The organism is Methylophilus sp. 'Pure River' (assembly GCF_046765995.1).
Lineage (GTDB): Bacteria > Pseudomonadota > Gammaproteobacteria > Burkholderiales > Methylophilaceae > Methylophilus.
In genome coordinates, this window is sequence record NZ_JBKOUE010000005.1 from 115,344 (window position 1) to 173,014 (window position 57,671).

Genomic DNA, 57,671 nt, shown 5'->3' on the forward strand with positions numbered 1-57,671 from the left:
TTGCTCACGCCGCAAAAATTGCTGGAGAAATATGTCGGCCAGCAAGTCACCATCATCCGCACTAATCCCACTACCGGCGCTGAGACTGAAGAAGCTGCGACCGTGCTGTCAGCCCAGGATGGTGTGGTGCTCAAGATTGGCAACCGCATTGAAACCGGTATTCCTGGCCGCATCGTGTATCCCAGTGTACCCGGCAAACTCAAAGACCGGCCTACCCTGACCACACAAGTGCAATACAAAGGGGGCGAGCAATCCAGCCTCGAATTAAGCTACCTCACCGGCGGCCTGCAATGGAAGGCCGACTACGTGGCCGAACTCAGCAGCAAAGAAGATGCGATTGATCTCTCCGGCTGGGTCACGCTCACCAACACCAGTGGCACCGCTTATCCTAACGCCAAAGTACAACTGGTAGCTGGGGATGTGAACCGCGTACGCGAAGCCATCCGCCCTAAAACCATGATGATGCGCTCTGAAGCCATGGTCGCTGACGCCGCTATGCCATCAGAACAAGGCTTGCTTGAATACCATTTGTACACCCTGCCGCGTGCAACCACTATTGCCGAGAACCAGACCAAGCAAGTGGCCCTGCTCTCCGCGCAACATATCCCGGCACGTAAAGAGCTGGTATTAACAGGTGCCGATTACTACTATCAGGGCCAGTACCGTGACATGGAGAAAAAGCAAAAGGTACAAGTGTTTGTCGAGTTTGAAAATAAGGAAAGCAGCAAGCTAGGCCTGCCTTTACCCAAAGGCACCATGCGCGTGTATAAAAAGGATAACGATGGCACCGCCCAATTTGTTGGTGAAGACCAGATCGACCATACCCCGAAAAATGATACTGTGCGCCTTAAACTCGGCAATGCATTTGATGTCACCGCCGACCGCGTACAAACTGACTTTAAAAACCTGAGCAAACCAAATCAGTCGCAAGTCTATGAAAGCGCCTATGCCATCACCCTGCATAACGCCAAAAAAGAAGCGGTGACAGTGACGGTACAAGAGCCACTCAATGGCGACTGGAAAATCCTCAATGAATCACAGCCACATAAAAAAACCAGCGCGCACCAAGCCAGCTGGCAAGTCAATGTGCCTGCGGAAGGTGATGTAACGCTTAAATATCGTGTGCAGATGAAGTACTAAGCCACAACATCCAAGCGGTCTCAAAAAAAGCATTCTTGCAAAAGAATGCTTTTTTTATGCCCTGCATGGGATAATCCGGCTTTTAAAAACCTATCGATCATATTATGGCTGCCGGCACTTTATACTTTATCCCCGTCCCTCTCGCTGAAGGCACCACCCCGCAACAAGTGCTCCCGCCAGAAGTCGTGCAACGCATGCACAGCCTGCGCCACTTTATTGTCGAAAACGAAAAAACTGCGCGCCAGTTTCTAGCCGCCAGCGGCCACCCGGTACCTATCCGCGAATTAAACCTGTCAGTGCTCACTAAAGATACGCCGAGCAAAGACCTGGCTAAATTATTGCAACCCATACAGCAAGGCACTGACGTAGGATTAATGAGCGAAGCTGGCTGCCCAGGCATTGCTGACCCTGGCGCCGCACTAGCGGCAGTTGCACATCACAAAGGCATACGTGTGGTGCCTTTAATCGGCCCGAGCAGTTTGTTACTGAGTTTGATGGCCAGCGGCCTCAATGGCCAGCGATTTACGTTTTTAGGCTATTTGCCCAGCGATAAAAATGAGCGCATCAAAACCATCAAAGGCATTGAGTTTGACTCCAGAAAACAACAGGCCACACAGCTGTTTATCGAAACGCCTTACCGCAACCAGCATGTGCTGGAAGACCTGGTTGCCAACCTGCAACCGCTCACGCTGCTATGCGTGGCATGCAATATCACGGCACAAGATGAATTAATTGTAACTAAAACCATCGCCGACTGGAAAAAATCAGCGTTGCCGGATGTGCATAAAAAACCTACCGTATTTCTGCTGCTCGCAGCATAAACACACAAAAGCCCCGCACCAGGCGGGGCTTTTCACTACAAACGCGCCATCAGGCCGTACGGCGGCGAACCATAGCTGCCATCAAGCCAAACCCTGCCAGCAACATGCTGTAAGTATCAGCCTCAGGCACTGCCGTCGTTGGCGTCATGGTTACCCAGTAAACGCCCAAACCATTGTTTTGATAAGCCTGAAAAAACGGAAAAGTCACTAATACCTTGCCATAGTTACCTGCATCCGTTTTAACCGCAAATACTGAGTTAGCCGTGAGCAAATTCCCTACATCGCCACCGCTAATGCCAGTGGCAGAGTAAGTCAGCGTCTCAAGGTCACTCACGGTCAATGCATTAAAACTCAAACCACCAACACCTATTTGGCCGACATAAGCGAGTTGAGCCGTTGAATAAGGCATCAATACGCGGCTCGTCGCCGTAATTTGCTCCCACCAGACATCTGCACCAGGACCAGTTGTTAATGACCCGGCATCCAAATCGAATAAATAAGTACCCGGAATCACCGCCACACCCTCTGAAACAGACGCAGCCTGTGCACTGGTGGCAACACCACTCGCCATGGCTAAACCCAGCAACGCAGCTGCCATGCGCTTGTATGAATGTTTAAACAATTTCATCTTCACTCTCCAAATTAACAATAAAAGTCCATCATTATTAACTTATTTTAACATTATTTGCAATGAGTTAATTAGAAAGAAGCCGTGTACGTGACTTGAGCGTGGCTTAAATGCTAAAAAGCCTTATCATCAACAAGGCTTTTTTAGAGTAGATCATCTATACGATGCGCTATCGGTTTAGTCCCACGGTCAGAATCGAACTCTTCTGATGCCACTAATCTCCTGATTAAGCGCCTCTTGCGAAAGCTGATCATAATGGCTTTGCGCCAGCAGTACCTGTTCGATATTCGCTTCTGACCATACGCGCAATGCAGCCAGTAAACCTACCAGCGTGTTACCCAATGGCGTAATCGTATACTCCACTTTTGGTGGCACGGAGGGGTAAATCTTACGAGCTACCAAGCCGTCACGCTCCAATCCTCGCAATGTTTGCGTCAGCATCTTTTGTGAAATACCGCCGATCTCACGCTGCAAAGTACTAAAACGTTTGGTTTCATTCTCTAGCAGACCTAACACCAGCACCGTCCATTTATCCGCAATCCGGTTCAACATCAAGCGCGTCGGGCACTCTGCCTGATAGGCATTCCAGCTAGGTGCAATCTGCAATGGTTGTTCAATCTCTTCAAGCATAGCCACTCCCTTTGCATCCAAGGCCAATTCAATGAATATCAATTACAAAAGTTACTTTAAGGTGCCTACTTACTAAAAGTAACCATAGAAATTATCATGCGCAACACCTCTACCACGCAAGCATTTTTTAACCATAAAAGGAAACGCAATGAAGCTATTTAAACCCCTGCTTACCGCTTTGCTATTCACCACCCTGTTAACGAAAGGAAACCTCACCATGGCACAAGACCAAACTCAACAAAATAAACAACTGCTAGCAGATTTTGCCCAGGACGTTTTTGTTAAAAAAGACCTGAGCCAACTGCCTAACTACATACAGCCAGGCTATATTCAACACAACCCGCTCGTGCCACAAGGTTTAAGTGGATTTAAACAGTTTTTTGACGACTGGTTTAAAGCCGTCCCTGACTGGCACTATCAACTGGAAAAACTGGTGGCTGAGGGCGACACCGTGTGGGCCTATGGCGTGTATTCCGGCACCCAGCAAGGTGACTGGTTAGGCATTCCTGCTACGGGAAAGCATTACCGTATTTATGCCGTAGATATTTTCAGGATAGAGAATGGTAAGCTCGCAGAGCATTGGGATGTGCTGGATGCTTACGGCCTATTCAAACAACTGGGCGTGATTCAGTAGCAATCGCACTCACCTATTCAATAAAGCCTATCCCGCATAGGCTTTATTACTATTGAATCATTGAATGAAGCCAACAATTACAGCAATATCAAATACCGTATAAAAAAGCATTCTTGCACGAGCATGCTTTTTTATTACCCGTCATGGGATAATCCAGTTTTGTATATTGCTCAATATCGTTGGCAGCCGTAGTTTTATATTCACCTGATGTTGAATCCCTGATTCCACCTCTGCTGCCAAGCTTCCAAGTAAGTGGTTGACATGTCAGACCAAGAAACCAGGCGCATCGCACATATTGATATGGATGCTTTTTTTGCATCCTGTGAATTGTCTCGCTACCCGGAGTTGAAAGGCTTGCCTATGGTGGTGGGCGGGCGTTCCTCACATGCGCCACGGATCAGGGAAGATGGCATACGGGAGTTCTCGCGCCTACGGGATTATGCAGGCCGAGGAGTGTTGACTACGGCCACCTACGAAGCGAGAGCGCTGGGCCTCAACTCTGCCATGCCAACCATGCAAGCAGCCAAACTCGCACCCGATGCAATTTTGTTGCCCGTCAATTTTGAGCTGTATCGTCACTATTCCCGGCTGTTCAAAGAAGCAATTCGGAGTGTCAGCCCCCAAGTAGAGAATATCGGCATTGATGAGGTCTATGCCGATGTATCGACGCTGCCAGAAGACGCTCACGAAATTGCCCAACGGCTAAAATCAGCCGTATTTGCCGCCACTGGTCTCACCTGCTCAGTCGGTATCGCACCGAATAAACTATTGGCAAAGTTATGCTCTGAAATGCAAAAACCAGACGGCATCACTGTAATCACCATCGCAGATATCCCTGCCCGTATCTGGCCGATGCCCGCAAAAAAGATCAATGGTATAGGCCCCAAGGCCAGCGCAAAACTCGAATCACTAGAGATTAAGACCATAGGGCAGATTGCAGCCATGAGCGAAGCCTGGCTTGTTGAACATTTTGGCAAGAGTTATGGCCGCTGGTTGTATCAAGTATCGCATGGCCAGGACGAGAGGCCCGTCGTGACTGAAAGCGCGCCAGTCTCCATGAGCAGGGAAACCACGTTCGAGCGCAATTTGCACCCGGTGCGAGATAAACCAGCCCTGAGTCAGGCATTTACCCAGCTATGTGAGCGTGTCGCCAGCGATTTGCAGCAAAAAGGCTATGCCTGCCGCAAGATCGGTATCAAACTGCGTTTTGATGACTTTAAGACGGTTACGCGCGACCTGACACTCCCAACACCTATCAGCGATGCAAGATCATTGCGGCAGTTTTCTGGAAAATGCCTGAAAAGGATAGATTTAGATAAAAAGATACGATTGTTAGGCGTGAAAGCCAGTGGTCTGGTGCGAGCTGATAGCCTGGCTCATGCCGATTCAGCGCAATTTACGCTTGATTTCACCTTTGAAGAATAAAGCGCTTTCAATTCAATCCACGATGGCTATTGTCCCCGCATAAACATCTTGTCCAGGTCGCCCAGACTCACCTGAAACCAGGTGGGTCTGCCGTGGTTACACTGCCCGCTTCTTTCAGTCACTTCCATATCCCGCAGCAATGCGTTCATTTCAGTGATCGTGAGTTGCCTATTGGCCCGGACGGCGGCGTGGCAAGCCATGGTGCCCAAGATTTCATTTTGCCGTTCGAGCATGACACGGCTGGCGCCGTACTCATTTAAATCGCGAAGCACCGCCCGTGCTAGGGCAACGGCATCCGCCTCTCTCAGCATGGTCGGCACGGCACGGATGGCGATGGTTGTTGGTGACAAGGTAGCGAGGTCAAAACCGAGCTGTTGCAAAGTATCGCTGCCATTGAGGCTTTGCAGGGTAGCGATTTCAACCTTCTCCGCATAAAAACTGATGGGAATCAGCAGAGGTTGCGTCGCAATCGCCTGTTCGCTCAGGGCGTTTTTCAGGCGCTCATACATAATGCGCTCATGCGCAGCATGCATATCAACAACAACCATACCCTGCGCATTTTGAGCGAGGATATAAATGCCATGCAATTGGCCCAATGCAAAGCCCAACGGGTATTGTTGTGGCACTTCGCTTGTTGCTTGAATTAAATCGGCGACAGGCATTTCCTGCAAACCGACAGAAGAATGACTTTCTTCCATATTCTCAGCCGTTGCCGCAGGTTTTAAATCACCATAGAGCTGGCCGTAAAACTGCTGCGCCAACGCGGTACCATTGCTCACACTTGGCTGGTAATTGCCACCAAACGCCGGGCGACTTTGCAAAGGCATTTCGACCTGTTCACGTGGCATATTAAAAGCGGGGGCATTACCAGGCCGAAACGGGTTAAACGGCGCTTGCACGGGCTGGCTAGCCTGAATTTCGGCCGAGGTTTTACCCAAGGCTTTGTGCAGGCTATGGAAAATAAAGCGATGCACGGCTTGCGACTCGCGGAAGCGGACTTCGGTTTTGGCCGGGTGTACGTTGACATCCACCAGTGATGGATCGAGCTCTAAAAACAGCACGAACGCTGGATGCTTGTCACCATGCAGCACGTCCTGATAGGCTTGTTTAATGGCGTGGGCGATCAGTTTGTCGCGTACGAAACGGCCATTCACAAACACATATTGGCTATCGCGGCTGTGACGCTGGTAAGTCGGCGACGCCGTCATGCCCCACAGGCGCAAACCACCGCTCTCTTCTTCCAGCCAGACGCTTTGCGCCGCAAACTCACTGCCTAGCACGTCGGTGATGCGTTGTTGTGGTGTATTGGCCGCCAGGCGCGTAATCGCCTTGCCATTATGCTGCAATAAGAAGCTGACATTGGGCCGTGACAAAGCGACACGGGTAAACGCATCTTCGCAATGGCCAAACTCGGTGTTTTCAGTTTTAAGGAATTTGCGCCGGGCCGGGGTGTTAAAGTACAAATCATGCACTTCTACGATCGTGCCTGCATCCAGTGCGGCCGGGCTCACGGCCTGCCCTTGCGTGCCTTCAGCGGCAATTTGCCAGGCATGGCTGGCCGCTTGCTGGCGGCTAGTCAACACGGTACGTGAGATTGAGGCAATACTTGCCAGCGCTTCCCCCCTAAAACCCAAACTACCCACTTGCTCCAGGTCTTCCAGGCTTTGAATTTTGCTGGTGGCATGCCGCGTAAGTGCAAGTTCTAGCTCGTCTTTGGCAATACCATGGCCATTGTCCGTCACTTTGAGTAACTTCATGCCGCCTTGCTGTAGGGCTACCTGCACTTGCGTGCTGCCTGCGTCAACGCTGTTTTCCAGCAATTCTTTGAGCGCCGAGGCTGGGCGCTCGACCACTTCTCCAGCAGCAATTTGTGAAATGAGTTGGTCAGGCAGTAGTTGGATTTTCATCCTGCCATTTTAAACCGTTTGGTAGAATGACTGCATGTTCGCCAACGAATTTCAGCAATATTTATCCCGCTTTACGCTCGCCCGCCAGTTGGGTCGCCAGCATCACTTTTACGTGGGCCCGACCAATTCTGGTAAAACCTACCAGGCGCTTGAGACCTTACGCCAGGCTGCGTCTGGCGTTTACCTGGCGCCATTACGCTTACTGGCGATGGAAGTCCGCGATCGCCTGATGCAGGCTGGCATACCGTGTAACCTGGTCACTGGCGAAGAGCGTGTGATGGTGGCAGGTGCCAAACATACGGCCTCGACCATTGAGATGTTGCGGCCAGATATGGCGGTAGAGGTCGCTGTGATTGATGAAATCCAGATGCTGATGGATCCGGATCGTGGCAGCGCCTGGACCGCCGCACTGGTGGGTGTGCCAGCCAAACAGGTATTTATCTGTGGCGCCAATAGCGTGACAGAAAGCTGCACACGTGTGCTGGGCGCCTTAAATGAGCCTTACACCCTCACCCACTTGCAACGCATGACACCGCTGCTGATTGAAGACCACAGTATTTGCGGTGCACGCTACCACGCGGCCAAATTACACAAGGCCCTGCAACCCGGCGATGCGATTATCGCCTTTAGCCGCAAAGATGTGCTGACACTCGCAGCACGCATTCGCCAATGGGGCTTGAGCGTTGCCACCATTTATGGCGCACTATCGCCAGAAGTCCGTCGCGGCGAATCTGCCCGCTTTGCCAATGGAGAAGCGCAAATACTGGTGGCAACAGACGCCATTGGCATGGGTCTCAACCTGCCTATCCGCCGCGTGATTTTTGCCAATATTCATAAATTTGACGGTGTCGCCCCACGCCCGCTCAACGCCACCGAAATGCGCCAGATTGCGGGTCGAGCAGGCCGCCACGGCCTTTATGACACCGGCTATGTAACGGTACTGGAAGATGACGAGCAATGGCATTTGCAAGCCATGCTGCAAGTCGACGATACCGTGCCGCCGTTTGCACTACCTATTGCGCTAGGCGGTGGGGATATTGAAACTTTAAGCCAGCAAATCCCGACCTGGCGGCTGGCTGAGTGTGTGGAGTATTTGCACAACCAATACGCCAGGCAACACGACCAACAGCACTTGCAATGGCAAGTCACCGCATTGCAGTATCAACAGGCATTACTGATAGATGAAATTGCGCCTACACTCAGCATGCGCGATAAATACCGCCTCATGTGTGCACCGCTGGCGATACAAGTGCCGATTGCAAGGGATTATTTTATGCAATGTGTCACCGCTGTCGCCACGCAACAACCGCGGTCGTTACCTAATATGCCGGATTGGCTGAATGGACAACAGGCACAATACCTGGAGCAGGCCGAGTTGATTTGCCAGCATTTGAGCTTGTATAGCTGGCTGTCGTATCAGTATCCACAGGTTTTCCCGGATAGAACGTTGATTGATGATGCGAGGAAAAAGCTGAATGCGTATATCAGCAGAGCGTTGCGGGTACAGGCGGGATATGGGAAGACGCAGCGGGAGGCGGAGTTGGCGCAGTATCGTTAAAAAAATGGCAGCATACTGTCAGATTGCTTTTCGCTTTCACAGCGAGTTACTTTTCTTTGCTTGCACAAAGAATAAGTAACCAAAAGAAATGCACCCCAACTTCCGCTTGTTTCCTGTGCTACTCGAATTGCCGGGCGTCCATCGAAACTCGCCCTGACAAGCCACACACATCGTGGCTTGTTGCGGAGCTCGGACAGCCGATGGCCGACAACTCCCGGCAACCCTGCGTTGCTCGGCGCGGCAGATGGGAATCCCGAACACCAACTGAGCGCAACGGTTGGTGATTTAAATAAACGAATCTGGCTTTCTAGCTTTCCAAGTTTCTACGCAGCTAGTTTGACGAGATCAATCCCATTCCATCACGCTGAGTAGCGGAGACAAAACAAGGGAGAAGGGAGCGACTGTTTGAGCACCGCGGCAGCTTGCGTCGTGTGCAAGCTGCTAGGGCGAGTTTCGTGACCGCTTGTTTTGTTGAGCAACGCAAGGGAGCCGAAGGCCGTGATGGCTGGGTGTCTTCCTCTTTGGTTACTTTCTGGGGGACAAGCACCAGAAAGTGACTCGCCAACAGGCGAAAAAGTACCTCCCAATCATTGAATGACCTTATAAAGCAATCACATCAAACTTACTTCTTAGCAAACGAAGGATTCGTCGCCACGTACGACTTCACACCCGATAGAATGGCATTCACCAACTTATCCTGGTAACCATCATCATTCAACCTCGACTCTTCATCCGGGTTACTGATAAACGCCGTTTCTACCAGAATGGACGGAATATCTGGTGATTTCAGCACCGCAAACGCAGCCTGTTCCACGTATTTGGAATGCAGGGTATTGATTTTGGCAATACGCCCCAACACTGCCTTACCCATGCGAATACTGTCGTGAATGGTCGCGGTTTGTGATAAATCGAGCAGAGTACGCGCCAGGTCCATGTCGCGTGTATCCAGCGAGACACCACCGATCAAGTCCACGGCGTTTTCTTTTTTCGCCAGGTAGCGCGCGCCAGCACTGGTAGCGCCGCGTTCGGATAATGCAAACACCGATGAGCCTTTGGCCGTACTATTGACGAAAGAGTCGGCGTGGATGGAAATAAACAGGTCAGCTTTGGCGGCACGGGCTTTTTTCACACGGTCACCCAAGGGCACAAAATAATCACCATCACGGATTAAAATCGCCTGCATATTATCTTCGGCATCTATCTGCTGCTTGAGCTTACGCGCAATCGCCAACGTGATGTTTTTTTCATGGCTGCCATTGGCGCCCCTTGCACCAGGGTCTTCGCCACCATGGCCGGCATCAACAGCAATGGTAATCAGCTTTTGGCCGGGCTTGGCTTGTTTCGGTTTATCAGCAACGACAGGTTTTTCTACTAGCTTTTCACTATTCGCCGTAGCGGCTGGCGCTTCACTCGCAGGCTCTTTGGCTGCCGATGGCGGGGTCGCCGGTTCAGCTGCCTTTTCTTCGCTATTGGCTGGCGGAACTTCTTGTAACTGCTTTGATGGCGTCAATACAGGTGTCGCGACCGCAGGCTCTGCATTACCAGTTGCTGGCGCAATACTAATGGCCAGGCGTTGTTGCGAACTGCCTGCATTCATATCAGTCACCAATGGCTTGATGTCGGACTTGATATCGAATACCAGGCGGGTAGTATGCTCAGTAAATGGTGCAATACGGATTTTGGATAAATAAGGATGCTGAGCATCCAGTTGAAATGACAAGGCTTTAAGTGTGGGGCTGATCGCCACAGCATCCATATCAATGACCACGCGGAACGGATTATCCAGTGTGAATACGCGGTATTTGACTTGCTGATCTAACAGCAATTCCACCTGCACCTGGCTACCATGCTGTTGCAGGTTAGCCAGAATCACTTCAGCGGCGTGCGCCACGCCAATGACAGAACACACGGCTGTGAGCAGCCATAAGGTTAAAATCTTGCGCATTACTGGCATAGTCCTTCCAACGCCAGCGGTTGCTGACTGCTGATATGCAGCACGCGGCCGTGCGGCAAAATATCAAATCGAATCTCTATATCGGCTTGTGGCAATACCTGCTCGGCACGCTCAGGCCACTCAACCAGGCAAATACTGTCGGCATTGAAATAATCCCGGAATCCGGCAGCTTCCCACTCCTCGGGATCCTGAAAGCGGTACAGGTCAAAATGGTAACATGAAGCAATGGCCAGATTATAGGGTTCGACGATGGTATAAGTCGGACTCTTGACCTTGCCGATATGACCCAGCGCGTGCAAAATGCCGCGCACCAGCGTCGTCTTTCCCGCCCCGAGGTCGCCATGCAGGTAAATCACCTGCCCTGGCTTCAACTGGGTCGCCAACACCCCGGCTGCATGCACAGTCGCTGCTTCGTCTTTTAAAATCTGTGTAGAATACGTTTCTGTCATGTCACATCAATCACATCCTGTCCCCATTCAACTGCCTGATGACCAAGCTGCCGCACAGATGGCAGCGACCATCAAAGGCTGGGCGCGAGAACTGGGGTTTGGCAGTATAGGCATTACCGATACAGACCTTTCAGCCGCTGAGCCAGAATTTTTAAACTGGCTGGACAAACAATACCACGGCGACATGGATTATATGGCAAAACATGGCACCAAGCGAAGCCGCCCGACAGAATTGGTGCCCGGCACGCTGCGCGTGATCTCGGTCAACCTGAATTATCTGCCTGAAGGAGCTGCCGATGGCTGGCAGATACTGGAAAGCCCGGACAAAGCCTATGTCGCCCGCTATGCCATGGGCCGGGATTACCACAAGGTCATGCGGCAGAAATTGCAGCAACTGTGTACCCGCATCACCGAAACCTATGGTAGTTTTGAATACCGCGTGTTTGCGGACAGCGCGCCTGTGCTGGAGGTCGCCCTGGCGACCAAGGCTGGCGTCGGCTGGCGCGGCAAGCACACTCTGTTACTCAACCGGCAACAGGGTTCATGGTTTTTCCTAGGTGAAATTTATACCAACCTGCCCTTGCCCATAGACCCGCCAACAAGCGCGCACTGTGGCAGTTGCTCAGCCTGCATTGATATCTGCCCTACCCGCGCCATTGTGGCGCCTTATGAGCTGGATGCCAGGCGCTGCATTTCCTACCTGACAATTGAATACCAGGGTAGTATTCCTCTGGAGTTACGCCCATTGATAGGTAACCGTGTCTATGGATGTGATGACTGCCAGCTGATTTGCCCGTGGAACAAGTTTGCCGTCAACAGTCAGGAAACTGATTTTGCCGTGCGCAACGGACTGGATAGTAGTGATTTAGTGGATTGTTTTGCCTGGACAGAGGCTGAGTTTCAAGCGCGCATGGCGGGGAGTGCCATTTACCGCATCGGCTATACCCAATGGCTGCGCAATGTCGCTATCGGGCTGGGCAATGCGACGAGTTCTGCAGCCGTCGTTGCCGCCTTAGAGGCACGGCAAGACGATAGCAATGCCCTTGTCAGGGAACATGTTGCCTGGGCATTGGCACAACACCAGCAAAAAGCGAATTAAACCGCCAATGGCGTCGTCGCCAGTAATGCGGCACCCAGCATGCCCGCAACGTCGCCCGAGCGCGTCGTATGCACCTTGATCTTACCGCGCAACACCGGAATCAAATCGTGCGTCAGCCGTTGCTCAAATGTAGCTGATATCAATGGCCAGGCCGCCACTACACCGCCGCCAATCAGCACATTTTCCACATCTACCACCTTAAGCACGCTGGCCAGCATTTGCGCCAGTTTACTACCCGCATCGGCATATACTGCCTGGGCATGAATATCGCCTTGATCAGCAGCCACCGCTATCGCATGGGCTGTCAATGTTTGTCCTGTGAGGTCAGCATAGGCCTGGCTGATCCCCGTGGCAGAAGCATATTTTTCAACACACCCCTGGTTACCGCAGCCACATAAACGCCCCTCAGGCACGACAATAATATGGCCTGCCTCCAACGCGTAACCATGGTGCCCCGCCCACACCTTGCCATTCACCACCAGCCCGGCACCTACGCCGGTGCCCAGACCGATATAAAGCAAACCACCTTCTGGCTGGCCTAATTGGCAATACTCGCCATAAGCGGCTGCATTGGCATCGTTTTCAACGCGGACCTTGATACCCAGCAACTCAGTCAGGTCACGGCCCAGATTGACATCCCGCAACCCCGGCAAATTTGGCGACTGCGCCAGCGTGCCAGTTTGCGGATCAATAAAACCAGGAAAACCGATACCGATGGATTGAATGGCTGGATATTTGTTAAGTAACGGGCGAATGGCGTCTGCCGTTACCTGCAAAATGGTTTGCCAGGCCTGTGCAGGCGGATATTGTTTACAAATGGCGGAATAGTTGGCCTGAAAGCGCGTTTCTTCAACCAGCACCAGGTCGGAAAACACGCCCAGGCGTAAATTCGTCCCGCCTACATCTAACCCCAATCGATACACAGCACTTGCTTCAGGCATGCACGCGGTCACTTTCTTCTACTAATTGTCTGAAAGACTGAAGTTTATCATCGCTTAACTGAGCCCATTGCATGCGCCAGGCCCAATTGCCCTCTATGGTGCCTGGTGTATTCATGCGTGATTGGCTGTCTAGTGCCAGGATATCCTGCATGGGCACAATCGCCAGGCTGGCAACGCTATGAAAAGTAAGTTGCATCAATGCCATAGGCATCTCTGCCGACGCATGATCGGAATGCTGGTTTAAATAGTGCTGCACGTGGTTGCGCACATGCTCTGGCGCGCTTTGATACCAGCCTAGCGTGGTGTCGTTATCATGCGTGCCGGTATAAGCGACACTGTTTTCTTCAATATTTTCTGGTAAATAAGGATTATCCTCACCCCCCCCAAACGCGAATTGCAGGATTTTCATGCCGGGCAAATCAAATGCATGGCGCAAGGCATCGACTTCATCCGTGATGATGCCCAAATCTTCAGCCACCAGGCTCAGGTGTGGAAATGTCTCGGTAATCGCTTGCAGCAAGGCATGCCCAGGTGCTTCCTGCCAGGTGCCGTTGATGGCAGTGGGTTCCAGTGCAGGAATCTCCCATGCGGCCTGCAAACCGCGGAAATGGTCGATACGCAATACATCAAACAATTGCGCCTGGGTATCAATACGCCCCAACCACCAGGCAAAGCCATCATCCTGCATCACCTGCCAGTCATAGTGCGGATTACCCCAGCGCTGGCCGGTTTCAGAGAAATAATCGGGCGGCACCCCGGCCACGACCGTCATATTAAGCTCGGCATCCAGCTTGAACCACTCGGGATGCGCCCACACATCCACGCTATCGTAAGCAACAAAAATCGGGATATCGCCAAACAGCTTGATGCCGCGCTGGTTGGCATAGGATTTAAGTTGCGCCCATTGTTGAAAAAACACGTATTGGGTGAATTTAATCAGAGTCAGTTGTTCCTGGTGCGTAGCGGTAAAGGCCTGCAGGGCCAGTACATCGTGTAAACGATACGCCTCCGGCCATTGCTGCCAGCTTTGCTGTGCATGCTGCTCGCGCAAGCTCAAAAACAAGGCAAAGTCTTCCAGCCAGTAATGCTGTGTCTGGCAAAAGCGGGCAAAGCCTGGCCAGCTAAAACCGCGGCCATCAGTTTTAGATGCGTTGCTACCAGACTGCACACGTGACATGATTTTGGCCATCAACGACGGCAATGGCAGATCAATCTCGTCTGGCTGGCACCAGCCCTCTTGCAGCAACTGCCTGGGGCTGATCATGCCGGTGTGTCCGGCATGCGCCGAGACGCTTTGATAAGGCGACTGGTCGCCGTGTGGCTGGTTGACTGGCAAGGTTTGCCAGATGGCCACGCCCATTTCTACCAGTTTATCGACGAAACGATAGGCATCCGGACCAAGGTTGCCTTCAGGTAATGAAGTGATGTGCAGCAACACACCTGCTTGTCTAGCTTGCATCATGAGATTGGCATTCAGAAAAAATAAAATCGGTCAGGACTGTCCGCGGCGCATAGTGCCTGCATTTTCGGCGTCACCACCACCCAGGCTAATGGGTTGCGACAAATGCGCTGGCGGCGTCAGGCCCAGCAACTGGTAGAGGTTACTCAGGTTGCGGCGATATAGCTGGTCAAAACTTTGTACGCTCTGCGCGTTGTTGTAATCGCCAAACCACCAGAACCAGTCAGAGCCTTCACACAAGGCCAATTGCTGCTGGCATTTCTCTTTGGCAGTGGCAGACAACTCATGCACATGCTGGTCATATTGCCGTTTAGCTTCGCACAACAAATCCCAAGCTCGGTTTTTCGCCGCTTCACCTATCCAGGTACTAAACGTGCCATAAACCCAACTTCCGGCACAAATATCATTGAGCAACCTGGGCTCTGGCAATTGCTTGGCTTGCTGCATGACCAGCACATCACTAAACGTGGTCATCTGAATGGCATCATGCGTCGCCAGAGCTTGGTAAAGCTCCTGCAAAAAGTAAAAACCGTTGTAAGGGTAGTATTCCCAGGCATTTTCGCCATCCAGAATCACACTGACCACCGGCGTCTCATCTTCGCTGTGGGCAAGAATATGTTCCAGCGACTGCACAAAATCATGCACAGCTTCACTGGCATATTGCTTGGAATACTCAAAACCTATTTTGTCTGACAGATGATCGTCACGGAAAAAGCACACAATGTCTTGTTGGCCATTGGTCACCTTATAGGGCTGATAGAGATAATCCTGTGCCTGCTCATGTGCCAAGCCTAATTTGCGCAGGCTATTGGCCAGTACGCCTTGCCCGGTGGCGGCCCAAGCTACGCCCTCCTCGGCTAGCAACGAAAGCGATGCATGTGAAACAGCCCCTTCGGCAGGCCACATGCCAGCCGCTTTTTGGCCAAAGATTTTTTCATGGTAACGCTGGGCGGCCTCCACATGCGCAATCGCCCGTGTATAGCCATCAGGATAGTTAGATGAATGCGGCAATGGCGCTTCTGGCATGGCATCGCGCGTACTTTTCAAATCTATAAGCAAGGGCAAAATCGGATGATAGTAAGGCGTGGTAGACATCTCGATTTGGCCTTTTGCCAACAAGGCCTGGTAGCGCGGCAAAATCCCTTGCAGGGTTTCGCTAATCACGCCCAGCAATGCCTGGCGCTCCTGTAGCGTAAACAGCAAGCCTTTTTGCATCAGCGCCTGCACGGTTTTGTTTTTGCGCCGCAAACCCTCACCCGTCCACGCCAGGTGGTACCAGACCAGCAAGTCCGCTTTATATTGCGCAGAAAGATAATGAAACTGGCCGCTTTGCATGATAGGCGCTACCAGTTCGTACAACTTCAACAGGCGCTGGTAATGCGGAAACGGGCTCAGCATCTTTTCATGGTGTGCCTTGAAGCAACTATCTACAATGAGTTGGCATTCGGCATCGGTAATATTCTCCAGATCCGGGTTAGCCAGTAAACGCAACAAAGGGTCACGCCATTCACCCGTGCGCGACTGTTCGGCATAATCCTGCAATTGCTCGACCAAAATGGGCACAAAATTGAAACTCACCCTAGCCGCTTTATTCTGCTCCAGGTGGTAAGCCATATCGCTGTAGTCTTTAAGTGCGTGCAAATAGGTCCACGGCAGCACATACTCGCCGGTGACCAGGTCACGATAGTCAGGTTGATGCATGTGCCAATACAGATTTAACAGCAATTTTTTATCGGACATCCCTCAACCTCTTTTCCATCGTTACCTCACTCACATTGACGCTACTTCACACGGTACAAATCCTGCCCCAACATGTCTGGTGTTACCAGGACAATGCCTTTTTCAGACACATAAAAGCGCTTCCTGTCGCGCTCCAGGTCCACACCAATATGCATACCCGCCGGAATCTCGCAACCACGGTCAATCACGGCATTACGCATGACCACGCCTTCATTGATTTTGACTTTAGGCAACACAACAGCGCCATCCAGATCAGAGTAATCCGCCACATGCACGCCTGAAAACAACACTGAGTTAGAGACACATGAACCGCTGATCAGGCAACCACCAGATACCAGTGAGTCTGTTGCCTTGCCGGTACGTCCTTCGTCTTTAAACACGAATTTCGCCGGTGGTAATTGCTCCTGGTAAGTCCAGATTGGCCAGTCACTGTCATACAAATTAAGCTCAGGGATCACCTTGGTCAGCTCCATATTGGCTTCCCAATAGGCATCAATCGTTCCGACGTCGCGCCAGTAATAATTATCGCTTTGCGCACCGACACAACTATCGACAAAACGATGCGCCTGCACTTTATATTTTTTGATGATATAGGGGATGATATCCTGGCCAAAATCGTGGTTGGATTTACGGTCGTAAGCATCCCTGATTAATTGCTCATACAGAAACTTGGCGTTAAACACATAAATACCCATGCTGGCAAAAGCCACTTCAGGGTTATTCGGCGTCGGCTTAGGATTGGCCGGTTTTTCGTCAAACGCCACCACGCGGTCAGTACTATCTACCTCCAGCACGCCAAAGCCTTTGGCGTCTTCCAGCGGCACGTTAATGCAGGCAATGGTCATATCCGCATTACTGCGGGCATGCGTGGCCAGCATTTTGCCGTAGTCCATTTTATAAATATGGTCACCTGCGAGCACCAGAATGTATTCGCCACCATTTTCGCGTAACAAATCAATGTTTTGGTATACGGCATCTGCCGTACCTTTGTACCATTCTTCACCTAAGCGCTGCTGGGCCGGAATAATATTGACGTACTCATTAAACTCACCACGCAAAAAGCCCCAGCCACGCTGCACGTGCTGAATCAGGCTTTGTGCCTTGTATTGCGTGGCAACATTGATGCGGCGGATGCCGGAGTTGATGCAATTAGACAGCGGGAAATCGATAATTCGGAACTTGCCGCCAAACTGCACTGCAGGCTTCGCTCGCCAATCAGTCAGGTTTTTCAAGCGGCTACCGCGGCCACCGGCCAGGATAATCGCGACGGTATTTTTGGTCAGGTTACTGATAAAGCGGTCAGAAGGACGTTCTTGCCGCCGGTTGCTTTTACGACGTTCGATAAACTCTGCTGCTTGAGACATGATGCTGTTCCTGTTTTTCTGATCCTGAAAATCAGCCCGAAGTCATGCGCAGCGATGTGAGTTTCGGTAGAGACGACACAACGCTTGGTAACCGCAGGTCCGACACCCACAGTCTGCATGATAATTCGGGTAAAGACAACGATATTTTCAGTGATAAATGACGTAAATCTTAACTTTTTTTGATAGGATTGAGGCTAGTCAAATGGACATTGCTAGCATGACAGTCAAACCTTCAGCCACTCACCATCCAGACACCTTGCACCTGCAGCGTATTCTAGACGCGACCCACCACAACCCTTTTGAATACCTGGGTGTGCACGCAGATAGCCAGCAAAGTACGTGGCATGTGCGCGTTTTTCTACCGAATGCCGAAAAGGTGTGGGTCAGGATTAATGATGCCTGGCAAGCCATGACACTCAAGCATCCACAAGGCCTGTTTCTTTACACATCAACCACAGCTGTCAACACACCTGCCTGCCTCAAAATACAGCCACACAAACACACTGACAGTTATGAAACTATCGACACCTACAGCTTAGGCAGCACGCTATCTGCAGATGACCTACACCTGTTTGCCGAAGGTAGATTATTTGAGGCTTACAACACGTTGGGGGCCATCCCCATGACAGTCAATGATGTGCCTGGCGTCAGGTTTGCAGTCTGGGCCCCCAATGCCGAGCGTGTCAGCGTCGTTGGCAGTTTTAACCAATGGGATGGTCGCGTGCATGCCATGCGCGTGTTAGGCAGTAGCGGTGTGTGGGAGCTGTTTATTCCGCATCTGACTGACCACGATTTATACAAGTTTGAAATCCGCAATCGCGAGCATGGCTATGTCATGGTCAAAGCAGACCCTTATGGCAAGGCCTTTGAAGCCAGGCCAGGCACCGCCAACCGCATTTGCCAAAGCCATTACACCTGGCAAGATGACTCGTGGCAGCAACAACGCCAGCAGCGGGACTGGCTGCATGCACCTTTTAACTGTTACGAAGTACACCTGGGCAGCTGGCAGCGTGACCGCAATGGCCATTTCCTGAGCTATCGCGCCATGGCAGATGCACTGATCCCGCACCTGACTGACATGGGCTACACCCATATTGAGTTACTGCCGATTGCCGAGCACCCACTCAATGAATCCTGGGGCTACCAGGTCACTGGTTACTTTGCGCCCACCCAGCGCTACGGCAGTCCGGATGATTTGAAGTATTTTATTGATCGCTGCCATGCGGCCAATATCGGCGTCATTCTCGACTGGGTACCCGGGCACTTCCCTAAAGATGACTGGGCGCTGGCGCGGTTTGATGGCACGGCCCTGTACGAACATGCCGACCCCAGACTGGGCGAGCACATGGACTGGGGCACGTATATCTTCAATTACGGCCGCAATGAAGTGCGCAGCTTTTTGCTGAGCAACGCCTATTACTGGCTGCAAGAGTTTCATATTGACGGCTTGCGCGTGGATGCCGTGGCCTCCATGCTTTACCTGGATTACTCGCGCAAAGACGGCGAATGGCTGCCTAATGCTTATGGCGGCCGCGAAAACCTGGATGTGATCGAGTTCTTGAAACAACTCAACATGATGGTAGGCGAGCGTTTTCCTGGTGTCCTAACCATTGCTGAAGAGTCAACGGCCTGGCCGGCAGTGTCACGTCCCGTCTATGCGGGCGGCCTCGGTTTTAGCATGAAATGGAACATGGGCTGGATGAACGATGTCTTGACCTATATGCAACTGGATCCGGTCTATCGCCAATATCATCACAACCGCCTGACTTTTGGCCAGATGTACGCTTACTCTGAAAACTTTGTACTGCCGTTCTCGCATGATGAAGTGGTGCATGGCAAAAAGTCCCTGCTGGAGAAAATGCCCGGCGATACCTGGCAAAAATTCTCTAACCTGCGTCTGCTGCAAACCATGCAAATGACTATGCCAGGCAAAAAACTTAACTTTATGGGTAACGAGTTTGGTCAAAGCCGTGAATGGAGCGTCAACCAGAGCCTGGACTGGCACCTGCTTGAAGCATCTACCCCTAACCATGCCTTGCACAGGGGCATACAGGCATTAAGTCGCGACCTCAACCAGCTTTATCGCCAGCATCCGGCGCTCCATGCCCATGATTTTGACGCGCAAGGCTTTCAATGGATAGATTGCGAGGATGCAGCCCAATCAATATTGAGCTACATCAGACGCGGCAATGATCATAGTTTTGTTATAATAGTGTTAAATTTCACACCAGTACCGCGCCATCAATATCGTTTGGGCGTACCACAATCGGGTTACTATCAGGAAGTGTTAAACAGTGATGCCGCTTGTTATGGTGGTAGCAATTTCGGTAATGGTCATGGCTGTCAAAGCGATCCCGTCCCATGGATGGAACATCCGGCCTCTATTAGCCTTAACTTGCCGCCACTGGCTGGTGTCATACTTCAGTTACAATAGCTGGTTAAACTGGTTGTAAATACAACCTTGCAGTACAGATTTTGGCAGCGCATGGCACACTTAATGTTTGCGCGCCCTATAAAATTAATTGACTTGAAAACGATAGCAACAACATAACATGGCAAAACTAACCACACACCCGAGCTGGCACGCGCTGAACCAGCATCAAATTGAAATGCGCGATGTTCAAATGCGCGACCTGTTCAAACAAAATCCAAAACGCTTTGAAGAGTTTAGCTTAACCGTCGAAGACATCCTGCTCGACTACTCCAAGCACCGCATTACCAAAGAGACCTTGACGCAGCTGTTCCAGTTGGCGCGTGACTCCAATATCGAACAATGGCGCAGCCGCATGTTTAGCGGCGAAAAAATCAACATCACTGAAAACCGTGCCGTCTTGCACACTGCCCTGCGCAACCGCAGCAACACGCCAGTCCTGGTGGATGGCAAAGATGTGATGCCTGACGTCAATGCCGTGCTGGCACAAATGCGCAGCTTTACCGAGCAGGTGCGTGGTGGCCAATGGACAGGCTTTACCGGCAAACGCATTACTGACATCGTGAATATTGGTATTGGCGGCTCCGACCTTGGCCCAGTGATGGCTTGTGATGCATTAAAGCCTTATGCCAGCCCAGATTTGAAAGCACATTTCGTCTCCAACATTGATGGCGCCCACCTGATGCGCGTGCTGGAGAGCTGCAATCCTGAGACTACGCTGTTTATTGTTGCGTCCAAGACATTCACCACCCAGGAAACCATGACCAATGCGCACTCTGCGCGTCGCTGGTTCCTCAATGCGGCCAAACAAGACCTACACGTCGCCAAGCACTTTGTGGCCCTGTCTACCAATGCCACCGCCGTACAAGCCTTCGGTATTGATACCAATAACATGTTTGCCTTCTGGGACTGGGTTGGCGGTCGCTACTCCCTGTGGTCTGCGATTGGTCTGTCTATCGCCCTTTATGTGGGTATGGACAACTTTGAGCAGTTACTGGCCGGTGGTCACGCCATGGACCAGCACTTCCAGACTGCACCCCTGGAGCAAAACATGCCAGTCATCATGGCCTTGCTCGGTGTCTGGTATAACAACTTCTTCCATGTCGATACCCACGCCATCCTGCCTTACGATCAGGGCATGTCACGCTTTGCGGCTTACTTGCAACAGGCGGATATGGAAAGCAACGGCAAATTTATTTGCCGTGACGGCAGCCGTGTCAGCTACAAAACTGGTCCGGTGATCTGGGGCGAAGCAGGCACCAATGGCCAGCACGCGTTTTACCAATTGATTCACCAGGGCACGCAAATGGTGCCAGCGGATTTCTTAATGCCAGCCAACAGCCACTATAAAGTTGGTAGCCCGGATGACCAGCACCACAAGATTCTGCTGGCTAACTTCCTGGCCCAGACACAAGCGCTGATGCTGGGTAAAACCCGCGAAGAAGCCCGTGCCGAACTGGAAAAACAAGGCATGAGCGGTGAGGCACTGGAAGACCTGTTACCGCACAAAGTGTTTGAAGGTAACCGTCCAACCACCTCCATCGTGTTCAAGCAATTAACGCCTTACACCTTAGGTAAACTGATCGCGCTGTACGAACACAAAATCTTCGTACAAGGCATCATCTGGGATATCAACAGCTACGACCAGTGGGGCGTGGAATACGGCAAACAAATTGCCAGCCAGATTCTGCCACAGCTGACCACCCCCGATGCCGTCACCAGCTTCGACAGCTCAACCAATGGCTTAATCAATTACGCGAAGAAAATATCCTAGTAAATTGATTAATAAATAAAAAGGCCTCTTTAAGAGGCCTTTTTATTGTGTTCTCAACGATTATACCAACTGGTTTTTAATCGCATAATGCGTGATATCCGCATTGTGTTTCAGTTGCATTTTTTCCAGCAAGCGCGCGCGATACATGCTGACAGTCTTCACCGACAAGGCCAGTTTATCGGCAATTTCACTCACCGAGTTGCCTGAAGCAATCAACCGCATGACCTGGAACTCGCGGTCAGACAACGCTTCGTGTGGCGCCACGGCATGGTCGTTACCGACCTGCTCGGCCAGGATTTCCGCCACATTAGGCGTAATGTATTTTTTGCCTTTGGCCAGTGTGTGAATCGCCGTGAGCAACTCTTCAGACGCAGTATGCTTGCACAGATAGCCTGAGGCACCAGAACGGATGGAACGTACGGCATATTGCTCTTCCATATACATGGATAACATCAGGATGTTCAACGCCGCATTTTCACGTTTAATTAATTTAAGCGCTTCAATACCAGTTTTGTCCGGCAAGGAAATATCCAGCAGCATGACGTCGGCAGGCTTCTCGCGCACACATTTAATGGCCTGCGCCACATTTTCCGCCTCCCCTACCACTTCAATATCACCACTGGCGATCAATATCTGCTTGATGCCAGAGCGTAAAATGGCGTGGTCATCGACAATAATGACTTTAATTTTTGTATCCAAGCTATTCCCTCAACGTTGCCAATGTGACATTGGTCATTTTATGACTGCGATTGTAAAACGCATCTGCATTTCTGTCACGACGCGATCGCCATGAATGGCGCACGCACATGTATACAAGTACCAGGCCCACTTGACGAGGCCTCTATATGACACTCACCGCCCAACGCAGCTGCGCGCTCCTGCATGCCACGCAAACCAAACGAATTAGGTTTGATCTTATCCGCAGGGGCGATGCCTATACCATTATCAGAAATGGTCATGAACAAGGCCTGGTCCACCAGTGACAACTCGACAGATACCTGGTCCGCCTGTGCATATTTGGCAATATTGGATAGTGCTTCCTGGCAGATACGGAACAGCGCCATAGACTGGTCTGGATCACACTCCAGATCGTGGCAATTGGTCACAAACCTGGCAGTAATGCCTAATTGCTTTTTGAACTGGCTCACCTGCCATTCCAACGCATCCACTAATCCCAGGTCGAGGATATTGGGGCGCAGATTGCCGGAGATACGATGTACAGCATCAAACGTTTGATTGATGATGGCTTGCAGCATGGTAGCCTGTTCCATGTTGACCTGCTGGCCATCTTCGATTTGCTGAATAATGGTCGACAAACCCAGCTTCATGGCGGTGAGGTTACCGCCCAGGTCATCATGAATCTCACGCGCGATACTGACACGCTCCTGCTCTTTGACCTGGTGAATATGGGCGGTTAGCGCCTGCAAGTCACGCCTGGCCTGCTCAATTTCCTGCTTTTCGTGCTTGCTCTGGCTGATGTTGAGCATAATGCCATCCCACTGCACCGCGCCCTGCCCTAAATCTTGCACAGTGGCACGGATATTGACCCATTTCATGTCCTGCCAGTCGGCAATCCAGATTTTACCTTCCCAATCCAACCGTTTATGCTGCCGGGCCGATTTTTGCAAATTGTGCCTGAACTGGCTGGCGGAGTGCTCCTCCATCGCATTGAACAGCGTTTGCGCATCCTTGAGCAAGGCCGCGGCTGGAATGCCCAGTAACGCCTCACAGCCCTCGCTCAAGTAGGTAAAGACCACTTGTGCATCTGCCGTCATATGCATCTGGAACACCAGGCCGGGAATACTGGAAACAATGGCGGAAAACCGGCGCTCGCTTTCGTGTAACGCGTCTTTGACGCTATCAGCCGGCAAGCCCGCAGTGGGAGGAGTATGGAGAACAGGAGTGGTCACATGGCACCTCGATCAAGATGCCGCTTAGCATATCATGACCAGGCGCGACTGGGTATGCCTGCCAGCGCCCGGGTTGACACCCCTTGCCTAAGCTAAGGGTTGGCTTGCAGGTCGACCTCGGTCATGACACGGTTTTTACCACGTTTTTTGGCCAGGTACATGGCCTGGTCAGCGCGTGACAGAATCGAGTTGACATCGTCTTCGGTCTTAAACAAGGCCACCCCGGCACTAAAGGTAATCAACAACTTCTGGTTATTGCCGAGAAAATACTCTTTGGTCAGCGCGCGTTGCAAACGGCTCATCGTCACCACGGCTTCTTCCAGATTGGTATTCGGCAAGATCACCACAAACTCTTCCCCACCCATCCTGGTGACAATATCAGTTGGCCGGACGGCACGTTTTACAACGCTGGCCAGATGTTTGAGCGCAGAGTCGCCAGCCGCATGCCCATGCTGGTCATTCAGCATTTTAAAATTATCAATATCCAGCAAAGCAACACTCAGTAATTCGCCACTGCGGCGATAGCGGGCAATTTCGGTGCTAAATGCCTCATCCATCCCTCGGCGATTGAGTACACCCGTCAACTGGTCGATACGCACGACCTCACTCAGTTGCTGCAACTCTTCCTGCAGCTTTTCCATGCGTTGCTGGGTATCTACCGCCACGCGTTGCTGATTGAGCAAGTCATCATGTGAGCGCATGATATCCGTCTGCATGACAGAGGTATCACGCATCAAATGATTGACCAGTTCGTTGATTTTAATCAGGTCATCTGTCTGCGACAGCTCTTGGGCATAACTCTCAATTTTGCCGCTGTAAAGCTCACTCGCCTCACCCATGTATTTCAGCTTGTCAATAAAGGTACTAATCAAGGTTTTAAAGGAGTTTCTCGCCTCTACCAGGCTATGTTTGACCAGGCCCTGCTTATAAACCACTTCTTTCAAGCTTTTTTCCGCCTGCTTGAGTTTGGCGCGATCAAGCGGGCCGCTGATAATCGATTGCACGGCATAGACCTGGCCACTCAACCAGCTGTCTTCAGCCACCAGCTCGCCAATATTCGATAGCAGCAAATGCAGCAGATCAATGATGTCCCCGCGCACATCGTCTTCTTTGGCACCAATCACTTCCACGCGCATCAACAAAGCCTTGAGTGCCTTGGCCAATGCCTCCCACTCTTTCAGCTTTTTGGCGCGCTCAGTACTTTCCTGCAGAGCGACGGCCTCTGTTTGCAAGTCAGGATAACCCTCCAGACGAGGGATCAACCCCAACTGCAAGGTCTGTTTGAGCAAGGTTTGTAAAATGGTAAACGCACCATGAAACTGCTGCACATCCGCCGGCAATGTCTCTGTATTTGTCGATTCAACGGCTGCGGCAGGTGTGGCGGCATCAGAAATATCTGTTAACTGAATCCCATCACCGCCTCCGCCACCCGGCAACCAGTGATTGGCCATGCCGATCAGCTTGTCAGATAAAGACTCATCATTGCCAAAATTAATCAGCACACGTTCCAGCGTTTCGCGCTTTCTGGCAACATCGACACCACTGCGTTTGTCATCCCAGGCCTGCAACAAGGTACGGATCGCTTTCGGCCACTTGGTAGAATGACTTAACTGCTGCTGCATGGACTCGGTTAACAGCTCGCCCAACCCTTGCCAGTTATCCTGTTTGAGCAATTTTTCCCAGCGGTTAATCCAGTTGGTCTGCTCCAGCGAGTCATGTGGTAGTTGCTTGAGCGCTTTGCGTAATGCGCTGGCCGCATCTTCTTTGGCTGGTTTACCCGCAATCTCAAAATAAATTTGCGTGTAATTATCCGGCGTCGGCTCTACACGGCGAACAGCCATTTGTTTAATGGTTTCACGTGCAATTTCCGAAGCGGTCATCGAAGGTTTATTCGCTGCCATAGTCAGTCAAGTCATTCACAGTTGAAAAATGATGGCTTATTATGCAGCGAAAAATTGGGGCCTGATGCCACTATAAGAAGGTAGATTATTGGTCATTTCCGGCACTTAAAAGTAGCGGCTTGCTACGCCAGCCGGATTGCAAAAAGAAAGCGATAGAAAATGCTTTTTGCGTTACAATATCGACCGCGGGCCTCCCCGCATTGTAAGGTAGCCAACCTGGTCAGGTGCGGAAGCAAGCAGCCACAACTATCAAGCAAGTGCCGGGGGTTGGGCTCGCCCCTTCCCATTCCTGCCCTCTCGGTTGACAAGCTGCCACACATGTCTCAATTAAGTTGGCATTGAGTCAAGCATGAGCAGGTAATTTAAGCTAAAGTACGGGTTTGCCTTATAGCATTTAATCAGTAGAGTGCGCGATGTCTTACCAAGTATTGGCGCGTAAATGGCGCCCAAAATCCTTTAGCAGCCTGGTCGGACAAGACCATGTGGTTCAAGCATTAAGCAATGCGCTGAGCCAGCAACGGCTGCACCATGCCTATTTATTTACGGGTACGCGCGGCGTCGGCAAAACCACCCTGTCACGCATCCTGGCCAAATCGCTCAACTGTGCCACCGGCATTACCGCCACCCCTTGTGGTGAATGCGAAGCCTGCCGTGCCATTGATATTGGCCGTTATGTCGACTATGTAGAAATGGACGCGGCCTCTAACCGCGGCATTGCCGATATGGTCAGCCTGCTGGAACAGGCGATTTATGCACCATCTTCTGGCCGTTTCAAGGTCTACATGATTGACGAAGTGCATATGCTGACCAAGGAAGCGTTTAACGCCATGCTGAAAACGCTGGAAGAACCGCCTGCACACGTCAAATTCATTCTGGCCACGACTGACCCGCAAAAAGTACCAGTCACCATTCTCTCGCGCTGCCTGCAATTTAACTTGCGCCAAATGGCCAGCAGTACTATCACTGCGCATTTGCAGGATATCCTCGGGCAGGAACAGATTGCATTCGAACCGCCCGCCCTGCAATTGATTGCCCGTGCCGCCAGCGGCAGTATGCGCGATGCCTTGTCGCTCACAGACCAAGCGATTGCCTATGGCAACCAGTCTGTGCGCGAAAGCGATGTACGCAGCATGCTGGGTGCGATTGACCAGAGTTATCTATACGAATTATTGCGTGCCCTGATTGCTAATGATGCGGCCACACTGCTCAATATTGCGCAGCAAATGGAGTCTCGCAGCATAGGCTTCGAGAACGCATTGAATGACCTGGCGGCCTTGCTGCATTTGCTGGCCGTGGCGCAATATAGCCCGCAAGCGATTGCTGATGATCACCCGGAGCGCCAGACACTGCTGGACCTGGCCTCGCAACTCACGGCAGAAATGCTGCAACTGTATTATCAGATCTGTATTTTAGGCCACCGTGACATTGGCCTGGCGCCTGATGCTTATGCAGGCTTCACAATGACCCTGTTGCGGCTGCTGGCATTCAAAGCAGATGCCATGACACCATCCGCCGCACCAGCGACTGGTGGTAGCAGCCCCACAGAAGGTACGCCGCGTGGCAATGCTGGTGGCAACGCCCGTGCAGCGCTGGCACAAAGCCGTCAGATGAGTGCAGCGAGCGAGCCTATCCCGGCAACGCCTATGCCACCAGCCACGCCTGCCACACCGAATGTAACAGCGTCACTGAAGACAGCAGCAGCACTTACACCCTCAGCGGAGCCAGCACCAATGATGGCGCCTACCGTTAACCCCGCCAACCATACAGTGATGGCCGATCAAGCGATGCCTGCTCTTGAACACATTCCACAACAGGCCTTTTCACAGCCGGTGGTGAGCAGCGGTGAGTCAGCCCCGCTGGCCTGGGATGGCAACTGGCGTGCACTGGTTGAAAACCATCTGAGCAAGCTGGGACTGGTGCGCGCACTGGCGCAGAACTGCGAATTGGTCAGCTACGACGACGATACCATGACCTTGTGTATCAGCGAGGCACATAAACATCTCGCCAGCGCAAACTATTTGGAAAAACTGAATAGTGCCTTGAGCAGCCATTTTGGCCGCCGCTTAAAACTGAATATTGTCACCGGGCAAGAGGCCAACACGCCTGCCAGACAATTAGCAGTTGAACGTGCTGAATTACAAGATCAGGCAACACAAGCGATTATGGATGACCGTTTTGTGCAAGGCCTGATGCAGGAAATGGGCGCAACCATTGTGCCAAACTCAATTAAACCCTTACATTAACCACAATAATTTAGGAGCAGACAATGATGAAAGGTGGCATGGGCAATATGATGAAGCAGGCCCAGATGATGCAGGCCAATATGCAGAAAGCACAAGCCGAACTCGCAAACACTGAAGTCGAAGGTGTTGCCAGCAATGGCATGGTTAAAATCACCATGACCTGTAACAATGATGTCAAACGCGTGCAGATTGACGATGCCGCCATGGACGACAAAGAAACCCTGGAAGACCTGCTGTTGATCGCGCTTAAAGATGCCAGAGCCAAGGCCGAAGCAACCAGCGCAGCCAAAATGGGCAACGTGATGCCCGCTGGCTTCAAACTGCCGTTCTAATTTCAGGAAATCGCTTGAGCAATCCCGCCGTCCTCGAACAGTTGATTAGCGCCCTACGCTGCTTGCCGGGCGTTGGCCCAAAGTCGTCTACGCGCATGGCCTATCACCTGTTACAGCGCGATCGGGAAGGCGCACAAAAACTGGCCGCCAGTTTGCAGCAAGCCCTGGACAAACTAGCCCACTGTGATTACTGCAACAACTTTAGTGAACACAGCGTGTGCGGCCTGTGCCAGGATACTAGCCGCGACAAATCCATTTTGTGCGTGGTAGAAATGCCTACCGACCTCATGATGCTGGAAAACACACGCAGCTACCAGGGTCAGTATTTTGTATTAATGGGCAAACTATCCCCCATGGATGGCATAGGCCCCAAAGACATTCACCTCGACACCTTGCTAAAACGCGCACAAGACAGCGCGATTCACGAAGTAATCGTCGCCACCAACTTCACCTCAGAAGGCGAAGCCACTGCCCACTACATTGGCCAGATGCTCAAGTCGCGTGGCATCCGCGTCAGCCGTATCGCCCGTGGCTTGCCCATGGGGGGTGAGATCGAGTATGTAGACAGCGGCACTTTATCCACGGCATTGCTGGAACGTAAGTCAGTCACTTAAGCATCCGGGCCGCTGTTTTTTATCCCCGAAATATCACCCTCTCAGCGTCGTGCTCGATGGACGTGCTCTTTCCGCACCAAATTGATGCAGACAATTAGATTGTTTCATGGCTTTTATGCCCGCTCTTCGCATAAACAAACACCTTCCTTAGTCGTTATAGTAGTCATGCGATCGGTCACAGAACCAGCGCAGCAGTTGCCGGGTTCTGTAAGCTAGCGCCATAAGCAAGCCTGCACTCAACCTCACAAGCAAAGTGATTTCTCATGGAACTATTTCTGCATATTTTCGATGCCAACAGCCATGCCAACATGGAAAGCCCGCGCTTTTCAGGGCTGAATCAGACATCATTACGCTACCAAACTGAAGCTGAACTACTGCAGATATTAGACCAGATGATTGCCGAAGAGTCCGCGCACACCCTTAAGGATACCTGGGTACTGGTTTCTGAGGATCAGCAGCCCATGAATCCCCTGGCAGCACTACAGGCGACCATGCCCTTTAATACTTTCTACGCACGCCACAAATATCCCTGGCTATTGTCTGAGCTTGAACCGCATGTACAAATGCATTACCAGCCGATTGTCGATTTTGGCCAAGGCGGCAAGGTGTTTGGTTTTGAGGCCTTGTGCCGCCTTAAAACACCTGAAGGCAAATGGCTGAACGGCATGGAGGCCTTTGCACTAGCGGCCGAGGTTAAGCGTACACACGAACTGGATTTGGCCTGCCAGCATCTGGCCTTGATCGGTAAATCACAATCCATTTCTGCGGATAAACCCATCTTTATCAACGTCTTGCCACAAACCATCATGAGTCCGGGCTGGCTGGATTTTATTTTAAAAATCCTGAACCAGCACAACATCGATAAACGCGACGTCGTGATAGAAATCGTGGAAAGCGAGAAAACCAATCCGGAAGTCCTGGCACGCTACTGCGACGAAATCCGCATGCACGGGCTGCGTATCGCGCTCGATGATATGGGGTCTGGTTTTAACGGGCTGCGTATTCTGGCAGAGGTGCGTGCAGACTTTATCAAAATTGACCGCGCAATTGTGCATGAAGCACAAGGTAGCCGCGTCAGAACCGTGCTGCTGGAAGCGATTATCTCCATGGCGCAACGCCTAGGCTGCACCATTATTGCCGAAGGCCTGGAGCGGGTGGAAGATATTACCTACTGTCAGGACTTAGGCTTGCATTATGCACAAGGCCATTATTTTGCCCATCCGCAAAGCAGCCCCAGCGACCAGGTCACCGCGCTACCTGCGCGCGATGAGTCCCACCGCTCACATGTGCCAGATGACTTTCATATCGGCGAGTTTATCAGCCACGGCCTGACGATTGATGTCAGCAATTCGATTGCGGAAGCCAGAAGCTTATTTAATACACATATTGATGTCGCCATTGCCGTTGTTCTCGATGGTAAAACGCCGCTGGGCGTGTTACGACGTGGCAAGGCGTTTTCGAAAAGAGTCACTGGCCTGGGCGCCTGCTGCGACCCATTGCCCAAGGTCATCAATCACCTAATGCCCTCCTCCGTGCTGGCACGTTTGTTTTACCTGGACCGCGCGAATACCGATATCTGGATTACTGTCAACGAAGAAGGCGCCTATGTCGGCATTCTGCAACCGATGGAAATCATGGCACAGTTGATCAGCCGTAAAGCCTCCACAGGCAATTTACATCCGCTGAGTCACCTCACCACCGGGCCAACCTTAAGGCAGACGTTGGACAATAGCTTGCGTAACAACCCCAATACGCAATTGGTGTATATCGACCTCGATCACTTTAAGGCATACAACGACCGCTACGGTTTTATCCGTGGCGATGCCATGATCAGGCTATTGTCTGAAATCATCCGCCAGGAGTTTCAAGACAAAACCGGCGTGATGGTCGGCCATATTGGTGGCGATGATTTTGTGTTGATCTATGACCACAATGCCCCAACGCTCACCGAGATATTGCTACACATTATTAGCCAGTTCCAGGCGCTGGCAGTTCACTTGTACGACGCAACGGATCTTGAACGCGGGTTCTTCACGACCGAAGATGGTAAGGATCATCCTGTCGCCAGCGTCTCTATCGCGGTGGTGAATGGTAAGCAAGGCTTGCTGGAGAATAGTGTCATGGCTGCCGAACGGGCAGCCGTACTGAAGAAAATTGGCAAAGCCAATATCGGCAGTATCGTGGTGGTAGAAGATACGCCACCACAAACCATCTTACCTAAAAAAGAGTTTTACTCTGACTGGCAACACAGGGCGTTATCTGCCCTGCAATCATTGCTGAAAATCCAGCGTTCAACAGGGTCGCATGACCTAGATAGCTGCTTTGCAGAATTCCCTTATTTTGAAGTCATCTTCGAGCTTGAACCTAATGGCGTACAGCGTTATGCCAACTGGATCAACCCGAACATGTATGGAAAAATCAAGGCAGGTGGAGCTGGCATAGACCGCAGCCAGCAAGCCTACTACCAACGGGTGGCAGAATCACACGCCCCGTATATTTCCACCATCTACCTGTCTACGGCGACCGAGGATTTCTGCCTCACCGTATCCTTGCCGATTCTCAATGAACAAGGTGCGCTGGAGAGCATTCTGGTTGCAGACATTAATATTGCCGCCATGGCCGTACTCAGTAGTGCACGCAAGTAATGCGCTGACCAGCATTATAAATACGCGAGCAACTCCTGAGGCTGCTGTATGCAGCCATCAGCGCCCCATGCCTGAGGATTGTCTGTGGCAGACAAATAACCGAACAAAGCGACCAGCGTTTTCATGCCAGCGGCTTTACCTGCCTGTATATCGCGCTCAGCATCCCCAATATAAAGCACGGTTTGCGGGTCTATCGCCATACGCTCACAAGCCAATAGCAGGGTTTGCGGAGATGGTTTTGGTTGAGGCGCATCATCGCCACTGATCACGGCACCAGCACGTATATCCAGCCCCATATGCTCCACCATCGGCATGGTAAACCGGCGCGGTTTATTGGTGACGATGCCCCAACGCAGACCACGCTGCTCGATCGCCTGCAAGGCTTCTGCCATCCCGGCAAACAAGACGGGTTGGCGCGTCATCACCTGTGTGTACAAGTCCAGATATTCGGTCCGCATTGCTTCAAAACTGGCATCGGTCGGCAACAAGCCAAACCCTATTTCCAGCAGCCCACGTGAGCCATGTGATGCATACGGGCGGATGGTCGTCTCTGGCAAAAATGCCAGGCCATGACGCTCGCGTTGCAAATTAAGGGCATAGCCTAAATCGGGGGCGGTATCGACCAGCGTCCCGTCTAAATCAAACAATACAGCTTGCATTTCACTTCCTGTTAGACTTCTTTAATCGCGTGCAGCATGTAATTCACGCTGGTATCTACCGTCAGCGCATACTGTTTACTGAAGGGATGATAAGTCAAGCCAGTTTGATGCTGCAGCTCTAGCCCCGATTGCCGCATCCACGCTGCCAGCTCGGAGGGCTTGATAAACTTGCTGTAATCATGCGTGCCTTTAGGCAGCAAATTCAGCACATACTCTGCGCCCACCACCGCCATCAGATAAGCCTTGGCATTACGATTTAACGTGGAGAAGAAAACATGGCCACCAGGTTTGACCAAGGCGGCACAAGCGCGCACGACACTGGCCGGGTCAGGCACATGCTCCAGCATTTCCATGCAGGTCACCACATCAAAAGCCTGCGGCTTTTCTTGCGCCAATGCCTCAACGGCCACACAACGGTAATCTACTTGTACATTGGCTTCCAGCGCATGTAACTGTGCGACCTGCAAAGACTTTTCTGCCAAGTCTATGCCCGTCACCTGCGCGCCACGTTGCGCCATGGACTCACTCAAAATCCCGCCGCCACAGCCCACATCCAACACCTGCTTGCCCGCGAGTGATGCTCGGCTGTCAATATAACTCAGGCGCAAAGGATTCAACTGATGCAAAGGTTTAAACACCCCTTGTTGATCCCACCACTGGTGCGCCAACTCGGCAAACTTATTCACCTCTGCGACTTCCACATTCGCCATGATCGCTCCTTTTACTTGATCTTTAATTGCTCACGCATTAGCTATTGGCAGATTGCAGTTTAAGTTGCCACTGCAACGCAATAGAGCGTAATTCTTCTGTTTCCATGCCTGCAAACTCGCTTTGTCCATCAACGGCGCGCTGATAACGTAACTCACCATCCACCCAGGTATGGGTGACCTGCTCGCGCCCGGCAACGTAAACCAGATGCGACACAGGGTCAAAGCAAGGCAAACTGTTTAAATCATCCAGTTTTACTGCCACCATATCAGCCTGCTTTCCCACTTCAAGGCTACCCACTTTGTCTTGCAATCCCAAAGCACGTGCGCCATGTAGCGTCGCCATTTCCAGTGCCTGATAGGCAGGCAATGCTTCCGCATTCTGGTCGACCACTTTAGCCAGCAATGCCGCGGTGCGCATTTCTTGCCACATATCGACACGGTTATTACTAGCGGCACCATCTGTGCCCAGCCCCACATTAATGCCTGCCCTTAACGCAGCGGCCACTGGTGCAATACCACTGGCCAGTTTTAAATTTGAAGATGGACAATGCGCGAGATGCGCGCCCTGGGTAGATAACGTTTCTAATTCCTGCATTTCCAGATGCACGCCATGCGCCAAAACCGTGGCGGGGCCAATGATGCCCAGCGCGAGTAAACGCTGCAAGGGGCGAACGCCGTATTGTTCCAGGCTTTGTGATATTTCGGCCTGCGTTTCGTGTAAATGGGTATGTATGCCCAAATTCAACTGTTCGGATAAGGTAGAGATTTGCTCAAAAGTCTGGTCACTGACGGTATAAGGCGCATGTGGCGCAAATGAAAAACTGATATGTGGGTCGGATTTATATTGGTCCCGCACCTCAGTGCCGAGCCGAATGTAATCATTGGCCGTCGCTGCATAATTGGTCGGGAAGTCCAATACCGTCAGGCCGATATGCGCGCGCATACCAGCACGGTTCACCGCCTCAATCGTGGCTTGCGGAAAAAAATACATGTCATTGAAAGTGGTCACGCCGCCACTCAACATTTCTGCACTAGCCAGCAAGCTACCATCATGCACAAACGATCTGGAGACCCAGCGCTTTTCTGCTGGCCAAATATGGTCATTCAACCAGGGCATCAATGCATAATCGTCCGCATAGCCTTTTAACAGGTTCATGCTGCTATGTGCATGCAGATTAATCATGCCTGGGATCAAGGCATGTTGAGAACAATCTACCACCAGCCAATCGGCCGCCCATGCAGGAATGTCGGCTTTGGGCACTATGGCTTTAATTTGACCTGCTTCCACCAACACTGCATGTTGCTCTAACAGGGTATGGTTCGCATCTACCGGAATCACCCAGCGTGCTTTAATAATAAATTGTGTATCAACCATAGCTGGATTATAACTGAGGCAGGCAGACAAAATGCTGACTCAACACAACAGGTATAAAAAAAGCCACGCTGACGCGTGGCTTTTTTATTCAGACTTAAATCTGATTATTGGCAACCAACTTGTTTAGTGCCTTCAGCGCGGATGTCAACGCGGCGGTTAGGTTGCAAGCAAGAAATCAGTTTTTTGCTTACTTTTTTACCTTCGCATTGAACCACTGGCTCAGTTTTACCTTTACCTTCAGAAGTGATGATATTGCTATCAACACCTTGAGCGATCAGGTAGTCAGCCACTTGCTTAGCACGACGCTCAGACAACTTCTGGTTGTAAGCATCAGAACCAATACGGTCTGTGTGGCCTGTGACGATCACAGCAGTAATTTCTGGGTTAGCCTTGATCTTGGCTGCTGTTTCTTCCAGAACTTTACGGCCTTCTTCACGCAAGTTAGCCTTGTCGAAACCGAACAGTTTTTCAGCACTCACTGTTACTGTTTCGTTTTGTGGCTTACATACTGGAGCAGGTGCTGGCGCTGGCGCCGGAGCAGGTGCTGGCTCAGCAGCCGCCAATGGTGCTGGTGTTGGCTCTGGTGTTGGCTCTTCAACCACTGGAGCAGGTGCGCCAAAGCGGAAGATACCGCCCAAGTTAACCAAAGTATTACCAATGGTTTCAGTATCGCTACCTACACCAGCGATATCAATTTTTGCACGGCTCCACTGGTGACGTACATCAGCTTGAATACCAAACTTGTCGTTGAACAAGTATTGCGCACCCAGACCTACGTTAGCCATCCAAGAGTTTTTCTTACCATCAATATCAGCACCAGGTGCAGAGTAATCAACATCATTACGTGCTGCGCCGACACCGGCCAACAGGAATGGACGGAACTTGTCGCGGCTGAACATATACAAAGCATCCAGGCCTAAAGCTGTTTGTTTGTATTTACCACTCACACCGGCAAGATCATTATCAGCGCGGTTATAGCCCAAACGGCCTTGAATGTCCCAGTGCTCGCTCAGCTCTTTACCGATAGACAGAAAACCGCCACGGCCATTGTCAGCTTCGAGGTCATTGTCAGTGTTCATGTAAGTTGCACCTGGAACAACATACCAAGCGCCACGGTACATGTCTTCAGCTTGCGCAACTTGCGATGCAAACACAAATGCAGAAGCAATTGCCAAGCCTAAAAAACTTTTTTTCATTCATTGACTCCTTCGTTATTGGGCTTTTTTGCCACATCTTTGAAAAAACTTACAAGTTGAACTATACGCAAACGTCGCTACAGACGCAACCCTAAGTGCCATCTCATAGGCGTATTTATTAGGTTTAAGACCAATTATTCAACAAATTTCTGACACTCTTACAATCAGCTCGTGCACGCGCTCTGCCAATAAGCCTTGCGCTCTTTGTGTGCCTTCGCACAAACCACTGCGAAATCCTAAATAATCAGGGTTCAATTTAGCCAGCGACTCAATGTGCGTTAGCAATAACCCGCCTGCAACGCCGACGAATAACTGTACGGCTTTTGCTACACGCACAAAATCAGCGAGTACTGCGATAGGCACGATATCTATCAAGGCGTGCGATTTCTGCGTCGTATCGACCATCACCCCCCAATAATGCTGTTGGGCCAGGGCCTGTAACCGCTCAGGCATATTAGCAGCCATCAAGCTGGCGGGATGCATTACGGCGATCAACTTGAGGCCTTGTGCTAACCAGGCAGCGATTGTCGGCTGGTAAACCGGCTCGGCCCAGATAGCTTCCGGCAACTTGATCACCTCAACCCCGATTTGCAGGCGGCTTGTAATCATCTGCATGAGGTCATCGACCGTGTCACAGTGATCGCCTACCGTTGCACTGATCATAATACCCTTAGCAGCTGTGTGTTGCCTATATCGTTGAATCTCATCAACAATTGCGGTTGAACGACCCAGGTCCAATGCTGCCAGCGCACCATGGCTGGTCTCCTTCAGGTCAACCAATGGCACACCTGCAGACAACACCAATTGTGCTTCAGCAACGGAATTAACACTGACTAATACTTGCATAGACTGACTCACGCTTGCTGCAGGCCGCTCTGTTGCGCCAGGTGGTTATTGACGCAATCCACCAGCCATTGCCAGGCTTCCAGCTCGCGTGGCCCGGCTGTTTTATCGATGGCAATTTGCAGGTATTGCATTTCCTGGGTGATTTTTTCAACTGGCAGCATATGCAAACGACTGACCAGCACCGCCAGCTCAATCACCGCCGACTGCGCACGGTTAAAGCCCATAAATGGCGCGTGCGATGCACTTTCGACCACCTGCATCCATAACCTGGGACGCATTTCATCTTCCTCGACCTGCTGCAACCGCAATACATGATGCGCCAAGCAATCTTTGAGTCTGACGCCTTGCCCGGTGGCAACAGGTTCAGTGGCAAATGCCGCTTTCCTGGCAATGGCCGCGGCAAATACGCGCACATCATCCGTGAGGTTTAATACGGCAAAACCGGTTTGCAAAATATTCTGCAAGGTCGTCGATGGTTTGAAAGGCATGATCAGCACCCTGCCCTCGTGCCATTGAATACCAAATGGCGCGACATGCACATCTCCATCCGCAGAACGGGTCGTCACTATCGTTTCGTAAATCATGAAAATTATTCCGTGCCTGGTGAGGAGTTACCAGGCGTTGTGTTGTCATTAGATTTGGTACGTGCGTTTTCCAAACGTTCCTGAATAGAAGCCTCGCGATGAGCGACTTTAGCCTGCTTGTTTTGCTGCACCGAGGCCACGCCCCACTCCAGTAACTCATCTTGCACATAACGTTTTTTAAGCTGCCAGGCAATTTGCGCACGTGCCAGTTCCACGCCCAGATAAAACGCATGCGATGCGTCATCTTGCACATTAAGCGTCGGATAAAACCGGTAAGGGTCAGTGTCATGCTGAATACCATCCCGATTATAAACATGCACACCTTGCTCGCTGACCATGATCCTAAAACTCGGGTCTTTAATCTGACTGGCCATGGTCATAATTTCTTCGGCGCTATAAGGGAAAGGCTTACGATCATGCAAGCCTAGCAACCCATTGGAATACCCGCGTGGCAAGCGTTTATCCTGGCTGGCGCGATACATCACACGTCGTGCAACATCGGCCTCGGCCACTGCCTCACTGGCGTGCGGACTGACAGAGGTTGCCAATACCGCATTGATATTCAATTCACTGATCATGCCAAACAGCATGGCATTGACGCCAGTTGTGTCTGCATCGGTCAACTCGGTCAGGTTACCGACCCCCATCATGATGGCAATGTCAGGATATTTTTTGCGCAACTTGTGATAACGCACAATGGAGTCGGTCAGGCCAAAATGGATAGGATCCAGAATCGGGTCGGCGATAAAACGACGCCCCCGCTTTAAACAATGCTCAATGGCGCGTTGCAAACTGGTAAAGCTGCCAGGCACGGCAGGAATCAAGATTGGCGTAGCCGCCACCTCATCAGCAATCCACAGGCTTTTTTCATGCAGGCTCAGCAAATAATCTGCCCCCGCCTTACCTGCAGCCAGCAAATCCTCTTCGCGCATGGAGTCTACGCTGACCTGGAAACCTTCGGCTTTAAGCGCCTGCACCGCGTCTGTCATATGCGCAAAGGCCTTGCCTGGCAGGCAGCCGAGGTCGATCACATCTGCGCCCTGCTGCCGGAAATGCTCAGCTCTGGCAACAATTTGGGGGATGGTCAGATCAGGCGCATCAACAATTTCGGCAAAAATAGTGACGCTATGCTGCGTCAGGTCAGGGGCTTTACCCTGCTGGCCAAAATATTGCGGCAAGTCTTTCAAGTCCTTTGGTCCACGCTCCACGGGCACTCCCCACTGCGCCTCAAGCGGCGCCAGGTCACCCTGGCACAATCCAGGCAGAATGACCTTATCTATATTGTCAATACTGGGCAAACGTCTTGCAATCAGGGGCGGCGTCATCAAGGCAGCCACGGATACGCCGATTTGCTTGACCTCATATTCAAACGGAGACTGTTTACTGTCAGCCTGGATAGACTGCAATATCTGACGCAGACTGTGTTCTGCCAGTTTTCCGGTGAGAAACAGCAGCCGAGTCATCGCGTTAGTCGGTGATTTGATCTAACACCTGTACGCCATCGTGCAAATGCAGGTCATGCAATGCAGCCAGACGCTGCATGATGGCATCTTGCAAGGCAGCCATGTCTTCTACGACGCTAGTGTCGGCAAACTGCTTCAGCCTGGCCACGTTTTCAAGGTCAATCTGGCGCGGGAATACTTTAACAACATTATCCCGTGGCGCTTCCGACTCTAACTCTGGTGCAGTATCACAAGCGAATAAAATGCTGTGCACGCGCGTTTTACCGGCTTGTGCAAACAGGTTAGTCACCAGGCTATCAGAAAAACCATAAGCCATTTTGGCAATCGTATTAGACGTGGCAGGCGAAATGACCAGCGTATGGTAAACACCTTCATAAAAACGCTCAACAGGCACGCTGCTAGCTGTTTTATCCTGATAGACCTTGTGGCCAGTGGCTTCGAGGGCTGCCTGAAAACCATATTGCTGGATAATTTCGGCCGCTGCGCGGCTCAGGTAGATATCGACATCCTGCAAGGTTTGCAGGATAGCCAAAGACTCACGCAGATAATGCCCGGAACCAGTAATTGCCCAGGCTAGTCGTTGTGCACGCATGTCAAACTAGCCTTGTGCTTAAGCAAAAGGATGTTGCAAGACGATGGTTTCGTCACGCTCAGGACCGGTAGACACAATCGCAATTGGCACACCGCACACTGCTTCCAGGCGCTTGAGATAGTGCTGCGCATTTTTAGGCAGCGCATCCCAGGTTTTGACACCAAAAGTTGTTTCGGTCCAGCCAGGCACGGTTTCGTAAATAGGCTCACAACGCGCGACATCATCCGCACCTACTGGCAACATATCAACGATTTTTCCATCCAGTTTGTAACCGGTACAAATATCCAAAGACTCAATGCCGTCCAGCACATCCAGTTTGGTGATGCACAAGCCGGTCAAACCGTTGATACGGGCTGAGCGACGCAACGCAGCCGCATCAAACCAGCCACAACGACGCTTGCGGCGTGTTACGGTACCGATTTCCTGGCCTTTGTTAGACATCTGGTGACCAGGTGCGCCTTCGGTGTCGATATCCAGCTCGCTCGGGAACGGACCACCACCCACACGTGTAGTGTAAGCCTTGGTGATACCCAATACATAGTGCAGCATATTGGCACCGACACCGGTGCCCGCGGAGGCCTGGCCTGCGATACAGTTGCTGGAGGTTACATAAGGATAAGTACCGTGATCGACATCCAACAAAGTGCCTTGTGCACCTTCAAACAACAGGTGTTCGCCACGCGCATTCGCTTCATAGAGGGCAGCAGAAATATCGGCCACCATAGGCTTCAAGGCCACTGCGTGCTGCATGCTGGCATCGTATTGCTGCTGGAAATCCACCGCAGCCGCGCCCAAGTAGTTGGTCAGCACAAAGTTATGATAGTCCATGACTTCGCGCAGTTTTTCAGCAAAGCGCTCAGGGTGGAACAAGTCATAGACACGCAAAGCACGTCTGGCCACTTTATCTTCATAAGCAGGGCCAATACCCTTGCCGGTGGTGCCAATTTTTTTCTCGGCGCTACGCTTGGCTTCTCGCGCCAAGTCCACAGCCACGTGATGGGACAGAATCAATGGACAGCCAGGGCTGACTTTCAGGCGGTTTTTAACATCCAGGCCACCTTGTTCCAAGGTAGAAATCTCATGCAGCAAATGCGTGGTATCCAGCACAACGCCGTTACCGATGTAACAGTTAACGCCATCACGCACGATGCCGGAAGGCACCAGGTTCAATTTGTACACTTTTTGTGCCGCGCCCTGACCAACCACCAAGGTATGACCAGCGTTATGACCGCCCTGAAAGCGCACCACGCCCTGGGCGTGATCTGTCAGCCAGTCTACAATTTTACCTTTACCTTCGTCGCCCCATTGGGTGCCAATCACAACGACGTTTTTTGCTTGCTTAGATTGTGTCATGTTCAATTAATATCTTGTAAAAACGAAAATAGCGGGCTGACTTATACAGCCACCACTTGCCAGCGACCATCGATCTTTTGCAGAGTGCGGTCACAAGCCAATTCAGAATAGTTCACAGGCATATCGGGCAATGCTTCCACCACAATCTGCCCTTGTGAACGCAAGGTGTCGATTAAAGACAGTAATTCGGGTTCTGCCGCCACCGGCGCCAGAATCCCTTTATTCAGTGTTGCCGGACCCAATGCCTGCAACGCGCCACGCAAATCCAGGCTAAAGCCGGTTGCCGGGCGTGCACGGCCAAACGCTGCGCCGACTTCATCGTAACGCCCGCCCAATGCAATCGGGCCTGCGTAGCCTTTAGCATAAGCGGCAAACACCATGCCACTGTGATAGTGATAACCGCGCAGCTCGCTCAAATCAATAGTCACGGTGACATCATCCGTAGTCAGTGTATTTGCCACGGTTTCCAGTTCTCGTAACGCCTGTTCTATCTCTTCGGATTCCGGCAAAATATCACGCGCTTGGTCCAACACTTCTGCGCCGCCATTCAGCTGAGTGAGTGCGACAAAGGCCTGGCGGGATTTTTCCGGCAGATTCGCCACCAGCTGCTCTACCAGCGTAATGTCTTTTGCCTGCAAGGCGGCTTGCAGTGCCTGCTCCTGCTGTACGCCCAACTGCGCCATATGTGACAAGCTGGCAAAAATAGTGGCGTGGCTCAGGTCGACGAACAATGTGCGCATACCTAACAACTGCAAGGCTTTGACCATCAGGCGCTGCACTTCGATATCACTCTCAATGCCCGCGTGGCCATACAATTCAGCGCCCAGCTGCAAAGGCTCGCGCGTACGCGCTAATCCATCCGGCTTGGTGCGCAACACCGTGCCTGCATAACACAAGCGTGAAACACCCTGGTGGTTCAACATGTGTGCATCAATGCGTGCTGCTTGTGGCGTCGTATCTGCGCGCAAGCCCATCAGGCGCCCGGTCAACTGGTCCACCACTTTAAACGTCGCAATATCCAAGTCATGCCCGGTGCCGGTCAACAATGACTCCACATACTCCATCATGGGTGGCATCACATATTGATAGCCATGCACGCGGAACAGGTCCAGCAGTTGTCGGCGGTAAGATTCAAGACGCGCCGCATCTGCGGGCAATACATCTTCAATATATTCAGGAAGTAACCAATTATGCATCCCGCCATTATACCCGCAAACCCCTACCTAAGGCACGGCTTTAGCAGTCGTGATGGCATGGCATGGTGATAGACAATAAAAAAGCACGCAGGGTTGCGTGCTTTTTCAATTCCAACAAGTGGCTCAGCGGTTCAGCCACAACACCAGCAATCCGGCGACCACTGAAGCAAACCCCACAAAACGGATCTGCCCATCGCGCAATTGCAGCAGTTTTTCAAAGGTCTGACGCCATGCCCGGGTAAACAGCAGTGGCATCAAGCCTTCAACCAACATTACACCGCCGATTAGCCACCACCAGTTCATACGGGCATCAGGCAAAATTACTTCTTGCCACTGCTACGCATGTATTTGAAGAACTCCGAGCTTTGGTCAAGCACCATCACGTCAGATTTACTTTTGAAGCTGTTTTTATAAGCTTCCTGGCTACGATAAAACGCATAAAATTCCGGGTTTTTACCAAATGCCTGTGCAGAAACCTCGGCCGCTTTGGCATCGCCCTCACCTTTTACCTTTTGCGCATCACGGTAAGCTTCGGCAATAATCACTTCGCGTTGCTTATCCGCATCGGCGCGGATTTTTTCCGCCGCCGCCGCACCTTGTGAGCGCAGCTCGTTCGCCACAGATTTACGCTCTGCTTCCATACGCTGATAAACAGACTCACTCACTTCTTTTGGCAAGTCGACACGGCGCAGACGCACATCCAGAATCTGGATACCCATCTGACGGCTTTCCTTATCAGCACGCTGACGCAGGATTTCCATGATCTCGGAACGCTCGCCTGACACCACATCATGAATCGTGCGTTTACCAAATTCGGCGCGCAAACCATCATTCACCATTTGCGACAAACGACGCTCAGCCTGCACCTCGTCGCCACGGACTGACACATAGTACTTGGACGGGTCAACAATACGCCATTTCACAAATGAATCCACCAGTACGTTTTTCTTTTCACTGGTAATAAAACGGTCTGGCTCTTCCCAGTTCAGGGTCAGGATACGCTTGTCGTAATAGCGGATATTTTCTACCATAGGCATCTTAAAGTAGAGCCCAGGCTCGCTTTTGACCGACACGATTTCACCCAGACGGAACACCAGTGCGTATTCACGCTGATCTACGGTATAGGCCGAAGAGGTAATGATCACCAATAGAACAAATACCCCGATTAACAGACTTCCAATATTTCTCATAATGTATTTTCCTTCAGGGCAATCTAGCGGTATTCGCGATCACGGTTACGCATCGCATCACGCGAGCGATCCGAGGTGCTTGAGTCGGCTTGCGTCTCCTGTACAGGCTTGTCAGCCGCTGCCGCAGGGGCAGATGCCGCATTACCACCTGCACCGCTCATGCTCATGAGTTTATCCAGTGGTAAATACAGCAGGCTGTTACCGCCTTTTTGGTCCACCAGCACTTTGCTGGTATTGGACAGCACATGCTCTTGCGCATCCAGATACAGGCGTTGACGGGTTACTTCTGGCGCCTTGTTATATTGCGCCAGAATCTGCTCGAAACGGTCAGCGTTACCCTTGGCTTCATTTTCTACACGCAACTTGTAACCTGCAGCCTCTTCAGACAAGCGGGCGGCGGTACCGCGCGCCTTAGGAATCACGTCATTCGCGTAAGCCTGGCCTTCATTTTTCTGGCGTTCCAGATCCTGTTTGGCTTTGACCGCATCGTCAAACGCCGCTTGTACCTGTTCTGGCGGCTGCGCATTCTGCATGGTCACGTTGACAATATTGATACCGGATTTATACCTGTCCAGCATTTCCTGCATGAGTTTTTTCGCTTTGGCAGCCACGTCATCGCGGCCTTCATACAGCACAAAGTCCATTTTGCTCTTACCAACGATTTCACGAATCGCGGTTTCTGCCACGCCACGCACACTCTCTTCAGTAGAGCGGTTGCTAAACTGGTAATCCTCCACCGACTTCAGGTTATATTGCACCGCTACCTGCAAGTCGATGATGTTTTCATCATCTGTCAGCATCAGTGACTCCCGTAGCTCTTTGCTGCGGCCAGATTCGCTATCAAATGAGCGATAACCCATTTCTATGGTACGCACCTGCTCCAGGTTGACGTTTTCTATGGTTTCAATCGGGAACGGCAAATGCCAGCGCGGACCAGGCATGGTGGTTTCCACATGCTGGCCAAAGCGCAATACCACGCCACGTGAACCCTGGTCGACAATATAGAAACCTGAACCTAGCCAGATCAAGGCGACTAAACCAAGAATTGGGGCCACTGGCAATGGTTGTGGTGCAGGCGCCGTACCGCGCGGGCCACCTTGACCGCCCTTATTGCCAAACAAACGATTCAGCTTTTGATTCAAATCCTTGAATACCTCATCCAGGTCAGGCGGGCCTTCGTTATTCTTATTCCAAAAGCCGGGGAATTTTCTCATGCTAGTACTCCGTGTTTTTTGATTTTTTAAACATAAGCACTTTCTTCCGTGCTCAGTTTTTTCAAATATTGCTGATGTTGTAACAGCGCCTGGCGCAAATCCTCAATACCAGTACCCTCTCGTGCCGAGACACGCACCGTACGGATGTTACCATATTCGTCCAGATCGACTCCGGGCGCCATGCCCATGCGGTCAATCTGGTTCAATACCAGAATCTGTGGGACATTAGCAGCGCCAATCTCGTTCAGCACAATATTAACCTGCTCAATCTGATTGTCGCGATTCGGGCTGGCCACATCGACAATATGCAGCAACAAATCCGCCTGCGCCGCTTCTTCCAGCGTAGCACCAAAGGCTTCAATCAAGGTGGTAGGCAAATGCTTGATAAATCCAACTGTGTCAGACAACACCACAGGATAGCCATCAGGCAGGTGCATTTTGCGCGAGGTAGTATCCAACGTGGCAAAAAGTTGGTCCGCCGCATAGACACCAGAATGCGTCAAACGGTTAAACAAGGTGGATTTACCGGCGTTGGTGTAGCCAACCAGCGACACTGTCATCAGGTTAGAACGCTTGCGCGCACGCCGCTGCATACCTCGCTGCTGTTTAAGCTTATCCAGTTTTTCACGCAACTGCTTGACGCGTACACGCAGCATACGCCTGTCCAGTTCCAACTGCGTTTCACCTGGACCACCACGCACACCGATACCGCCTTTTTGACGTTCAAGGTGGGTCCAGCCGCGCACCAGCCGTGTCGACAAGTGCTCCAGCTGCGCCAGTTCGACCTGCAACTTACCTTCGTGCGACTGCGCGCGCTGGGCAAAAATATCCAGAATCAGGCCGGTGCGGTCGACCACGCGTGCTTCGAGCAGTTTTTCCAGGTTGCGTTGCTGTGAGGGGCTCAAGTCATGATTAAAGGCAGCCACCTTGCTATCATGTGCTGCCAATAAGGTCTTGAGCTCATCCGCTTTACCAGAGCCGATGAAGTATTTAGGATCGGGAGCCTGACGCTTGCCTTCCAGCGTCGCTGAGATATTCAATCCGGCAGTGCCGGCGAGGTGGCGGAGTTCTTGCAAACTTTCTTCGTAGTCAGCATCACCAAAGTTGACGCTGACCAGAACGACGGCATCTCCGCCGCTTGGTCTATCAAACATGCATTAAGATTCTTGTGCTGTTTCGTGTGGCGCCAAACTCACTGGACGCGCTGGAACAATGGTTGAAATCGCGTGTTTGTATACCATCTGGGTCACTGTATTTTTTAACAAAATCACATACTGGTCGAAAGAGTCGACTTGACCTTGCAGCTTGATACCATTAACCAGATAAATAGACACTTGCACGTGTTCTTTTCTTAAGGCGTTCAGAAAAGGGTCTTGTAACATTTGGCCTTTATTATTCATAGAATTGCTCCTTGTTTGTTTTAATCGTATTGGAGTTTTTATTATCTTGAACACCAATCCATCATAATGACTATGATTGTACTAATTTGTTCCAATTTCAATCCCCGCACCTTATTTTTTTGGAAATAATGCGCGAATACGCTGCAAACAGGCCTCTTTACCCAGAATAGACATCACCTGATCAATACTGGGTGATTGTGCGATACCGATTAAAGCGACCCGCAATGGCATGGCCAGCTTAGGGAACTTGATCTGCTGCTCAGCCACGACCTGATTTAGCGCATCGTGTAATTTATCGGCAGTCCAGTCGGAATCTTGAGTCTTCTCCAAGAAACTTTCGATAGTCGCAGTCGTTTCTTCCTGGATATGCTTGGCGGCATCTGCTTCATTGATGGCAGGCACCTGGTAGAAGAACGCAATTTCTTTCGCCAGTTGATTCAGGTTATTGGCGCGCTCACGGTATAAATTCAGCACAGCCAGCAAGTCTGGCGATTGCGTTTCCGTCACGCCCAAGGCGGCCAGGCGCGGTTTTACTTCGTCAGCAATGCGCTCCAGTGGCAACGTTTTAATGTAATGTGCATTGAGCCAGTTGAGTTTTTCGGTATTAAACTGCGCCGCCGATGGCGTGATATGGTCGAGGTCGAACCACGCACAGAACTGCTCCATACTGAATACTTCATCATCGCCATGTGACCAGCCCAGACGCGCCAGATAATTGAGCACCGCTTCACGCAAGTAACCGTCTTCGTGATACTGCATCACACTGACGGCGCCATGGCGCTTAGATAATTTCTGGCCATCATCGCCCAGAATCATGGACAAATGCGCATATTGCGGCACTTGCGCGCCCAAAGCCTGCAACATGTTGATCTGGCGCGGCGTGTTGTTAACATGGTCATCCCCGCGGATCACCTGCGTCACGCCCATTTCCCAGTCATCGACGACCACACAGAAGTTATAAGTGGGCGTACCGTCAGCACGTGCAATAATCAGGTCATCCAGCTCGGCATTGGCAATTTCAATGCGGCCTTTCACCATATCATCCCAGGCCACCACGCCGGTGGTCGGGTTTTTAAAACGCACGACTGGTGGTATATCTTTGGGTGCTTCAGGCAAAGTCTTGCCTGCTTCCGGGCGCCAGCGGCCATCATAGCGTGGCTTTACGCCCTGCTGCATTTGCGTTTCACGCAAGGCATCCAGTTCTTCTTTGCTGCAATAGCAATAGTAGGCATGACCGTCATCCAGCATTTTCTGGATGATTTTTTTGTAAGTATCCATGCGCTGCATCTGGTAAAACGGGCCTTCGTCATGGTCCAGTTGCAACCAGGCCATGCCATCCAGAATCGCCTGCACCGCTTCTGGCGTTGAACGCGCGACATCGGTATCTTCAATCCGCAGGATAAACTGTCCGCCATGGCGCTTGGCATACGCCCATGAAAACAAGGCAGTACGTGCGCCGCCAATATGAAGGTATCCGGTAGGACTGGGTGCAAAACGGGTTTTAACAGCTTGTGACATAATGAATCTCTAAACGCTCAAGCTTGCCATTTTAACATGGCAGCCGCTCTCCTGCCTGACTGCGACTTTGCTGCAAAATGGCGGCAGCCAGATTGAAGCCCACGCGCAAACGCGATATGATGCAGCCATGACGCAACTCCTCTCTTCCAGCAGCGATATTCATGTCGGCGAGCTTTATGGCAAACCTGCCGCACCTGGCCAAACCACTGCGATTTACCACGTGGTTGCCGTGCACAAGCTAGGGATCACCTTGCAAAATATGGATAACCCGCTGAGCCAGTTTGAGACCACCGCCAGCAAATTGCTGCAATCAGGCTATGTGCGCTTAAGCCAAACCCCTTATGTCAACCTGCAACAGGCGGGCAAACGCAAATCAGCGCAACAAAAGCTCAAGCGCTGCCCATTTACGCTAGATGTATTTGCCGAGCGCGCCGATTGCGAACGACCAGCAGTGGTTGCCTGAGCGACATCAACAATAAAAAATGCCGCAATAGCGGCATTTTTTACGACTGAGTCCAGCGGACAACATCCTGACTTGGCTAAGCCTCTGGCGGCGCACCAATCAAGTCGTGACCTTGCGAGTCCACAATCTGCACATCGACAAAGTCGCCCGGATTCAATCCATCGGCATCCTGCAAGTAAACAATACCATCAATTTCTGGCGCATCGCTTTTCGTCCGGGCGATCGCAATGACATTGCCTTCGTCGTCTTCAGTCAGCTCATCCACCAGCACGGTTTGCAGGCTACCAATCTTGGCGGCCACCTTGGCTGCACTGATACGCTCCTGCACTTCCATAAAGCGGCTTAAACGCTCCTGCTTGATTTCTTCAGCCACTTGGTCTGGCAAAGCATTGGCGACAGCACCATCGACGGCAGAGTAGGCAAAACAACCTACGCGGTCGAGTTGTGCTTCTTCCATAAAGTCGAGCAGCATTTTAAAGTCATCTTCAGTTTCTCCTGGGAAGCCGACAATAAAGGTACTGCGGATCGCAATGTCAGGACAGATATCGCGCCAGGCCTTGATACGCGCCAGGTTGTTTTCGCTGCTGGCCGGGCGTTTCATGGATTTCAAAATGCGTGGGCTGGCATGCTGCAAAGGCACATCCAGATAAGGCAAAATGGCACCTTCCGCCATCAGGGGAATCACATCATCCACATGCGGGTATGGATACACATAATGCAAACGTACCCACACACCCAGTTCACCCAGTGATTTACTGAGTTCAGTCATATGGGTTCTGACCGGACGGCCGTTCCAGAAGCCTTTACGGAACTTCATATCCACGCCATACGCTGACGTATCTTGTGAAATCACCAAGATTTCGGACACACCAGCATTGACCAGGCTTTCAGCTTCATTGAGCACATCGCCAATCGGGCGGCTGACCAGGTCACCACGCATGCTAGGGATAATGCAGAAGCTGCAACGGTGGTTACAGCCTTCAGAGATCTTGAGGTAAGCATAGTGCTTGGGCGTCAGGCGAATCCCTTGTGGCGGCACCAGATCGGTATACGGGTCATGTGGCTTAGGCAAATGCGTATGCACATGGCCCATCACCTCTTCCAGCGCATGTGGACCGGTCACGGCCAATACGCTAGGGTGCGCACCGGTAACCACGTCTTTTTTCGCCCCCAGGCAACCCGTCACAATCACTTTGCCATTTTTATTAAGCGCTTCACCAATCGCATCCAGTGATTCCTGCACAGCAGAATCAATAAAGCCACAAGTGTTGACCACGACCAGGTCAGACTGCTCATAGCTATTACTGATTTCATAGCCCTCAGCACGCAGCTGGGTCAAAATGCGCTCGGAATCAGACCCGGCTTTTGGGCAACCCAAGGAAACAAACCCGACTTTAGGCGAACTTTGCATAATGATTCTCTCTTAACCTTCTACCAACCATTTGGTGACAGCGACCGACGCCACACCCAACACAATTAATAATATCTGACTCAGGGTGTCGCGCAACGCGGTGCGTTTATGCAAACCCGGAATCAAATCAGCCACAGCCACGTAGAGCATGCTCGCCGCTGCCAGGCTTAAAATATACGGTACCCACTGCTCAACCAGGTTCAAAGCCAGATAGGCAATCAGCCCACCCGCTAGCGTCGCCAGGCTAGAAGCGATATTAAACAGGAATGCTTTTTTCTTGCTGTAGCCAGAGTGCAGCAAAATCAGGAAGTCGCCTACCTCTTGTGGAATCTCATGCGCAATAATCGCCAATGCCGTCACCAACCCGACTTGCATATCCACCATAAAGGCTGCACAAATCAGGATGCCATCGACAAAATTATGGAAAGTATCGCCGACCATAATCATCAAGCCACTACGGCCACCATCGTGCGCATGACCATGATGATGCCCAACCACCTGCGCTGGCGCAGCCTGAGGCAATTTGAATTTGATCGCGCCTTGCGGCTTTTTGCTGGCCTGCTGCTCTGGATGCAACTCGGGACAATGCGCCTCATCATGCATGGCATGCATTTCACAGTGCTCACCGTGGCAATGGCGCCATAGCACCAGTTTTTCCAGGGTAAAAAATAGCAACACGCCGAACAGCATGGTGGCGGTCATAGCTTCTATATTAGGGCTGGTTTCAATTGCATGCGGCAAGATTTCGAGAAACACCGCAGCCAACAAGGCACCAATGGCATAACTTACCAACAAAGGCACCCAATGCTTCTTGGCATTGAGCGCAAATATAGCTGCGACACAGACGCTTAAGACACCGCCTAGCAAACAAGCCAGCACCATGCCGGTGAGCGGTGAAATCGTTGAAAATAATGAAGACAAATGAGCCATGCCGTGTTTATTGCGGGAAGCCGCGCATTATACGTGAGTTATCAAAAAAACAAAGCATAAACAAACAGTTATGCTTTATCAGTCGCCAGGGACTATCAGGCTATTAAGCTTTAAATAAACTGCGCCACAATATAGCCAATGACAATGCCGATCAACAAAGCCATGGTCAGCCCACGATACGTCAGCACGTCACGGGAATAACCGCGGCGAATGGCGATATAGGACACCAGGTAGCCCATGGCATTAAGCAACCAGATAAAACCGAAACTGAGCACTTTAACGATAATGGGGCCAATGAGTGGCACCAGGCCAATAATGCCTACCAGCCAGACAAATAGCCCTGTCACCAAACCAACCAGCACGGCCACACCCGCTAATACGCGGGCATCCCAATCCAGATACATGCCACCAGCGATTAATGCCGTCAAGCCTACTACCAGCAAGATATTCGGCCAGACGCGCTGACCGCTCAACAAAGGGTCGACACCCGTATTAAAGCTTGCCGGATGGCGTCGAACACGTAATCGTTTGAGCATAGTAGAAGCGTCTATAAAGTTGAGATTAAACCAGCAAGGTCCTGCACCTTGGCACAGCTATGCCAATGTGGTTTGCGCATGGCGACATCCCCCGCATAACCCCAACTCACCAGCGAAAAATCCATCTGGTTGGCATCGGCCGACACCCCATCTTCCAGGCGATCACCAATATACAAACACTCTGCTAGCGCCAGGCCGTTCTCAGCCACCACCCGCCCTATCATCTCGGCTTTGGATTTAAGTGGTGGATTAAAATAATCCAACGCATACACGCCCATGAAAAATGCCTGCCAGCCCAAATGCGCCATGATTCTTTCAGTCGGGTAAAAGCGCTTATTGGTCGCAATATATAACTGGTAGCCCTGTGCTTGCAGTTGCTGCAACATGGCAGGCACACCTTCAAACACCACAGACTCCAGGCAACCCGTCGTGTCGTAATGCTGTTTGAATGCCGCGGCCAGTGTGTTTAATAAGGTAGTATCCTCGCTACCTGAAAGCCGCTTCAGCGTTTCCATCAGCGGCGGTCCGATCACATCATGCGTCAACGGTGCTGCCAAAGGCGTATTGGTGGTGCTAAACGCCAGGCCAAAACAATGTAGGATGCTTGGCGCAGAATCAATCAATGTGCCGTCCAAATCAAAAATTAAATGCTGTTTCATAAACAATCGTTTTTATTAATATTGTTGTGAGCTCAACTCAGCCGCGCCTTATTTATGCCAGCCAGATAAAACACCCCATACGGCCGGTATCGCCATCGCGCCTGAAGCTGAAAAAGTTCTCATGCTCACTGAATGTGCAACGCCCGCCGCCATATATCTGCGTGACGCCTAATGTTTGCAAACGCTGCCTGGCAATGGTGTATAAATCGCCCAGCCACTTATCGCCTTTTGCTGCAAACGCAGACTCGGCCTGGGCATCCTGCGCCATAAATTGCGCCCTCACCTCACTGCCCACTTCAAATACCTCCGGGCCAATAGCAGGCCCCAGCCAAGCCATCAGTTGATTAGCCTGCACAGGCATGGCGTTGACAGTCGCTTCAATCACGCCATCGCACAAGCTACGCCAACCGGCATGAATGGCCGCGACAGTCGTTCCGGCCTGGTCACACAGCAGCACGGGCAGGCAATCTGCAGTCATGGTGACACACACCACTTGTTTACGGCTGGTGAAGCTGGCATCCGCACTTTCCAGGCAAGAGGACAAAGCGGCATCAATCACACGCACACCATGCACCTGGTTCAACCATACCGGCTCACTGGGTAGATAAGTACTCAGCAATTGCCGATTAGCAGCGACGTGCTCTGGATGGTCTTTGACATGATCACCTAAATTCAAGCTGGCATATACGCCCGTACTCACGCCACCATCACGCGTGGTTTGCAGGGCTTTCACATTGGTTGGTGCAGGCCAGTCAGGCGTAATGAATGCTAAGCCAGTCATCACTCGTCCTCATCGCCCCAGTCTTCGTCCAGATCGTCCTCGGACTCATCAAAGTCGTCGTCGCCCCAATCTTCGTCATCGTCACCGATAAACAGGCCGTTTTCATCGACATTGAAGTCTGGGGGCGGCAGTTCTTCCACAGGCTTGACCACGCGCATGGCTTCAAGCAGCTCACGCATATCGTCGGCCAAGTCAATCTGCCACTCCATAGGCTCATTGGTCACCGGGTGGATCAAGCCCAATTTAATAGCGTGCAGCGCCTGGCGTTTAAAGTTGCCGATTACTTCTCGCAGTTCCGGTGTCATCATCTTGTGCGGGATAATATTGCCGATGCCATACATTGGGTCACCCACCATAGGTGCTTTTAAATGCTGCAAATGCACGCGGATCTGGTGTGTACGGCCAGTTTCGAGGTTACAGCGCAAATAAGTGTTAGTACCAAAGCGCTCGAGAATTTCGTAATGCGTGATGGCCGGACGGCCACGACGAATCACCGCCATTTTGGTACGATGATGCGGGTGACGGCCGACGGGTTGATCGACCTTGCCGTTACGCCACAACTGGCCCCAGACAATTGCACGGTACTCACGTTTAACCGTACGCGCCTGCAACTGGCGCACCAGACTGGTTTGAGCCTCCAGCGTTTTGGCTACCACCAGCAAGCCGCTGGTATCTTTATCCAGCCGGTGCACAATACCTGCCCGCGGCACTTCTTTGAGTGACGGCCAGTGAAACAGCAAGGCGTTGAGCAGCGTGCCGCTCCAGTTACCGGCAGCCGGATGCACTACCAGCCCGGCAGGCTTGTTAATAATAATCAGGGCATCGTCTTCATAGACAACATCCAAGTCAATGTCTTCAGGCTCAAATGCGTTTTCCTGCGCGTTTTTAGGTGGCGTGATGTCCAGTTTTTCACCGCCCCAGACTTTGGTTTTAGCCGTTGGCGCCTTGCCATCCAGCAAGACCAGCCCTTCTTTGATCCAAGCCTGTAATCGGCTACGGGAATGATCCGGCAACATTTGCTGCAAAGCCAGATCGAGACGCTGCCCGCCAAGATTGCCAGGAACGACCAGATGTAAGGAGGCGCTTTCTTTCATATTTTCAAACGGCATCAGTTATAATGCCCTGAGTTTCCTTTGATAAAACAACATTAAACAACATGCTTCGCATTTTACCGCTTAACACCCTGTTCACGCGTGCTTTTATTTTAATCACCGCGCTGGCTTTGAGTGCTTGTGCCATTTTCGGCAACCCGAATCCACCGGATGAGACCAAAGGCTGGGCAGAACAACGCCTTTACGCTGCTGGTCAGGAAAAGATGGCCGACAAAAACTACGACAAGGCGATTGAGTATTTCCAGAAGCTTGAAGCGCGTTATCCGCATGGTGCTTATGCCACGCAGGCGCAGTTGGAAGTGGCTTATGCCTACTATAAAAAAACCGAACCGGTGTTGTGTTTATCTGCCGTTGACCGTTTTATCAAGCTGCATCCTAACCACCCCAACCTCGATTACGCCTACTACCTCAAAGGCCTGGCGACATTTAACGAGCGTGGCATTATGGAGAAATACACCAAACAGGAAATCAACGACCGCGACCCGAAGACCTTGCGCGTGTCATTTAACGCATTCAAAGAGTTAGTTGAGCGTTTTCCTACCAGCCGTTATGCCAAAGACTCGACCCAACGCATGGTGTACCTGGTCAATACGCTGGCCATGCACGAAATGCACGTTGCGCGTTACTACATGCAACGTAAAGCCTATGTCGCAGCCCTTAACCGTACCAGATACGTGTTGGAAACTTACCCGAACTCCAGTTCTGTTGAGGATGCATTAGTCACGATGATCAGCGCCTACGACGCCATGGATATGGCTGACCTGAAAGCCGATACATTGCGCATCCTGAAAACCAACTACCCTGAAAATCCAATGATTACCGGCAAGATCAATGAAGATGAAAAGGTCTGGTGGAAGTTCTGGGAAAGCCTGTACTAAGCCTAGCATTCCAACAAAAACGCCAGCATCGCTGGCGTTTTTTATTGCCTCTGTTGGTGAGCTTCACACGCCTTCACTGGCTGCGCCTCAGCGGCAAACGCCTCTCGCTCAAACGGATTGTCATAATACGCATGTCGTCCACACAATAACTGCCACAACCCTGCCAGCAAATAAGCGGGGATAAACAGGATTCCCCAGCGTTCAGCCTGCTTCACATGCACATGCTCGTGCGTACGCAGTTGATCCAGGACACCAGGCGAACAGCCGATAATCACATGCCCCAGGGCCAGGGCGGCAAATCCCCCTGCATGTAACATGCGCTTTGCCAGCCAGCCACCATGCACCTCGACCACCCCATGGCGTATGCGTGCCTTAGCCCCCAATGCTATCCAGAGCAAAGCGGCTGCCAAGCCGATCAAGGTCGTTGGCAGTGTCCACAAAAAAACGAGCATGCGTATCATCACAAGTTGCCATCATACAGGCTAGCTGCAACCTACACTTGGTTGACAGCCGCATTCACCATGCATATCATATGAGAATAATTATCATTACATAAAATGACCTCTCATGTCCGCAGCGGATGCACCTCCCCAACAAGAACTACGTACGTTTTATCATACGCACCACGCCTGGCTGGTCAACTGGTTAAAACGACGCCTGGGTTGCATCCATCATGCGAATGACCTGGCCCATGATACTTTCCTGAAGCTCGTTGCCAAGCCCGCCACACTGACACATATCCAGGAGCCACGTGCCTTTTTAACAACCATGGCACATGGACTGATGGTGGATCAATTTCGTAAAAGCGCCTTAGAGCAAGCCTACCTGGATGCAATCAGACATTTACCAGCGTCGCTGGCGCCCTCTCCCGAAGAGCATCTTGCTATCCTTGAGATCTTGCTACAGATAGACCAATTATTCCGTGGATTAAAACCGAATGTACGCAACGCTTTCCTACTATCGAGACTAGAGGGACTGACTTATCCTGAAATTGCAGTGCGACTTGGAGTCTCCTTGCGTACGGTGGAAACTTACATGGCGGAGGCACTGCGCCATATATTGACCGTGCCACGCGCTTAAAACACCAGCAATTAAATCATGTCCATGTCCACACTCAACGTTCGCCCAATGACTGAACCTAACGCTATTCCTCCTGACATCATGGATGAGTTGATCGCCTGGTCAGTGAAGTTAAACTCAGGCACCGCCAGCGCTACTGATCAGCAACGCTTTCAGGCATGGCGGGATATTGACCCCATGCATGAGCGCGCCTGGCAAACACTGCATGCCATGGAACAGGATTTTATGGCTATTCCAGCGCACTCCAGACAGTTGGTAGCCAATACCATTGCGCTTGCCGATGCAAAAAACCGCACAGACAAGCAACGCAGGCCGAAACTCAAGGCACTAGCGATCTGTGCGGTCACGCTGCTTGGCAGCGCCTTACTGATCCAGCAAGTTTCGCCATGGCAAGCGCCGCTACACTACTCCACGCACATGGGTCAGCGCGCGGAATTTACACTGCCAGATGGTACACAACTTACACTTAACACCAACTCCAGTGTCGATGTGCGTTATTCGCTGTTGAAACGTGAAATTGTGCTCAATCATGGTGAAATCTACCTTATCACCGGACACGATACAGACGCATGGTTTGGACGTCGTCGTTTCTGGATCGATACGGCACAGGCGAAATTTGAAGCCATAGGCACCCGCTTTTCGGTTTACCAGCATGCAAACACCACTCAATTACATGTGGCCGAGGGCGTTGTGGCGATTCGTGTTGCCCAGCAGCCAGAAGTTCGCGCATATGCTAGCGACACCTACCGCATGCAAGGGGTTGCGGCTGCCCTGGTCAAAACAGGGACACAGCATTCTGACCCGATAGCCTGGGTAGAGGGTGTGGTTATCGCCAAACAAATGCGTCTGGAGAGCTTGATGTCCGAACTCGCGCGCTACCAGCCGCTGCCTCTCAGCTATGAAGACGATACCGGCAACCTGACCGTTTCTGGCGTATTCCAGCTCAATCGTGATGATCCAGCCGAGCATGCCTTACAAACGCTCAGCCACACTTTGCCTATTCGCATTACCCGGCAGCACGAGCAATTACTGATCAAGAAAAAATAATTCAAACACATCTGCGGGTTTTTGCCCAGTTGTTCGGCATAGGGTTATTTCTCTCACTTTCACAGAGGTTTAACGCAATGCCCGGGCAATCACATCAACACAAACAATCGCTGCGCAAGCATATTTCAACTGCATTCTATGCGGCCTTTATTGCCAGCGTGAGCGGTGGCTTCACGATCGTCTATTCCAACACAGCCTATGCCGAAGCGCAGCAGGTCTTTGACTTCAAATTACCGGCTGGCAAACTGGAAGATGCACTCAATGCCCTGGCAAAGCAATCAGCAATCAGTCTGACTTTTGATGCAAACCAGGTCAAAGGCAAAACAGTGCCTGCCATCAAACAACTGTTAACGCGTGAGCAAGCGTTGCAATTATTACTGAAAGATACCGCTTTAGAAGCCAAAGCCACGAATGGCGCCATCATTATCGTGCCAAGGCCAGTCGCTGCACACACCGACACCTTGCCCGAAGTCAGTGTCAACGCAAGCCGTTCACGCATCGCCAACCCCATCTCCCAGCCATTTGCAGGCGGCCAGGTTGCAAAAGCCAGCCGCATGGGCATTCTTGGCAATGTCGATATTTTTGAAACGCCGTTTAGCACACAAAGCTACACTGAAGAATTCGTGCTTGACCAACAAGCAAGACGCCTGGCTGATATTATTGCTGCAGACCCCTCTACCCGCAGCGCGATGGCAGAGTATGGTGACAGTGAAACCTACCATATTCGCGGCTTTCCCTTATTCACCAACCAGGTGGGCATTAATGGCTTATACGGCATGACCGACCTGCGCCGTATTGCGCCTGATTTTTATGAACGTGTTGATGTATTAAAAGGCCCGGCCTCCATGCTCAATGGCAGCAGCCCGTTTGGCGTGACGGGTGGCAATATCAACCTGGTCTCCAAGCGTGCGGGCGACACGCCGCTTAATCGCTTTACCGCCAGCTATATTTCAGACAGCCAGTTTGGCGGACATTTAGATTTGGGAAGACGGTTTGGCGAAGACAATGCCTGGGGCGTACGCCTGAATCTGCTGGCACGTGATGGCGATACCCCGATCAGCCGCCAGTCAGACCGCATGCATATCGGCTCTCTGGCCGTAGATTATCGCGGTGAAAAACTCACCGCCAGCTTTGACCTGGCAAGCCAGGATCGCTTAACCAGAGGCTATTCAGCCAACATCACTTACGGTTCTGGTTTTGCACTCCCACGTGCACCGCAAAATGATAAAAACTTTGTCAACGACTGGGAGTTTTTTAAAGGCGACTCACATTATTGGATGACAAAATTCGAATACGAATTCACACCCGCCTTCACCGCTTATATTAACTACGGGCAAGCCAAAGGCAATGAAGAATATTTTTATGCGGGCTCACAAGGACGCCGCATCATCAACAGTGCGGGCGACTTCACCGCACGTGTCGGTGGTTATCGAGGCTGGTATGAGGTTGACACCTACGAGGTCGGCTTGCGTGGCTTTAAGCAACTGGGCAGTGTCAGCAACAATTATGCGCTTGTCTACAACGACTTTAATCGTACCGCTGGCGGTGCCGTCGCACATGCCACGGCGCCATACACCGGCAATATCTATCAAAGTCCTAACCTGCCCAAACCTAACGTTAACTTTGGCGTGATTCCACAAAACGGCGACTTGCAATTAAACAGCATTGGCCTCATCAACACCTTTGGTTTTGTGCAAGACAATGTGTTGCTCACCTTGGGTGCGCGTCAGCAAACACTTTACAGCGGGATTTTTAACAACGGTGTGAAAAAAGACGCTTATGATGAAAGCAAAGTCACACCAACGAGCGCGCTGCTGGTTAAACTAGGCAATTACTCTTTATACGGTAATTACAGCGAGGGTTTATCTCAAGGCGCCAT

At 51.4% G+C, this 57,671-nt stretch carries 52 protein-coding genes and 1 other RNA gene (2 of these 53 cut by a window edge); 18 read left to right on the forward strand and 35 right to left on the reverse strand.

The features are described 5' to 3' along the window. Together ACIDE9_RS07345 and ACIDE9_RS07350 are read left to right on the forward strand one after the other, a co-directional pair. Positions 1–1,140 carry the 3' portion of a DUF4139 domain-containing protein gene (locus ACIDE9_RS07345; protein WP_411993852.1) on the forward strand. Its footprint begins 300 nt before the window's first position, so only the last 1,140 of its 1,440 coding nucleotides appear in the window; its start codon lies beyond the left edge, outside the window; it ends in the stop codon at positions 1,138–1,140. A 104-nt stretch (positions 1,141–1,244) separates the two neighbouring features. Continuing rightward, on the forward strand, positions 1,245–1,961 hold the full coding sequence (locus tag ACIDE9_RS07350) for an SAM-dependent methyltransferase (RefSeq protein ID WP_411993854.1): 717 nt from the start codon (positions 1,245–1,247) through the stop codon (positions 1,959–1,961). Positions 1,962–2,010: 49 nt separating this feature from the next. On the opposite strand, the gene ACIDE9_RS07355 is transcribed toward ACIDE9_RS07350, so the two are convergent. Together ACIDE9_RS07355 and ACIDE9_RS07360 are read right to left on the reverse strand one after the other, a co-directional pair. Then, positions 2,011–2,589: a PEP-CTERM sorting domain-containing protein gene (locus tag ACIDE9_RS07355; protein ID WP_411993856.1), complete on the reverse strand. Its 579-nt coding sequence runs from the start codon at positions 2,587–2,589 to the stop codon at positions 2,011–2,013. Between the two features lie 189 nt (positions 2,590–2,778). Continuing rightward, a complete protein-coding gene (locus ACIDE9_RS07360; protein WP_411993858.1) occupies positions 2,779–3,219 on the reverse strand; it encodes a winged helix-turn-helix transcriptional regulator in 441 nt (146 codons plus the stop codon). A gap of 148 nt (positions 3,220–3,367) precedes the next feature. Between ACIDE9_RS07360 and ACIDE9_RS07365 the strand changes: the two genes are divergently transcribed. Both ACIDE9_RS07365 and dinB read left to right on the forward strand, forming a co-directional pair. Continuing rightward, entirely contained in the window at positions 3,368–3,853 is a 486-nt protein-coding gene (locus ACIDE9_RS07365) for an ester cyclase (RefSeq protein ID WP_411993860.1), read from the forward strand. Between the two features lie 261 nt (positions 3,854–4,114). Then, complete coding sequence (gene dinB, locus ACIDE9_RS07370) at positions 4,115–5,278, forward strand: DNA polymerase IV (RefSeq protein WP_411993862.1); 1,164 nt, start codon at positions 4,115–4,117, stop codon at positions 5,276–5,278. Positions 5,279–5,304: 26 nt separating this feature from the next. On the opposite strand, the gene mutL is transcribed toward dinB, so the two are convergent. Then, positions 5,305–7,185 carry a DNA mismatch repair endonuclease MutL gene (gene mutL / locus ACIDE9_RS07375; protein ID WP_411993865.1) on the reverse strand — a complete coding sequence of 627 codons (1,881 nt, stop codon included), beginning with the start codon at positions 7,183–7,185 and terminating at the stop codon, positions 5,305–5,307. A gap of 34 nt (positions 7,186–7,219) precedes the next feature. On the opposite strand from mutL, the gene ACIDE9_RS07380 reads away from it, so the two are divergent. Next, complete coding sequence (locus ACIDE9_RS07380) at positions 7,220–8,743, forward strand: helicase-related protein (protein WP_411993867.1); 1,524 nt, start codon at positions 7,220–7,222, stop codon at positions 8,741–8,743. 622 nt (positions 8,744–9,365) lie between these two features. Here ACIDE9_RS07380 and ACIDE9_RS07385 read toward each other — a convergent pair. Together ACIDE9_RS07385 and tsaE are read right to left on the reverse strand one after the other, a co-directional pair. After that, positions 9,366–10,688, reverse strand: a complete 1,323-nt coding sequence (locus ACIDE9_RS07385) for an N-acetylmuramoyl-L-alanine amidase (RefSeq protein ID WP_411993869.1) — start codon at positions 10,686–10,688, stop codon at positions 9,366–9,368. Further along, positions 10,688–11,146, reverse strand: a complete 459-nt coding sequence (tsaE, locus tag ACIDE9_RS07390; protein ID WP_411993871.1) for a tRNA (adenosine(37)-N6)-threonylcarbamoyltransferase complex ATPase subunit type 1 TsaE — start codon at positions 11,144–11,146, stop codon at positions 10,688–10,690. Before tsaE ends, ACIDE9_RS07385 begins: the two co-directional genes overlap by 1 nt. Between tsaE and queG the strand changes: the two genes are divergently transcribed. Then, complete coding sequence (queG, locus tag ACIDE9_RS07395; protein WP_411993872.1) at positions 11,145–12,245, forward strand: tRNA epoxyqueuosine(34) reductase QueG; 1,101 nt, start codon at positions 11,145–11,147, stop codon at positions 12,243–12,245. The two genes, tsaE and queG, sit on opposite strands and share 2 nt — an antisense overlap. Here the strand turns inward: queG and ACIDE9_RS07400 are convergent. Genes ACIDE9_RS07400 through glgC form a run of 4 tightly spaced genes read right to left on the reverse strand, consistent with a single transcriptional unit; the run spans position 12,242 to position 17,749 of the window. Continuing rightward, positions 12,242–13,186: an ROK family protein gene (locus ACIDE9_RS07400; RefSeq protein ID WP_411993874.1), complete on the reverse strand. Its 945-nt coding sequence runs from the start codon at positions 13,184–13,186 to the stop codon at positions 12,242–12,244. The genes queG and ACIDE9_RS07400 overlap by 4 nt on opposite strands. Beyond that, positions 13,179–14,648 (reverse strand): 4-alpha-glucanotransferase, encoded by a 1,470-nt coding sequence (gene malQ / locus ACIDE9_RS07405; protein ID WP_411993876.1) that lies wholly within the window; start codon positions 14,646–14,648, stop codon positions 13,179–13,181. The genes ACIDE9_RS07400 and malQ overlap by 8 nt, the downstream gene beginning before the upstream one ends. 30 nt (positions 14,649–14,678) lie before the next feature. After that, entirely contained in the window at positions 14,679–16,385 is a 1,707-nt protein-coding gene (locus ACIDE9_RS07410; protein ID WP_411993878.1) for a glycoside hydrolase, read from the reverse strand. A 41-nt stretch (positions 16,386–16,426) separates the two neighbouring features. Further along, positions 16,427–17,749, reverse strand: a complete 1,323-nt coding sequence (glgC, locus tag ACIDE9_RS07415) for a glucose-1-phosphate adenylyltransferase (protein WP_194753496.1) — start codon at positions 17,747–17,749, stop codon at positions 16,427–16,429. Between the two features lie 217 nt (positions 17,750–17,966). Between glgC and glgB the strand changes: the two genes are divergently transcribed. Both glgB and pgi read left to right on the forward strand, forming a co-directional pair. After that, positions 17,967–20,183, forward strand: coding sequence for a 1,4-alpha-glucan branching protein GlgB (gene glgB, locus ACIDE9_RS07420; protein ID WP_411993880.1), 2,217 nt, complete (start codon positions 17,967–17,969; stop codon positions 20,181–20,183). 118 nt (positions 20,184–20,301) lie between these two features. Next, the gene (pgi, locus tag ACIDE9_RS07425; RefSeq protein ID WP_411993882.1) at positions 20,302–21,954 is read left to right on the forward strand and encodes a glucose-6-phosphate isomerase; all 1,653 of its coding nucleotides are present in this window, start codon (positions 20,302–20,304) and stop codon (positions 21,952–21,954) included. 60 nt (positions 21,955–22,014) lie between these two features. Here pgi and ACIDE9_RS07430 read toward each other — a convergent pair whose 3' ends face one another. From ACIDE9_RS07430 to ACIDE9_RS07440, 3 genes are all read right to left on the reverse strand, one after another. Continuing rightward, positions 22,015–22,653, reverse strand: a complete 639-nt coding sequence (locus tag ACIDE9_RS07430; protein ID WP_194753493.1) for a response regulator transcription factor — start codon at positions 22,651–22,653, stop codon at positions 22,015–22,017. 74 nt (positions 22,654–22,727) lie between these two features. Beyond that, a complete protein-coding gene (locus tag ACIDE9_RS07435; protein WP_411993884.1) occupies positions 22,728–23,864 on the reverse strand; it encodes an ATP-binding protein in 1,137 nt (378 codons plus the stop codon). A gap of 92 nt (positions 23,865–23,956) precedes the next feature. Continuing rightward, the gene (locus tag ACIDE9_RS07440; RefSeq protein ID WP_228519751.1) at positions 23,957–25,765 is read right to left on the reverse strand and encodes a GGDEF domain-containing protein; all 1,809 of its coding nucleotides are present in this window, start codon (positions 25,763–25,765) and stop codon (positions 23,957–23,959) included. 184 nt (positions 25,766–25,949) lie between these two features. Between ACIDE9_RS07440 and ffs the strand changes: the two genes are divergently transcribed. The 5 genes from ffs (at position 25,950) to ACIDE9_RS07465 (ending at position 31,599) form a co-directional block, all read left to right on the forward strand. Then, an RNA gene (gene ffs / locus ACIDE9_RS07445) (signal recognition particle sRNA small type) lies at positions 25,950–26,046 on the forward strand. A gap of 132 nt (positions 26,047–26,178) precedes the next feature. Continuing rightward, positions 26,179–28,008 (forward strand): DNA polymerase III subunit gamma/tau, encoded by a 1,830-nt coding sequence (gene dnaX, locus ACIDE9_RS07450; protein ID WP_411993887.1) that lies wholly within the window; start codon positions 26,179–26,181, stop codon positions 28,006–28,008. Positions 28,009–28,031: 23 nt separating this feature from the next. Continuing rightward, the gene (locus ACIDE9_RS07455; RefSeq protein ID WP_194741860.1) at positions 28,032–28,340 is read left to right on the forward strand and encodes a YbaB/EbfC family nucleoid-associated protein; all 309 of its coding nucleotides are present in this window, start codon (positions 28,032–28,034) and stop codon (positions 28,338–28,340) included. A gap of 14 nt (positions 28,341–28,354) precedes the next feature. After that, the gene (gene recR, locus ACIDE9_RS07460; protein WP_194753490.1) at positions 28,355–28,954 is read left to right on the forward strand and encodes a recombination mediator RecR; all 600 of its coding nucleotides are present in this window, start codon (positions 28,355–28,357) and stop codon (positions 28,952–28,954) included. Between the two features lie 263 nt (positions 28,955–29,217). Then, positions 29,218–31,599 (forward strand): EAL domain-containing protein, encoded by a 2,382-nt coding sequence (locus ACIDE9_RS07465; protein ID WP_411993889.1) that lies wholly within the window; start codon positions 29,218–29,220, stop codon positions 31,597–31,599. A 14-nt stretch (positions 31,600–31,613) separates the two neighbouring features. Here the strand turns inward: ACIDE9_RS07465 and ACIDE9_RS07470 are convergent, their stop codons facing one another. From ACIDE9_RS07470 to gltX, 16 genes are all read right to left on the reverse strand, one after another. Further along, positions 31,614–32,258, reverse strand: a complete 645-nt coding sequence (locus ACIDE9_RS07470; RefSeq protein ID WP_194753488.1) for an HAD family hydrolase — start codon at positions 32,256–32,258, stop codon at positions 31,614–31,616. Positions 32,259–32,269: 11 nt separating this feature from the next. Next, a complete protein-coding gene (gene ubiG / locus ACIDE9_RS07475) occupies positions 32,270–32,968 on the reverse strand; it encodes a bifunctional 2-polyprenyl-6-hydroxyphenol methylase/3-demethylubiquinol 3-O-methyltransferase UbiG (protein ID WP_411993892.1) in 699 nt (232 codons plus the stop codon). Between the two features lie 37 nt (positions 32,969–33,005). Continuing rightward, the gene (locus ACIDE9_RS07480) at positions 33,006–34,343 is read right to left on the reverse strand and encodes a TRZ/ATZ family hydrolase (protein WP_411993893.1); all 1,338 of its coding nucleotides are present in this window, start codon (positions 34,341–34,343) and stop codon (positions 33,006–33,008) included. A 104-nt stretch (positions 34,344–34,447) separates the two neighbouring features. Then, positions 34,448–35,539, reverse strand: coding sequence for an OmpA family protein (locus tag ACIDE9_RS07485; protein ID WP_411993895.1), 1,092 nt, complete (start codon positions 35,537–35,539; stop codon positions 34,448–34,450). A gap of 138 nt (positions 35,540–35,677) precedes the next feature. After that, positions 35,678–36,385 (reverse strand): (5-formylfuran-3-yl)methyl phosphate synthase, encoded by a 708-nt coding sequence (locus ACIDE9_RS07490; RefSeq protein WP_411993897.1) that lies wholly within the window; start codon positions 36,383–36,385, stop codon positions 35,678–35,680. An 8-nt stretch (positions 36,386–36,393) separates the two neighbouring features. Next, positions 36,394–36,969: a DUF447 domain-containing protein gene (locus ACIDE9_RS07495; RefSeq protein ID WP_411993899.1), complete on the reverse strand. Its 576-nt coding sequence runs from the start codon at positions 36,967–36,969 to the stop codon at positions 36,394–36,396. Positions 36,970–36,974: 5 nt separating this feature from the next. After that, positions 36,975–38,432: a DUF6513 domain-containing protein gene (locus ACIDE9_RS07500; RefSeq protein WP_411993901.1), complete on the reverse strand. Its 1,458-nt coding sequence runs from the start codon at positions 38,430–38,432 to the stop codon at positions 36,975–36,977. Positions 38,433–38,436: 4 nt separating this feature from the next. After that, positions 38,437–39,024: a flavoprotein gene (locus ACIDE9_RS07505; protein ID WP_411993903.1), complete on the reverse strand. Its 588-nt coding sequence runs from the start codon at positions 39,022–39,024 to the stop codon at positions 38,437–38,439. An 18-nt stretch (positions 39,025–39,042) separates the two neighbouring features. Further along, positions 39,043–40,377 (reverse strand): adenylosuccinate synthase, encoded by a 1,335-nt coding sequence (locus ACIDE9_RS07510; protein WP_194741849.1) that lies wholly within the window; start codon positions 40,375–40,377, stop codon positions 39,043–39,045. 41 nt (positions 40,378–40,418) lie between these two features. Then, on the reverse strand, positions 40,419–41,573 hold the full coding sequence (locus ACIDE9_RS07515) for an ATP phosphoribosyltransferase regulatory subunit (RefSeq protein ID WP_194753480.1): 1,155 nt from the start codon (positions 41,571–41,573) through the stop codon (positions 40,419–40,421). A 123-nt stretch (positions 41,574–41,696) separates the two neighbouring features. Continuing rightward, a complete protein-coding gene (locus tag ACIDE9_RS07520; RefSeq protein ID WP_411993905.1) occupies positions 41,697–41,891 on the reverse strand; it encodes a DUF2065 domain-containing protein in 195 nt (64 codons plus the stop codon). A 2-nt stretch (positions 41,892–41,893) separates the two neighbouring features. After that, positions 41,894–42,763, reverse strand: coding sequence for a protease modulator HflC (gene hflC, locus ACIDE9_RS07525; RefSeq protein ID WP_194741846.1), 870 nt, complete (start codon positions 42,761–42,763; stop codon positions 41,894–41,896). Between the two features lie 23 nt (positions 42,764–42,786). Next, a complete protein-coding gene (hflK, locus tag ACIDE9_RS07530; protein WP_411993907.1) occupies positions 42,787–43,977 on the reverse strand; it encodes an FtsH protease activity modulator HflK in 1,191 nt (396 codons plus the stop codon). Between the two features lie 26 nt (positions 43,978–44,003). Beyond that, positions 44,004–45,131, reverse strand: coding sequence for a GTPase HflX (gene hflX / locus ACIDE9_RS07535; RefSeq protein WP_194753477.1), 1,128 nt, complete (start codon positions 45,129–45,131; stop codon positions 44,004–44,006). Between the two features lie 3 nt (positions 45,132–45,134). Then, positions 45,135–45,377, reverse strand: coding sequence for an RNA chaperone Hfq (gene hfq, locus ACIDE9_RS07540; protein WP_019882148.1), 243 nt, complete (start codon positions 45,375–45,377; stop codon positions 45,135–45,137). A 111-nt stretch (positions 45,378–45,488) separates the two neighbouring features. After that, positions 45,489–46,895: a glutamate--tRNA ligase gene (gene gltX / locus ACIDE9_RS07545; protein WP_411993909.1), complete on the reverse strand. Its 1,407-nt coding sequence runs from the start codon at positions 46,893–46,895 to the stop codon at positions 45,489–45,491. Positions 46,896–47,022: 127 nt separating this feature from the next. Here gltX and ACIDE9_RS07550 point away from each other — a divergent pair, with 127 nt between their 5' ends. Beyond that, a complete protein-coding gene (locus ACIDE9_RS07550) occupies positions 47,023–47,358 on the forward strand; it encodes a hypothetical protein (RefSeq protein WP_194753475.1) in 336 nt (111 codons plus the stop codon). 76 nt (positions 47,359–47,434) lie between these two features. Here the strand turns inward: ACIDE9_RS07550 and rimO are convergent, their stop codons facing one another. The 6 genes from rimO to rluD form a co-directional block, all read right to left on the reverse strand. Then, entirely contained in the window at positions 47,435–48,769 is a 1,335-nt protein-coding gene (gene rimO / locus ACIDE9_RS07555) for a 30S ribosomal protein S12 methylthiotransferase RimO (RefSeq protein WP_194753474.1), read from the reverse strand. Positions 48,770–48,781: 12 nt separating this feature from the next. Next, a complete protein-coding gene (locus tag ACIDE9_RS07560; protein WP_411993911.1) occupies positions 48,782–49,699 on the reverse strand; it encodes a ZIP family metal transporter in 918 nt (305 codons plus the stop codon). Between the two features lie 110 nt (positions 49,700–49,809). Next, positions 49,810–50,235, reverse strand: coding sequence for a hypothetical protein (locus tag ACIDE9_RS07565; protein WP_411993913.1), 426 nt, complete (start codon positions 50,233–50,235; stop codon positions 49,810–49,812). Between the two features lie 11 nt (positions 50,236–50,246). Beyond that, complete coding sequence (locus tag ACIDE9_RS07570) at positions 50,247–50,894, reverse strand: HAD family hydrolase (protein WP_411993914.1); 648 nt, start codon at positions 50,892–50,894, stop codon at positions 50,247–50,249. 52 nt (positions 50,895–50,946) lie between these two features. Beyond that, entirely contained in the window at positions 50,947–51,675 is a 729-nt protein-coding gene (gene pgeF, locus ACIDE9_RS07575; protein WP_411993915.1) for a peptidoglycan editing factor PgeF, read from the reverse strand. Beyond that, positions 51,675–52,784: a 23S rRNA pseudouridine(1911/1915/1917) synthase RluD gene (gene rluD / locus ACIDE9_RS07580; RefSeq protein ID WP_411993917.1), complete on the reverse strand. Its 1,110-nt coding sequence runs from the start codon at positions 52,782–52,784 to the stop codon at positions 51,675–51,677. Before rluD ends, pgeF begins: the two co-directional genes overlap by 1 nt. A gap of 47 nt (positions 52,785–52,831) precedes the next feature. Between rluD and ACIDE9_RS07585 the strand changes: the two genes are divergently transcribed. After that, positions 52,832–53,665, forward strand: coding sequence for an outer membrane protein assembly factor BamD (locus tag ACIDE9_RS07585; RefSeq protein WP_194741836.1), 834 nt, complete (start codon positions 52,832–52,834; stop codon positions 53,663–53,665). A 41-nt stretch (positions 53,666–53,706) separates the two neighbouring features. Here the strand turns inward: ACIDE9_RS07585 and ACIDE9_RS07590 are convergent, their stop codons facing one another. Beyond that, complete coding sequence (locus ACIDE9_RS07590; protein WP_411993919.1) at positions 53,707–54,117, reverse strand: hypothetical protein; 411 nt, start codon at positions 54,115–54,117, stop codon at positions 53,707–53,709. A gap of 115 nt (positions 54,118–54,232) precedes the next feature. On the opposite strand from ACIDE9_RS07590, the gene ACIDE9_RS07595 reads away from it, so the two are divergent. From ACIDE9_RS07595 to ACIDE9_RS07605, 3 genes are all read left to right on the forward strand, one after another. After that, entirely contained in the window at positions 54,233–54,745 is a 513-nt protein-coding gene (locus ACIDE9_RS07595; protein ID WP_411993921.1) for a sigma-70 family RNA polymerase sigma factor, read from the forward strand. Between the two features lie 18 nt (positions 54,746–54,763). Beyond that, the gene (locus ACIDE9_RS07600; protein ID WP_411993922.1) at positions 54,764–55,792 is read left to right on the forward strand and encodes a FecR family protein; all 1,029 of its coding nucleotides are present in this window, start codon (positions 54,764–54,766) and stop codon (positions 55,790–55,792) included. 77 nt (positions 55,793–55,869) lie between these two features. Further along, positions 55,870–57,671: the 5' portion of a TonB-dependent siderophore receptor gene (locus ACIDE9_RS07605; protein ID WP_411993924.1), read on the forward strand. Its footprint extends 622 nt past the window's final position; the window shows 1,802 of its 2,424 coding nt (coding positions 1–1,802); it begins with the start codon at positions 55,870–55,872; its stop codon lies beyond the right edge, outside the window.

Bases quoted from the DNA above. Each gene is read 5' to 3' on its own strand.
- ACIDE9_RS07565 (WP_411993913.1), bottom strand. From the start codon at position 50,235: ATGCTCAAACGATTACGTGTTCGACGCCATCCGGCAAGCTTTAATACG.
- dnaX (WP_411993887.1), top strand. From the start codon at position 26,179: ATGTCTTACCAAGTATTGGCGCGTAAATGGCGCCCAAAATCCTTTAGC.
- ACIDE9_RS07380 (WP_411993867.1), top strand. From the start codon at position 7,220: ATGTTCGCCAACGAATTTCAGCAATATTTATCCCGCTTTACGCTCGCC.
- ACIDE9_RS07440 (WP_228519751.1), bottom strand. From the start codon at position 25,765: ATGGCAGCGAATAAACCTTCGATGACCGCTTCGGAAATTGCACGTGAA.
- ACIDE9_RS07570 (WP_411993914.1), bottom strand. From the start codon at position 50,894: ATGAAACAGCATTTAATTTTTGATTTGGACGGCACATTGATTGATTCT.
- ACIDE9_RS07385 (WP_411993869.1), bottom strand. From the start codon at position 10,688: ATGCGCAAGATTTTAACCTTATGGCTGCTCACAGCCGTGTGTTCTGTC.
- ACIDE9_RS07505 (WP_411993903.1), bottom strand. From the start codon at position 39,024: ATGCGTGCACAACGACTAGCCTGGGCAATTACTGGTTCCGGGCATTAT.
- ACIDE9_RS07410 (WP_411993878.1), bottom strand. From the start codon at position 16,385: ATGTCCGATAAAAAATTGCTGTTAAATCTGTATTGGCACATGCATCAA.
- rluD (WP_411993917.1), bottom strand. From the start codon at position 52,784: ATGCCGTTTGAAAATATGAAAGAAAGCGCCTCCTTACATCTGGTCGTT.
- pgi (WP_411993882.1), top strand. From the start codon at position 20,302: ATGGCAAAACTAACCACACACCCGAGCTGGCACGCGCTGAACCAGCAT.
- ACIDE9_RS07485 (WP_411993895.1), bottom strand. From the start codon at position 35,539: ATGAAAAAAAGTTTTTTAGGCTTGGCAATTGCTTCTGCATTTGTGTTT.
- ACIDE9_RS07515 (WP_194753480.1), bottom strand. From the start codon at position 41,573: ATGCATAATTGGTTACTTCCTGAATATATTGAAGATGTATTGCCCGCA.
- ACIDE9_RS07500 (WP_411993901.1), bottom strand. From the start codon at position 38,432: ATGACTCGGCTGCTGTTTCTCACCGGAAAACTGGCAGAACACAGTCTG.
- ACIDE9_RS07470 (WP_194753488.1), bottom strand. From the start codon at position 32,258: ATGCAAGCTGTATTGTTTGATTTAGACGGGACGCTGGTCGATACCGCC.
- ACIDE9_RS07360 (WP_411993858.1), bottom strand. From the start codon at position 3,219: ATGCTTGAAGAGATTGAACAACCATTGCAGATTGCACCTAGCTGGAAT.
- ACIDE9_RS07455 (WP_194741860.1), top strand. From the start codon at position 28,032: ATGATGAAAGGTGGCATGGGCAATATGATGAAGCAGGCCCAGATGATG.
- hfq (WP_019882148.1), bottom strand. From the start codon at position 45,377: ATGAATAATAAAGGCCAAATGTTACAAGACCCTTTTCTGAACGCCTTA.
- ACIDE9_RS07480 (WP_411993893.1), bottom strand. From the start codon at position 34,343: ATGGTTGATACACAATTTATTATTAAAGCACGCTGGGTGATTCCGGTA.
- glgC (WP_194753496.1), bottom strand. From the start codon at position 17,749: ATGTCTCAAGCAGCAGAGTTTATCGAACGTCGTAAAAGCAACCGGCGG.
- ACIDE9_RS07465 (WP_411993889.1), top strand. From the start codon at position 29,218: ATGGAACTATTTCTGCATATTTTCGATGCCAACAGCCATGCCAACATG.
- ACIDE9_RS07585 (WP_194741836.1), top strand. From the start codon at position 52,832: ATGCTTCGCATTTTACCGCTTAACACCCTGTTCACGCGTGCTTTTATT.
- dinB (WP_411993862.1), top strand. From the start codon at position 4,115: ATGTCAGACCAAGAAACCAGGCGCATCGCACATATTGATATGGATGCT.
- ACIDE9_RS07350 (WP_411993854.1), top strand. From the start codon at position 1,245: ATGGCTGCCGGCACTTTATACTTTATCCCCGTCCCTCTCGCTGAAGGC.
- queG (WP_411993872.1), top strand. From the start codon at position 11,145: ATGTCACATCAATCACATCCTGTCCCCATTCAACTGCCTGATGACCAA.
- hflC (WP_194741846.1), bottom strand. From the start codon at position 42,763: ATGAGAAATATTGGAAGTCTGTTAATCGGGGTATTTGTTCTATTGGTG.
- ACIDE9_RS07600 (WP_411993922.1), top strand. From the start codon at position 54,764: ATGTCCATGTCCACACTCAACGTTCGCCCAATGACTGAACCTAACGCT.
- ACIDE9_RS07595 (WP_411993921.1), top strand. From the start codon at position 54,233: ATGTCCGCAGCGGATGCACCTCCCCAACAAGAACTACGTACGTTTTAT.
- ACIDE9_RS07365 (WP_411993860.1), top strand. From the start codon at position 3,368: ATGAAGCTATTTAAACCCCTGCTTACCGCTTTGCTATTCACCACCCTG.
- ACIDE9_RS07550 (WP_194753475.1), top strand. From the start codon at position 47,023: ATGACGCAACTCCTCTCTTCCAGCAGCGATATTCATGTCGGCGAGCTT.
- ACIDE9_RS07590 (WP_411993919.1), bottom strand. From the start codon at position 54,117: ATGCTCGTTTTTTTGTGGACACTGCCAACGACCTTGATCGGCTTGGCA.
- ACIDE9_RS07510 (WP_194741849.1), bottom strand. From the start codon at position 40,377: ATGACACAATCTAAGCAAGCAAAAAACGTCGTTGTGATTGGCACCCAA.
- malQ (WP_411993876.1), bottom strand. From the start codon at position 14,648: ATGATGCAAGCTAGACAAGCAGGTGTGTTGCTGCACATCACTTCATTA.
- gltX (WP_411993909.1), bottom strand. From the start codon at position 46,895: ATGTCACAAGCTGTTAAAACCCGTTTTGCACCCAGTCCTACCGGATAC.
- rimO (WP_194753474.1), bottom strand. From the start codon at position 48,769: ATGCAAAGTTCGCCTAAAGTCGGGTTTGTTTCCTTGGGTTGCCCAAAA.
- ACIDE9_RS07495 (WP_411993899.1), bottom strand. From the start codon at position 36,969: ATGATTTACGAAACGATAGTGACGACCCGTTCTGCGGATGGAGATGTG.
- ACIDE9_RS07355 (WP_411993856.1), bottom strand. From the start codon at position 2,589: ATGAAATTGTTTAAACATTCATACAAGCGCATGGCAGCTGCGTTGCTG.
- ACIDE9_RS07490 (WP_411993897.1), bottom strand. From the start codon at position 36,385: ATGCAAGTATTAGTCAGTGTTAATTCCGTTGCTGAAGCACAATTGGTG.
- ACIDE9_RS07400 (WP_411993874.1), bottom strand. From the start codon at position 13,186: ATGCCTGAAGCAAGTGCTGTGTATCGATTGGGGTTAGATGTAGGCGGG.
- hflX (WP_194753477.1), bottom strand. From the start codon at position 45,131: ATGTTTGATAGACCAAGCGGCGGAGATGCCGTCGTTCTGGTCAGCGTC.
- pgeF (WP_411993915.1), bottom strand. From the start codon at position 51,675: ATGACTGGCTTAGCATTCATTACGCCTGACTGGCCTGCACCAACCAAT.
- ACIDE9_RS07560 (WP_411993911.1), bottom strand. From the start codon at position 49,699: ATGGCTCATTTGTCTTCATTATTTTCAACGATTTCACCGCTCACCGGC.
- ubiG (WP_411993892.1), bottom strand. From the start codon at position 32,968: ATGGCGAATGTGGAAGTCGCAGAGGTGAATAAGTTTGCCGAGTTGGCG.
- tsaE (WP_411993871.1), bottom strand. From the start codon at position 11,146: ATGACAGAAACGTATTCTACACAGATTTTAAAAGACGAAGCAGCGACT.
- hflK (WP_411993907.1), bottom strand. From the start codon at position 43,977: ATGAGAAAATTCCCCGGCTTTTGGAATAAGAATAACGAAGGCCCGCCT.
- mutL (WP_411993865.1), bottom strand. From the start codon at position 7,185: ATGAAAATCCAACTACTGCCTGACCAACTCATTTCACAAATTGCTGCT.
- glgB (WP_411993880.1), top strand. From the start codon at position 17,967: ATGACAGTCAAACCTTCAGCCACTCACCATCCAGACACCTTGCACCTG.